Origin of the sequence: Oceanobacillus bengalensis (assembly GCF_003628445.1) — a bacterium.
Taxonomy (GTDB): Bacteria; Bacillota; Bacilli; order Bacillales; family Amphibacillaceae; genus Oceanobacillus; species Oceanobacillus bengalensis.
Genome location: NZ_RBZO01000014.1, coordinates 57,672 through 105,709, shown reverse-complemented (window position 1 = coordinate 105,709; position 48,038 = coordinate 57,672). Strand labels below are relative to the sequence as shown.

The 48,038-nt window shown below is 38.2% G+C and carries 44 protein-coding genes, 2 pseudogenes and 1 riboswitch (1 of these 47 only partly in view); of the genes and pseudogenes, 36 read left to right on the top strand and 10 right to left on the bottom strand.

Features of this window, described 5'->3' with window-relative positions; all coding sequences use genetic code 11:
- Positions 1-540 precede the first annotated feature (540 nt).
- The 3 genes and pseudogenes from D8M05_RS20195 to D8M05_RS10550 form a co-directional block, all read right to left on the bottom strand.
- Positions 541-678, bottom strand: a pseudogene (locus tag D8M05_RS20195) (DUF2812 domain-containing protein); the annotation flags it as partial.
- Between the two features lie 2 nt (positions 679-680).
- Positions 681-812, bottom strand: a complete 132-nt coding sequence (locus D8M05_RS20745; RefSeq protein ID WP_281271907.1) for a hypothetical protein — start codon at positions 810-812, stop codon at positions 681-683.
- Positions 813-995: 183 nt separating this feature from the next.
- On the bottom strand, positions 996-1,973 hold the full coding sequence (locus D8M05_RS10550; protein ID WP_121131564.1) for a DUF4003 family protein: 978 nt from the start codon (positions 1,971-1,973) through the stop codon (positions 996-998).
- Positions 1,974-2,123: 150 nt separating this feature from the next.
- Between D8M05_RS10550 and D8M05_RS10545 the strand changes: the two genes are divergently transcribed.
- Positions 2,124-2,564, top strand: coding sequence for an OsmC family protein (locus tag D8M05_RS10545; RefSeq protein WP_121131562.1), 441 nt, complete (start codon positions 2,124-2,126; stop codon positions 2,562-2,564).
- A gap of 125 nt (positions 2,565-2,689) precedes the next feature.
- Here D8M05_RS10545 and D8M05_RS10540 read toward each other — a convergent pair whose 3' ends face one another.
- Positions 2,690-4,492 carry a DNA ligase D gene (locus D8M05_RS10540; RefSeq protein ID WP_121131560.1) on the bottom strand — a complete coding sequence of 601 codons (1,803 nt, stop codon included), beginning with the start codon at positions 4,490-4,492 and terminating at the stop codon, positions 2,690-2,692.
- Positions 4,493-4,615: 123 nt separating this feature from the next.
- Here D8M05_RS10540 and ku point away from each other — a divergent pair, with 123 nt between their 5' ends.
- The gene (gene ku / locus D8M05_RS10535) at positions 4,616-5,464 is read left to right on the top strand and encodes a non-homologous end joining protein Ku (protein WP_121131558.1); all 849 of its coding nucleotides are present in this window, start codon (positions 4,616-4,618) and stop codon (positions 5,462-5,464) included.
- A gap of 752 nt (positions 5,465-6,216) precedes the next feature.
- Positions 6,217-7,218 (top strand): acyltransferase family protein, encoded by a 1,002-nt coding sequence (locus D8M05_RS10530; RefSeq protein ID WP_121131556.1) that lies wholly within the window; start codon positions 6,217-6,219, stop codon positions 7,216-7,218.
- A gap of 196 nt (positions 7,219-7,414) precedes the next feature.
- Here the strand turns inward: D8M05_RS10530 and D8M05_RS10525 are convergent, their stop codons facing one another.
- On the bottom strand, positions 7,415-8,758 hold the full coding sequence (locus D8M05_RS10525) for a YjiH family protein (RefSeq protein ID WP_121131554.1): 1,344 nt from the start codon (positions 8,756-8,758) through the stop codon (positions 7,415-7,417).
- A 268-nt stretch (positions 8,759-9,026) separates the two neighbouring features.
- Here D8M05_RS10525 and D8M05_RS10520 point away from each other — a divergent pair, with 268 nt between their 5' ends.
- The 5 genes from D8M05_RS10520 to D8M05_RS10505 all read left to right on the top strand — a co-directional run bounded on the left by D8M05_RS10520 (position 9,027) and on the right by D8M05_RS10505 (position 12,263).
- Positions 9,027-10,688, top strand: a complete 1,662-nt coding sequence (locus D8M05_RS10520; protein ID WP_121131553.1) for an ABC1 kinase family protein — start codon at positions 9,027-9,029, stop codon at positions 10,686-10,688.
- On the top strand, positions 10,681-10,989 hold the full coding sequence (locus tag D8M05_RS10515) for a phasin family protein (RefSeq protein ID WP_121131551.1): 309 nt from the start codon (positions 10,681-10,683) through the stop codon (positions 10,987-10,989). The genes D8M05_RS10520 and D8M05_RS10515 overlap by 8 nt, the downstream gene beginning before the upstream one ends.
- Before the next feature lie 208 nt (positions 10,990-11,197).
- Positions 11,198-11,344 carry a hypothetical protein gene (locus tag D8M05_RS20190; protein WP_183072766.1) on the top strand — a complete coding sequence of 49 codons (147 nt, stop codon included), beginning with the start codon at positions 11,198-11,200 and terminating at the stop codon, positions 11,342-11,344.
- A gap of 209 nt (positions 11,345-11,553) precedes the next feature.
- On the top strand, positions 11,554-11,850 hold the full coding sequence (locus D8M05_RS10510; RefSeq protein ID WP_121131549.1) for a YwdI family protein: 297 nt from the start codon (positions 11,554-11,556) through the stop codon (positions 11,848-11,850).
- 44 nt (positions 11,851-11,894) lie between these two features.
- Positions 11,895-12,263, top strand: coding sequence for a DUF423 domain-containing protein (locus tag D8M05_RS10505; RefSeq protein WP_121131572.1), 369 nt, complete (start codon positions 11,895-11,897; stop codon positions 12,261-12,263).
- A 338-nt stretch (positions 12,264-12,601) separates the two neighbouring features.
- Here D8M05_RS10505 and gerQ read toward each other — a convergent pair whose 3' ends face one another.
- Positions 12,602-13,048 carry a spore coat protein GerQ gene (gene gerQ, locus D8M05_RS10495; RefSeq protein WP_121131546.1) on the bottom strand — a complete coding sequence of 149 codons (447 nt, stop codon included), beginning with the start codon at positions 13,046-13,048 and terminating at the stop codon, positions 12,602-12,604.
- A 188-nt stretch (positions 13,049-13,236) separates the two neighbouring features.
- The gene (gene hemQ, locus D8M05_RS10490; RefSeq protein WP_121131544.1) at positions 13,237-13,986 is read right to left on the bottom strand and encodes a hydrogen peroxide-dependent heme synthase; all 750 of its coding nucleotides are present in this window, start codon (positions 13,984-13,986) and stop codon (positions 13,237-13,239) included.
- Positions 13,987-14,202: 216 nt separating this feature from the next.
- On the opposite strand from hemQ, the gene pta reads away from it, so the two are divergent.
- A complete protein-coding gene (gene pta, locus D8M05_RS10485; RefSeq protein WP_121131542.1) occupies positions 14,203-15,180 on the top strand; it encodes a phosphate acetyltransferase in 978 nt (325 codons plus the stop codon).
- Positions 15,181-15,338: 158 nt separating this feature from the next.
- Here pta and D8M05_RS10480 read toward each other — a convergent pair whose 3' ends face one another.
- Positions 15,339-16,196: a lipoate--protein ligase family protein gene (locus D8M05_RS10480; protein ID WP_121131540.1), complete on the bottom strand. Its 858-nt coding sequence runs from the start codon at positions 16,194-16,196 to the stop codon at positions 15,339-15,341.
- A gap of 280 nt (positions 16,197-16,476) precedes the next feature.
- Between D8M05_RS10480 and D8M05_RS10475 the strand changes: the two genes are divergently transcribed.
- From D8M05_RS10475 to thiE, 15 genes and pseudogenes are all read left to right on the top strand, one after another.
- Positions 16,477-17,796, top strand: a complete 1,320-nt coding sequence (locus tag D8M05_RS10475) for an HD domain-containing protein (RefSeq protein ID WP_121131570.1) — start codon at positions 16,477-16,479, stop codon at positions 17,794-17,796.
- Positions 17,786-18,280 carry a YwgA family protein gene (locus D8M05_RS10470; RefSeq protein WP_121131538.1) on the top strand — a complete coding sequence of 165 codons (495 nt, stop codon included), beginning with the start codon at positions 17,786-17,788 and terminating at the stop codon, positions 18,278-18,280. Before D8M05_RS10475 ends, D8M05_RS10470 begins: the two co-directional genes overlap by 11 nt.
- A gap of 101 nt (positions 18,281-18,381) precedes the next feature.
- Positions 18,382-18,888, top strand: coding sequence for a YwhD family protein (locus D8M05_RS10465; protein ID WP_379542947.1), 507 nt, complete (start codon positions 18,382-18,384; stop codon positions 18,886-18,888).
- Positions 18,889-19,343: 455 nt separating this feature from the next.
- Entirely contained in the window at positions 19,344-20,303 is a 960-nt protein-coding gene (locus D8M05_RS10460; protein ID WP_121131534.1) for an alpha/beta fold hydrolase, read from the top strand.
- Between the two features lie 11 nt (positions 20,304-20,314).
- Positions 20,315-20,530, top strand: coding sequence for a hypothetical protein (locus D8M05_RS10455; protein WP_121131532.1), 216 nt, complete (start codon positions 20,315-20,317; stop codon positions 20,528-20,530).
- A 22-nt stretch (positions 20,531-20,552) separates the two neighbouring features.
- A complete protein-coding gene (locus D8M05_RS10450; RefSeq protein WP_121131531.1) occupies positions 20,553-21,191 on the top strand; it encodes an O-methyltransferase in 639 nt (212 codons plus the stop codon).
- Positions 21,192-21,387: 196 nt separating this feature from the next.
- A pseudogene (locus tag D8M05_RS10445) lies at positions 21,388-22,009 on the top strand (nitroreductase family protein).
- A 599-nt stretch (positions 22,010-22,608) separates the two neighbouring features.
- A complete protein-coding gene (locus D8M05_RS10440; protein ID WP_121131529.1) occupies positions 22,609-23,547 on the top strand; it encodes a ring-cleaving dioxygenase in 939 nt (312 codons plus the stop codon).
- Positions 23,548-23,558: 11 nt separating this feature from the next.
- The gene (locus D8M05_RS10435; RefSeq protein ID WP_121131527.1) at positions 23,559-24,167 is read left to right on the top strand and encodes a flavin reductase family protein; all 609 of its coding nucleotides are present in this window, start codon (positions 23,559-23,561) and stop codon (positions 24,165-24,167) included.
- Between the two features lie 28 nt (positions 24,168-24,195).
- On the top strand, positions 24,196-24,555 hold the full coding sequence (locus D8M05_RS10430) for a diguanylate cyclase domain-containing protein (RefSeq protein WP_121131525.1): 360 nt from the start codon (positions 24,196-24,198) through the stop codon (positions 24,553-24,555).
- Positions 24,556-24,732: 177 nt separating this feature from the next.
- A riboswitch (TPP riboswitch) is annotated at positions 24,733-24,850 on the top strand.
- A 93-nt stretch (positions 24,851-24,943) separates the two neighbouring features.
- Positions 24,944-25,429 carry an energy coupling factor transporter S component ThiW gene (gene thiW / locus D8M05_RS10425; protein ID WP_121131523.1) on the top strand — a complete coding sequence of 162 codons (486 nt, stop codon included), beginning with the start codon at positions 24,944-24,946 and terminating at the stop codon, positions 25,427-25,429.
- Positions 25,430-25,445: 16 nt separating this feature from the next.
- Positions 25,446-26,129, top strand: a complete 684-nt coding sequence (gene tenA / locus D8M05_RS10420; protein ID WP_121131521.1) for a thiaminase II — start codon at positions 25,446-25,448, stop codon at positions 26,127-26,129.
- The gene (thiD, locus tag D8M05_RS10415) at positions 26,126-26,932 is read left to right on the top strand and encodes a bifunctional hydroxymethylpyrimidine kinase/phosphomethylpyrimidine kinase (protein ID WP_121131519.1); all 807 of its coding nucleotides are present in this window, start codon (positions 26,126-26,128) and stop codon (positions 26,930-26,932) included. The genes tenA and thiD overlap by 4 nt, the downstream gene beginning before the upstream one ends.
- On the top strand, positions 26,929-27,696 hold the full coding sequence (thiM, locus tag D8M05_RS10410; protein ID WP_121131517.1) for a hydroxyethylthiazole kinase: 768 nt from the start codon (positions 26,929-26,931) through the stop codon (positions 27,694-27,696). Before thiD ends, thiM begins: the two co-directional genes overlap by 4 nt.
- Positions 27,697-27,699: 3 nt before the next feature.
- Positions 27,700-28,323, top strand: a complete 624-nt coding sequence (thiE, locus tag D8M05_RS10405) for a thiamine phosphate synthase (protein ID WP_121131516.1) — start codon at positions 27,700-27,702, stop codon at positions 28,321-28,323.
- Between the two features lie 257 nt (positions 28,324-28,580).
- Here the strand turns inward: thiE and D8M05_RS10400 are convergent, their stop codons facing one another.
- Positions 28,581-30,638, bottom strand: a complete 2,058-nt coding sequence (locus D8M05_RS10400; RefSeq protein WP_121131515.1) for a transglycosylase domain-containing protein — start codon at positions 30,636-30,638, stop codon at positions 28,581-28,583.
- Between the two features lie 283 nt (positions 30,639-30,921).
- On the opposite strand from D8M05_RS10400, the gene D8M05_RS10395 reads away from it, so the two are divergent.
- The 7 genes from D8M05_RS10395 to D8M05_RS10365 all read left to right on the top strand — a co-directional run bounded on the left by D8M05_RS10395 (position 30,922) and on the right by D8M05_RS10365 (position 40,556).
- Positions 30,922-31,362: a YwiB family protein gene (locus tag D8M05_RS10395; protein WP_121131514.1), complete on the top strand. Its 441-nt coding sequence runs from the start codon at positions 30,922-30,924 to the stop codon at positions 31,360-31,362.
- Positions 31,359-33,029, top strand: coding sequence for an arginine--tRNA ligase (gene argS, locus D8M05_RS10390; protein WP_121131513.1), 1,671 nt, complete (start codon positions 31,359-31,361; stop codon positions 33,027-33,029). The genes D8M05_RS10395 and argS overlap by 4 nt, the downstream gene beginning before the upstream one ends.
- 530 nt (positions 33,030-33,559) lie before the next feature.
- Complete coding sequence (locus D8M05_RS10385; RefSeq protein ID WP_121131512.1) at positions 33,560-35,668, top strand: (Fe-S)-binding protein; 2,109 nt, start codon at positions 33,560-33,562, stop codon at positions 35,666-35,668.
- Between the two features lie 135 nt (positions 35,669-35,803).
- A complete protein-coding gene (locus tag D8M05_RS10380) occupies positions 35,804-36,991 on the top strand; it encodes an acetyl-CoA C-acetyltransferase (protein ID WP_121131511.1) in 1,188 nt (395 codons plus the stop codon).
- A 406-nt stretch (positions 36,992-37,397) separates the two neighbouring features.
- A complete protein-coding gene (locus D8M05_RS10375) occupies positions 37,398-38,249 on the top strand; it encodes a 3-hydroxybutyryl-CoA dehydrogenase (protein WP_121131509.1) in 852 nt (283 codons plus the stop codon).
- A gap of 34 nt (positions 38,250-38,283) precedes the next feature.
- Positions 38,284-39,420, top strand: a complete 1,137-nt coding sequence (locus tag D8M05_RS10370; RefSeq protein WP_121131507.1) for an acyl-CoA dehydrogenase — start codon at positions 38,284-38,286, stop codon at positions 39,418-39,420.
- Positions 39,417-40,556: an acyl-CoA dehydrogenase gene (locus tag D8M05_RS10365; RefSeq protein WP_121131505.1), complete on the top strand. Its 1,140-nt coding sequence runs from the start codon at positions 39,417-39,419 to the stop codon at positions 40,554-40,556. The genes D8M05_RS10370 and D8M05_RS10365 overlap by 4 nt, the downstream gene beginning before the upstream one ends.
- A 28-nt stretch (positions 40,557-40,584) precedes the next feature.
- On the opposite strand, the gene D8M05_RS20000 is transcribed toward D8M05_RS10365, so the two are convergent.
- Entirely contained in the window at positions 40,585-40,941 is a 357-nt protein-coding gene (locus D8M05_RS20000; RefSeq protein WP_147405175.1) for a hypothetical protein, read from the bottom strand.
- Between D8M05_RS20000 and meaB the strand changes: the two genes are divergently transcribed.
- From meaB to D8M05_RS10335, 5 genes are all read left to right on the top strand, one after another.
- Positions 40,940-41,872, top strand: a complete 933-nt coding sequence (meaB, locus tag D8M05_RS10355) for a methylmalonyl Co-A mutase-associated GTPase MeaB (protein ID WP_121131502.1) — start codon at positions 40,940-40,942, stop codon at positions 41,870-41,872. The genes D8M05_RS20000 and meaB overlap by 2 nt on opposite strands.
- Positions 41,872-42,492: a TetR/AcrR family transcriptional regulator gene (locus D8M05_RS10350; protein ID WP_121131500.1), complete on the top strand. Its 621-nt coding sequence runs from the start codon at positions 41,872-41,874 to the stop codon at positions 42,490-42,492. Before meaB ends, D8M05_RS10350 begins: the two co-directional genes overlap by 1 nt.
- Before the next feature lie 14 nt (positions 42,493-42,506).
- Positions 42,507-45,758, top strand: coding sequence for a fused isobutyryl-CoA mutase/GTPase IcmF (gene icmF, locus D8M05_RS10345; RefSeq protein ID WP_121131498.1), 3,252 nt, complete (start codon positions 42,507-42,509; stop codon positions 45,756-45,758).
- Between the two features lie 530 nt (positions 45,759-46,288).
- Positions 46,289-46,885: a DNA-directed RNA polymerase subunit delta gene (gene rpoE / locus D8M05_RS10340; protein ID WP_121131496.1), complete on the top strand. Its 597-nt coding sequence runs from the start codon at positions 46,289-46,291 to the stop codon at positions 46,883-46,885.
- 256 nt (positions 46,886-47,141) lie between these two features.
- On the top strand, positions 47,142-48,038 hold the 5' portion of the coding sequence (locus D8M05_RS10335; RefSeq protein WP_121131494.1) for a CTP synthase. 714 nt of this gene lie beyond the right edge of the window; the window shows 897 of its 1,611 coding nt (coding positions 1-897); its start codon is at positions 47,142-47,144; its stop codon lies off the right edge, out of view.

Sequence of the window (48,038 nt, the reverse complement as noted above, 5' to 3'; positions counted from 1 at the left end):
TATAACTTAATTTCCCATCAAGATATTCTTCTGCGACCTTTAACTTAAACTCTTCACTGTACTTTCCCATAAACCTAACCCCCATAAATTATTTTCACTCTAACTTATGGGGGTCAGGTCAGTTCCGCGGGCGGCTGGTGAGCCTCCACTGTGTTTGTGCTATTTAACTTCTACGGTAATACTGCCAATAGGATAGTTGATTGTAGCGGAGGGCAGTCGACTCCTGCGGGAAAAGCACGTGTCCGAAGACTCCGAAGAAGCGCTCTTTGCTTCTTTGGAGGCTGAGGCCGTGCCCGCGGAAAGCGTACTGCCCGCAGCGGAAATCAACATGCACTTACCCCGCATTTTACATCAAATTCGAATTATACTTTCAATCGTTGAAAAAACAACAACAATCTTTTAGAAAACAGCAATAGAAAAGACGACCATGTTACTGATCGTCTTGTTCTGCTACCTTCCCGCGACTTTCTGAAAAAGAGTCATGATGATCCAAATAACAGTTGGAAGTGCGATTCCTCCAGTCATTCCTCTTTTTCATCCTCCTTTTTCAAGCGTATACCCCATAAACTTAAAGTCACTGACATGCCAACCATCCAAAGAATATCGGCGTAATTTTTCCATGTCCTTATCCTCAGAAAAGGCTAATCCACCTGACATAATGTACTGTGTTTGTCTCATTCTCAGTCCTCCTCAAGTCCAGTTTCAGCTAATTGAATCATCATTCTTCTTATCTTCAAATCTTCTTCTAATACTTTTCTACCCTTTTCAGTAAGCAAATACGTTTTACGTCTTAAATCTGAACCATCATACAAGTAATTGAATCTGTTAATTGTTCCGTTTTCTTCAACCGATCACCTTCTAGATCTTTTTAGATACATATATCACAAAATGATATAATTAGATGTAATATCTTTCTCAACAAAAAAGAGTGTAAATCCAATAAGATTTAGCACTCTTTTATTATTGATGTTCTCTACAGAAACGTAAAACCCGTCTTAACTACTGCCATTATTTGAAGCACTAGCAGCCGCTGTCGATGCTGCGATGGTTGAAACCATCACTGCTTGCTGTGCCTGGAGGATTGCTTCTAATGTTATTTGAATGCTTGCTTCTGTAAGGCCATTGTCTTCTAGCTTTTCCTTTACAAAGAGGCTAACAGCCAAAATCACATTCATTTCCTTTTGCCACTTTATTTCACTGTTTAATGCTTCATACATTTCCCTGATACTATCCATATCAACTTCTGCTGGTGGTAAAAGTGCGAGTATACCGATAACAGGATAATAAGATTTTTTTGGACGAATACCAGCACCCTGAAATGCATCATGAATGTGACTACATCGACTTACTAAATCATGGACAGATGCTTCCTTTTCTAATGAGAGAATATGACTTAGAAACTGCAAGTCATTCCCTTTTGAGAAGCCAGATTTATTTAGCTCTTCATAGTATTTCTCAATATGAGCAATAATCCCAGGCCTGTCTTCTAATGCCAGCAGTGTTGCTAATGGATAATCCTCATAACCTGTTAGAAATAGATGCTCTTTCCTCATGTCATCAAAAATCTCTTTTGCTCTACGAATGATGCCAGTAGGTTGCTGGGCTCGATTTTCATTTGTTAATAGGACAGTAGCAGCAATATAAGTAAAGTTCCCACTAGCAAATTTTTGCTTCCTAAAAATATCGTACAATTCGAAAAGGGTAGGGATTTTGCTAATCGGATCATCAAAATATACATCAAGTGTTGCTGCGGTTGTGTATCTAGACTCTGACTTCATAGATGAAAAAAGACCAGCTTGTGCTTTAATTTGGTCAGCTATATTTATAAAACGCTCTGTATCTAATTCTTGATTATTCATGACATAGATTGAAGCAATTGTCATGAGGATACGTTTATCGGATACCTTCCATTTCAGTTTTTTAGATAATGTTTCGTAAACGTTAGTATAGGTATTCACTTTATTAAGGTGCAAATCCGAAAACTCCTTTCAATCCATATATATTAACTACGATTTAGTTGGGAAAAAGGTTTCATTACGTAATCAGTTTGTGCCATACGGAATGATACATTCTATTTCTGTTTGCTGATGCATTACGTTACAATAATAAGGAGGTGAAAAAACATGGCAGAACATCATTTTCATTTAAAAGCGGACTGGCCAGGTGGTAGAAATAGTGAGGGGTACATTGAAGCGGGAAATTTGAAAACAAAAATATCAATCCCGCCAGAAATGGACGGACCAGGCATCGGAACGAATCCTGATGAAATGCTTCTCGGTGCAGCTGCAACTTGTTATCTCATAACGTTAGCAGCAATGATTGAGCGGGCAAACATACCACTAAATGAGATGTCACTAGAATCAGAAGGAATTGTCGATGTGACAAATGGCATTTTTACATATAAAAAGATTATTCATCGACCAACCGTAGCATTGAAGGCAGATGCGACTGAAGAAGAACGTAGAAAATTAGAGAGACTGGTTGAAAAGGCAGAGAAGAGTTGTATGATTTCCCGCGCTATTCAAGGGAATGTGGAGCTGGAATTAGAAGCAACATTGAATTGATTTTAGTTGAGAAGCACCATAACATTGGTTGTGGTGCTTTTTTAGTGTAGGATCCTAAAGGAATACTCATAATGGGTTAATGAGCACCCATAAAATAAATAGGTAACCCTAAATAATGTACGCTCCTAAGCTCGCACAAGCCTTAGCACCTTATCTAGCTTCTGCTTCTCACCAATTGTAAAATAATCTTTCCACGGACAACCTAATGTCTGCACACGTTCTACTACATTCCCAATCGTAAACTGCTCGGGACGTAATGCTTCCTGTACCTCTTCCCATAACAGAGGTGTTGCGACAGTTCCTTCATCTGTTCGTCGCGGCGAATAGGGAGCGATTATCGTTTTATCCTTTGCATGTTGCACATAATCGATATAAAGTCTTCCATTACGCTTTTTCTTCATACGCTCAGTTGTGAATAAATCGGGGTATGCACTTTCTACTGTATACGCGATTGCTTGTGTAAATATTGCCGTTTCATCATAGGTCATGCTTTCTTCACGAATTGGGATGTGAATTTGCAGTCCCTTGTTACCAGAAGTTTTTACAAAAGATACAAGTCCCAAATCATCCAGGATTGGTTTAATCAACTGTGCAGCTTGAATTGCTAAATCAAACCGCTCGCGACCTGGTGGATCTAAATCAAAGACAATTTCTTTCGGAAAGCTGCTATCAACAAATTGAAAAGGAACATGGTATTCCATTGCCCCATGATTGGCAAACCAAACAAGAGAATCCATGTGATTGCAGATAATCAATTTATCGCTCTCTTGGGAAAAATGATCAATAAAAGGTGGAGCATAGTCTGGAAGGTGCTTTTGATAAAATTGTTCTCCATCTACACCGTCTGGGCAGCGAATGAATGTGATTGCATGATTTCTTGTAAAGGGCAACATATAAGGGGATATTTCCCTTATGTAGCAAAGTAAATCTCCTTTTGTAAAATGATTTATTGGCCAGAAGAGCTTTTCTGAATTAGATACGCCAACACGCTCAGGAATCATGGCTAAATCAAGTTGTAATTTTTCAATTGTACATTCCTCAGGCCTTGTATTAGGTAAAAGCTTTACAAATTCAGGCTCACGGAGCTCATCTTTATAAAGGTCAAGTGTATGAATGGAAGCACAAACTGCAGGTGGAAGGGAATAAACATTCTTTTTTACTTCTCCATTTGTTAAAAATAACTGCTTCAAGGTATTCGCTGCATCCGTATCTAGTCCGTGTTTTACCTTTCCAATTTCAATAAGTTGTTTATTGTCATATACCCGAAAGGAATAATAGCCATTTCCAGCATCATAATGTGTTAGAATCCCTTGGATCGTTCGCCAATTTTTAATTTTAAACCAGTCCTGATGTTTCTTACCGGCTATGTATTTACTTGTTTTTCGCTTCGCAATGATGCCCTCAGCTTTATAGTCAACAATCTGTTTCCATGTTTTATCAGGGTTTTCATCATAAGGAATCATTTTAATATGACTCCTATTTTCCACTTTTTCAAAGAATGCCTGAAGTTTTTCTTTACGTTTTATAAGGGTGTGATTCGAGTAGGGTGTATTTTTTTCCTGTAAAATATCGAAAGCAATAAATGTAGCAGGTCTGTGTTTTGCAGCTTTCTGAATGGAATCGCTATTCTTAAGGCGACCCCGTTTCTGTATCCAAGTGAAATTGGATTGGTAAGCATTATTTAAGACAACTAACTCACCATCTAGTTTTAGTGGTAGCATCTCTATTATTGTCGAAGCAAGTTTTTGGCAAGATACTACAATCTCTGGGAAATTCGATGTTAAATCCTTCTTGTTTTTACTTGTTAAGCGAACTTCCCCATTCTTTTCCAAAAATAAAATACAACGAAAACCATCATATTTCACTTCATAAATCCATTCATCGCCATGTGGAACGTCACTGCTTGCAATTGGTTTCATCATTTCCATTTTGATCCCCCTCGTAAATCATATGTTTTGCTTAAAGCATGAAAATTATTTCTGTTATAGACGTGTTATACAAAGGATAAGCAATGGATTAATCGGTAAACTAAGACAGAGGAGGTTATGATAATGCACACCATGTGGAAAGGGACAATTAGTTTTGGCCTAGTCAATATACCTGTCAAAATGCATGCTGCCACCGAAAATAAAGACGTGAAATTAAGGCAATTGCACAAGGAATGTAAATCTCCAATAAAATATGAAAAGACTTGCCCAGTATGTGAAAGTGAAGTTAAAAATGAGGATATTGTGAAGGCATATGAATACGCAAAAAATAAATTTGTTATATTAGATGAAGAGGATTTAGAAGCTTTACGAAAGGAACAGGAAGATAAAGCCGTTGAGATTATTGATTTTGTGAAACTGGAGGATATTGATCCAATCTATTTTGAAAAAGGGTATTATCTTTCACCGAATGATGGCGGAAGCAAGGCGTATAGTTTATTGCGTAGTGCTTTAGAAGAAACTGGGAAAATAGGCGTCGCGAAAATGATGATTCGCTCAAAAGAACAATTAGCTGTTATTCGCGTATATGAGAATGCATTAGTCGTTGAGACGATTCATTTCCCTGATGAGGTTCGAGATGTGAAGGAAGTTCCGAATATACCAGAGAAAACCGAGTTATCGCAAAATGAGTTAAAAACAGCAAAAATGCTAATTGATCAGTTAACAACGGAATTTGATCCAAATAAATATCAGGATGAATACCGTACAGCACTCCTCGACTTAATCGAGCAGAAGAAGAATGAGGAGGGACAAACTGCAACAGCAAAAGAGAAACAAATGCCAGATAATGTAACGAACTTAATGGATGCCCTTCAAGCCTCATTGGAACGAGCGAAGAAAGACAAACCGAAACCAAAGCAGCCGAAGCGGAAAACAAAATCAACAGCAGCTAAGAAAAGAGCAACATCATAATGTGCCTCCAATTGTGGGGCATTTTTTATTTGTAAAATTTTTGCTTCAAACGGTAGAAGAGAGAGGTTGTCATCGACGGAATGAAGAGAAACTAGGGACGAAAGGTAGAAGAGAGAGGTTGTCATGGACGGAAGGAAGAGAAACTAGAGACGAAAGGTAGAAGAGAGAGGTTGTCAACGACGGAAGGAAGAGAAACTAGAGAAGAAAGGTAGAAGAGAGAGGTTGTCATCGATGGAAGGAAGAGAAACTAGAGAAGAAAGGTAGAAGAGAGGGGTTGTCATCGACGGAATGAAGAGAAACTAGGGACGAAAGGTAGAAGAGAGGGGTTGTCATCGACGGAATGAAGAGAAGCTAGGGACGAAAGGTAGAAGAGAGAGGTTGTCATCGACGGAAGGAAGAGAAATTAGGGACGAAAGGTAGAAGAGAGGGGTTGTCATGGACGGAATGAAGAGAAACTAGGGACGAAAGGTAGAAGAGAGAGGGTATCATCGCCGGAATGAAGAGAAACTAGGGACGAAAGGTAGAAGAGAAATCCAAGCCATGAGTACCTCTCACCGTTCTGTTTTCGACATAAATCGACAAGTGACAGGCACCGTTCGGCAAATGTTACAGTCTTGTCTCAATTTTTCAAATCTCTTACAGCGGGTTAACAATCGATTGAAATCGCTGCAAAAAAGGTGATTTTTCCTTTTAAAAAGAGTAAATTGAATTATGCATAGTAAATTTCAGCTTACTAGAAGGGAAGAAAAAATTTGAAAAGGAACGCCTTTTTTGATAATGCAAAAGTGCTATTAATTTTCTTAGTCGTTTTTGGGCATATGATCCAGCCGTTTGTTGCTGATTCTAAAGAGATGAATACACTTTATTTATGGATATATACGTTTCATATGCCAGCATTTATTCTGCTTTCTGGTTTTTTTGCTAAAGGCTCTGGGAGCAAGAATTACGTTATAAACCTTGCTAAAAAGCTATTGGTACCTTATCTTATTTTTCAATTGATGTATAGCGTGTTTTACTTCATCATTGGAAAGGATAGCTGGCAGGCGGGGATATTTTACCCGCATTGGTCACTTTGGTTCTTATTTAGTTTATTTAGTTGGCATATTTTATTGATTGGGTTTAAAAAGTTACCACCTGTACATGGGATTACAATTTCCATTCTAATCGGGATTTTTATCGGCTATATTGGTGATATCGGGCATACTTTTAGTTTATCGCGGACATTTGTATTCTTTCCATTCTTTCTAATGGGATATTGGCTCACAGAGAAACAAATGCGTTTCGTTACAAAGCGCCCTATAAAAATTGCCTCTCTTATGGTAATGGTGGCTTTAGCAGTCTCATTGTATGCAGCACCTGATATTAATTCTGGTTGGTTGCTTGCTTCTAAATCCTACTTCGACCTAGGAATGGAAGAGTATGGTGGCATTGCGAGGTTATTTGTCTACATTACTGCTGTTGCAATGGTAGTGAGTGTATTTGCTTGGGTACCGAAGCGGCATTTCGGTTGGATTACGAGTATTGGAAGTAGAACACTGTATGTTTATCTGTTACATGGTTTCTTTATCCAATTTTTCCGAGCGACAGACTTATTTGAAGTGAATCATATAACAGATGTTATTGGTATTGCCATCGTTTCAGCTTCAATTGTAATTCTCTTATCGAGAAAGCCGGTACTTGGTTTATGGCAACCATTTATAGAAGGGAAAATGTCAATTATTCGCAATGCACTTAGACTAAAAGAGCAACATTAATCCACTGATAAATAGAAATTAGGACGCAGGAAATTGGATCGTGTATGTCCCCCGAGAAGGTAGAAATAAACTTCTGGGGGATTTTTATTTTGGAGGTGAGAATGACAGATATCTCCTGAGAAATGGCCGAATACAAAAGCACGGCAAGAAAAGTCCGATATATTCCAGACTCCACCTCACCGAGCAAGTAGCTTTCTTAAAAAATAATATGTGCCATAAGTGCAATAATTGGTAATGTGATGACAGTACGTAATAGAAAGATGATGACTAAATCAAGAAAAGTGACAGGCACCTTAGATCCTAATAAGAGACCACCGACTTCTGACATGTAGATTAATTGTGTAACGGAAAGTGCCGCAATGATAAAACGAGTAATCTCTGCTTCGATTCCTGCTCCAATGATAGACGGTAGAAACATATCGGCAAAACCGATTAAAATAGTTTCTGAGGCTTCAGCAGCATATGGGATTTGCAATAGCTTAAGGAATGGTATGAAAGGTACTCCTAGCCACTGGAAAACAGGTGTATACTCTGCGATGATAAGTGCAACAAGTCCAAATGCCATTACAATTGGAGCGACACCCATCCACATATCTAGTATGTTTTGTCCGCCTTCTTTTAAAAATGTATAAACGCTTGTTTCTTTTTTCGCTCGCTCAAGTGCTTTTTTATACCCAAAGGAAAGGACAGTGTCTCCTTTTGGTATTTCCTCATTAATCGCTTTCTGAGATGCATCTATATACGTATCCGCCTTTTTCGACAAAGGTGGGATTCTAGGCATAATTAACGCAGCAGCAATTCCTGCAATAAGAACCGTTACATAAAATGGTAGGAACATATGTGCAAGATCTACTTCAGCAAGCACAACAAGTGAAAAGGTGATAGACACAACAGAAAACGTGGTTCCTATAACAGCAGCTTCACGTTTTGTATAGTATCCTTCTTCATATTGTTTACTTGTCAATAATACACCAATCGTTCCATCACCAACCCATGATGCCAAGGCATCAATAGAAGAGCGGCCAGGTAACCGAAACAACGGACGCATAATTTTTTGCATTAATGTACCGAAGAGTTCCAATAAACCAAAGTTCATTAATAAAGGTAAAAATAAACCTGCGAATAAAAATACTGCAAATAATACATGTAATAAGTCATCTAATAATAGTTGACCTGTATTTGGTCCGTGAATAGCCTCTGGACCTAGCCTGAAAAATACCATTACTGCAAAAAACGCGGCAGCGACTCTTGTAATTGTCCAGAACATATTGACATAAAATAAGTTATGAAAGAATGGTGTTTTATGAAAGGCATTTTTTCCTAAAACTTTCGCCAAAATCGTAAAAATAGCAGTTATTACAATAATGATCATCATGATTGTAGAAAGCTGGTCTGTAAGGTTTTTCTGAACCCAATTGGCTAAAACTGCAATTGGTATCGTCCAACCCTCCCCAGCATTAACAGGGATGATGAATAAAAAGATTCCCAAAATAGATGGTATAATAAATTTTAAGTGGACGCTTAGATGTTGGTGTTTCATAAAAAGTATATCCTTCCTAATAGATATTTCGAATGTAAGCACAATGCATGATTATACACGTTAGTGAGAAAATATTCAATATAAAATTATCCTTTTTATAGATAGAAATCTTGAGAAGATATAACATGTGACGTCAACCACACAACAAAATGAACAAATCTATAAAATATAGGGTATATAAAAAGTATCCATCGTTATAATATCCAAAGGTTGGGTGTTTAGCCTTCAAATTATGAAGAAAACTAATCTTTTCAAAGGAGGTGTGTTTATGAAAAAATTAAAATATAACCTCATTTATCGATGTACGATTATCGTGTGGTTGGCGATGAAAATTATTTTTCAAATATATCTATTTCACTTTCGAACGTCCATTTGGGATGAAAAAACAAAGGTGAAATGGGACAATCTCTTAGCAAAATTAGCAGAAGAGTACCGTATTAAGGCAGAAAAGTTAGGTGGCGTATTAATCAAGGTTGGTCAATTTTTAAGTACGAGAACTGATTTTATGCCCGAGGTTTTTATAAAGGAAATGACAGAATTAGTTGACCGTGTGCCTCCAATGCCATATGAGTATGCCGAAGAGCTACTAGAGGAACAATGGGGGACAAGCATTGCTACACATGTACAAGCTATAAAAAAGGATTCTATCGCATCGGCTTCCATTGGAGAGGTTTATCATGCTTTATTACATGATGGTACAGAAGTTGCGATAAAAGTACGTCGGTATCGAATCGATGAAATATTCCACAAGGACTTTATAGCTTTGCGTTTGGTATTCTGGATTTTAAAAGTGTTTACTGCATTCGGGAAAAAGGCAGATCTTGATGCACTTTATCGTGAGCTAATTGAAGTCATGGACAGGGAGCTGGATTTTACACAGGAGCTTACCTTTGGAAAGTATTTTCAGGAACGATATAAAGAGAATGAGCATATCCGAATTCCGCATTATTATGAAGCGTTAAGCACAAAGAAAGTGTTGGTAATGGAATGGATGCGTGGTGTTAAAGTTACAAATAGAGATTTTTACAAGAGTCACGATATCGATATCGAACAAACAACAAAAGCAATTTTTTATTTTTATATGGACCAATTTTTAAATCCAGGAAAGTTCCATGCTGACCCCCATGCTGGAAATATTTTAATACAAGAAGATGGGCGTATTGCGATTATCGATTTTGGGATGATTGGTGAGATTAAACATAAGGATATTGGGCATTTTAAACTGCTTATTCAAGGCTTTATTATTGATAATTATGATATTGTTGTGGATGCATTGGATAAAATGAACTTTCTACTCCCTCATGCTGATAAGCGAAAAATAAAGAGAATGCTGATGGAAACGATTGAAATGTATTCGGACGGATCCTTTAGAAACTTTGATGCAAAGGTAATGGATCAAATAGGTGAAGAAATAAATATGATTATGAAGGATCAAGCCATTCAACTTCCTGCTAATTATGCATATTTAATCCGTGCCGTATCCATTGTTGTGGGATTAATTTATTCTTTAAATCCAGCATTAGATATTGTTAAATGGGCTAAGCCTATTATTAAGGATTGGTTCGGCAGGAAGAGTATTGCAGAATCAGTAGCGAAACAATACGTGAAAAATGCCACAGAGCCTCTTTTATCCTATCCGAGAGCTATTCTCAATTTTCTAGAGAGTGGAGAACGGGATCGAAAGTGGGAAAAGGAGAAACATTTTATTCAATTAAGGCATCAATTTTATTTACTTTTAGAGATGCTATCCTTTATCATGGTAGTAATAGGTACAATATTCTTCATGAATAGCTTTGGCACGGAAACAACGGCACTCTTTGTAATTGGCATTATTATTTTTGCAATCTTTACTGTTGTACTTTGTATTACTTTAATTATGCACTACCGATTCATACGTTCACGACGTCCAGGGAGGTGTAATCATGAGTGACTATCTTAAAAAAGGCTTTTTATTAGGTCTTGGTGCTGCAGTAAGTGGAAAAGAGAAATTAGAACAAAAGTTAAAAGAACTAGTTGATAAGAATGAATTGAGTCAAGAACAAGCAAAATCAATGATGAATGACTTCATTGAAAAAGGTGATTCGAAAAAGGAAGAATGGAGCCAAAAGCAAAAAGAACAAATGCTGAAGATGGCTAAAGAACTTGGTCTTGCAACGAAAGATGATGTTGATGAATTAAGGAAAAGAATAAATGATTTAGAAATGAAGATAACAGATAAAGAAGAACAATAGGTTGCGGGATTGGAAGGGGTGGACACTTAATTATTGTTCACTCCTTTTTTGACATTTGCTGTAAAGGTTTGTTGAATGTTCTCGTTTTCTAATGAACCGATTAATAAATTTCTATTTACTACAAATTTCAGTTGATTTTTCTGAAGATTGCATGTACAATGAACCTACAAATATTCGGAAGTTGTTCAGTATTGGGGGATTATGGCGTATGATAAGCTTTTTACAAGTATGTGAAGATACAAAAGAGAAGCTTGGTAGACAATTGCAGGAAGATGAGCTGCGATTTTTACACTGGATGTATAATCGCTATACGGAAGAACAACAAGAGAATAAAGTAGCGTGTGTGAAACACTAGAAGGAAATGTTTGTGAAAGCGTTTACTCTTATTGCCTTAGGGATATCCCTAGGGCTATTGGTGTTCATGCGTATAATACATGTTATAATGTAGTCAACATCGGAAAAATAGAAAGTTTATCCTTTACTAGTTGCATAAGTGCAACGAAGGGCTTCGCTATAATGGCTTGGCGAATGCCAAGTTCTCTAATAAAGAAGGAGCGAATATGAGTGGCAATTGCAAATGAGAAGATTATCAAAAAAATGATACATGAGTTATACCAAGCCAAGGAAAGTGAACAGAGCTACACTAAAATGGTGAGACATATCTCGAATGTGAAATTACTTTGCGAGTTATTTTTAGAGGAAGATCAAACGCAGGTAACGGATAGTGATACAATTTCTGATGAAGAAATAAAGGCAATGTTGGGTGCGAGTGTGGGAACAGCCTCCTCAAATCAAGATAAAATAAAACGAACGTATCAACCAGAAGAGGATGCAAACGGTTCGTCAATTTTTGATTTTTAAAAGGATGGTCAATATAGAAGAAAAGAAAGGTGATTAAGGAAATGATGAAGGTCTTCTTATTGTTAGGAGTATTAAATGGATTTATAGCTGTTGCATTTGGGGCTTTTGGTGCACACGGTCTAGAAGGAAGGCTTTCGGCAAGCCAACTTGAAACGTGGAATACGGCAGTACAATATCAAATGTTCCATACGATGGCTTTATTTGTAACAGGTTTATTACTAATGAAATTTGATAGTAGTAGTTTAAATTGGGCAGGATGGTTGTTCTTTATCGGTATTATTCTCTTCTCTGGTAGTCTTTATATTTATGCAACAACGGCAATTAAGACATTCGCAATGATTACCCCAATTGGTGGAATAGCGTTCTTGGTTGGGTGGGTTTTAATAGGTATTGCTGTACTGAAAAACGTATAAGGATGCATTTATAGTGAGAAGGCTAAATAGGTAATCAAGATAAATAATAGTGCGCCGCGAAGGACCTGTTTTCCGGCTTGTTGCGTGTTACCGTAGTGCAGGTTTATCAGCGCATCACAAAGTAAGCTAAAGATAATTATGTAAAACACAAGAAATACAAAAAATAAATAACCTAGAATGAAGGCAAAAATAGAGAGAAGGATAGCAGCCGCGAGTGATATTAATTCAAATTGAAGAATCTTAGAAGCCCGGTGTCGCATAAAATCACTCCTTATGTATGAAGAAGGATGACAGAGGATAAGCTCCTAGTCATCCTTTTTTTACTTTAAATTAGAATATCACTTGCTTCTTGGTGCATAGGTAGACAATTGGCTGTTTTGTCCATCGGCATATGGATATTCATAATTAACTTCTTCATTAAATATGACATAATCTAAATAAACCATTAACATTAAAACACGTCTACCAGTCTCTGGATCACTTATAATGATATGATCTCTTCCAGCAGCTTCGATAATACCTGTGAATGTTTTGGCATTCCATTGAGTATTACCTTCAAAGGTTAAATAAAATGTGGCTAACTTCCCCCTATTTAGACGTAGAATATTCTCGATATAGGACTGTTGAAGTGGAAGCATCCCTGGTATATTTGCTGCTGGGTTCTCTGGTTGTTGCTGTTGTTGGGGTTGAAACTGCTGCGGAAATTGCCTCGTATATGCTGGATAATAGGCCTGTGGATAATAAGGGTAAGCCCCATATGGCTGATTCGGATTGTTCCCTGACATTATAAATCCCTCCTATTTTATGGTGCCTGTCACTCCCCGAAGTTTGTCGAAAAATGACGATTAGCTTTATATTCCCTATGTGTGTAAAGGTACTAATCTCAATACCTATAAGTATGTCTTTGCCTATAAAAAAATGACAAAAAAAAGACCCTCTGCTCGTTTAAAACAGAAAGCCTTCTTTAATTTTCTTATAGTTCGAAGTATGTAGCAACATCTTCTTTTGGTAAATAGTTACCAACGATGAAGTCGCCAAATTCACCATATTTTGAAGTTACTTCATCAAAACGCATTTCATAAACAATTTTTTTGAATTGTAATGGATCATGCGCAAATAAAGTTACGCCCCATTCCCATTCGTCAAGTCCAATGGAACCCGTGATAATTTCTTTTACTTTACCAGCATATTTGCGTCCAGTCATGCCATGTGCGTAAAGTAATTGTGTTCTTTCTTCTTTTGAAATTTCAAACCAGTTCGCATCTTTCCAGCGGCGACGTGCCATTGGATAGAAACAAGCATGTTCCCATTTCGGAATGATTGGTTTAAGAAGTGCTTCTAATCTTGGGTCTATTTCGCGGTCTTTTCCTTCTGCCATTGGGTTATGCATTGTTTTTTCAACAATGGATACATAAGAATAACCAGGAATTAAATAATCGCCGATTTTTGATTTATTAATGTCTCTTTTAATTTCTTCTAATTCTTCCATTGTCGGACGAAGGAAGAAAAACATTAAATCTGCTTTATTTCCGACTACTTTATATACAGAGTGGCTACCGTTTTTTTCTTCCTCAACAGCTTCCCATTTAGTTAGTAAGCCCTGAAACTCTTCAATAGCTTGTGTTCTTTCTTGTTCTGGTGTCATTTTCCAAGATGGCCAGTCAAATGTACGTGTATCATGTAATGAACTCCAGCCATCAACGGTTACTACTGCTTCTGCCATGAAAATCGCGCTCCTTATACTGAAATATATCTTTACTATAGCACAAATAGGGTATTCTAATCATATGGAAGGGCTATCATTTGAGGCTATTTTAAAGGATTGTCAAACCTTTGTCAAAAAATGTTAATATTTGATGGTAATTACTTTAAATAATGATTGGTATGATTTAACATTAAGTGCGTGATAATTAAATTAGTATGTGGAGGAATTTGAAAGATGAGTAACTTATTTGAACAACTAACCGAGAAAATTTCATCTGAAAATAAAAAAATTGTTTTTCCAGAAGGGTTAGATGAACGTATTTTAACTGCTGCAAGTAAATTAAGTGCAGAAGGAATCGTTTCACCTATCTTAATTGGTAATAAAGAACAAGTAGAACAAAAAGCGAAAGAAGTAGGTGTAGACGTATCTCGTTGTGAAATACTTGACCCAACAAATTATGGGGAATTCGATGCGATGGTTCAAGCTTTCGTTGAGCGTCGTAAAGGAAAAGCTACGGAAGAAAAAGCACGTGAAATCTTATTAGATGAAAATTACTTTGGAACAATGCTTGTTTATCTTAATAAGGCGGATGGTTTAGTAAGTGGTGCTGCACATTCTACAGCTGACACCGTACGTCCAGCACTACAAATCATTAAAACAAAAGAAGGCATTAAGAAGACTTCAGGCGTATTCATCATGGTTCGTGAAGAGGAAAAATATGTTTTTGCTGATTGTGCAATCAACATTTCACCAGATAGTACAGATCTTGCTGAAATTGCAGTTGAGAGCGCAGTAACTGCTGGATTATTTGGCGTGGACCCACGTGTTGCAATGCTAAGCTTCTCAACAAAGGGATCAGCAAAATCACCTGAGACAGAAAAAGTAGAAGAAGCATTAAAAATTGCAAAAGAAAAAAATCCTTCCCTAGTTATTGATGGCGAATTCCAATTTGATGCTGCAATCGTTCCAAGTGTTGCACAGAAAAAAGCACCAGACTCCGTTATTAAAGGAGACGCAAATGTATTTGTATTCCCAAGCTTAGAAGCTGGAAATATCGGTTACAAAATTGCGCAACGTCTAGGGAATTTTGAAGCGGTTGGGCCAATCTTGCAAGGACTAAACAAACCAGTGAACGACCTTTCTCGTGGTTGTGATGCACAGGATGTATATAATTTAGCTATTATTACTGCTGCACAAGCAGTTGGAGAATAATTTTTGCGGGGTTGCATTAGCGCTTTTTGCTAATGCGCCCTTTTTTTGAGATGAGTGGAGTGGGGTCTGTGGATATCGGCGAAACAGGGCTTATGTCATCAGATTACTCCATCACCATAAAAAAAATCCACGCTGACGTGGATTTTTTTTATTTTATTCTATTCCTCTAATATCTTAAAAACATGTTCATTCCGTTTAATCATTTGCTTATACCGTTTCTCAAATGTATCAAGTTCTCCGGATGAGAAGGTGGGTTCAACAATTTCCTCACTAAAATCATTGATAGCAGTAAACACTCTATTTTTCATGTCCTCAACCGTTAAGTCGACCCCTAGTAATTCAGACAAGGAAGCCATGACATTTGGGTCAACAGTTGGATACGAGAATTTTGTCTCCTCATCTTTCTTACTAATCGAATAAAAATCACGAATAATACTTGCGCGCTTTTTGCTATCGCCCTCTACATCCAAGTAGATTTGCACGGCGGCACCATCTTTTACCCTGCGCTGGGAAATTCCTGCAAATTTTTTCCCATTAATACTAAGGTCATAATCCCCTGGGCAGTAGGAATGTTCAATTTCATATGCTTCTATTTGATCAGTTAAATCACGTAGCATGTATTGGACAAAACTCACCATCGCCTCATAGCAATCATGAATGGAAATGTGATGGATTCCAGGTATGACGAGTGACAGATTTAATACACCTTCATCTAAAGCAACGGCAAGCCCTCCTGAGTTTCTAACGACAGTATTATATCCTTTCTCTGACAGAAAACGAACACCTTGGTCAATAAAGGGAAGTTTAGCATCTGGTATACCAAGTACAATCGTATACGGATGAACCCATAAGCGCATAACTGGAGCAGATTCTTCGTTACTCACTGAAATTGCGAGGGCATCGTCCACTGCGAATGAAGTCAAGGCTGTATAGGGTTTTCCATGGAATTCAGATTCCCCAGAATGATCGATATATCTAAATGTAGTATGTCTAATAACATCCTTCCAATTTTTCATAAATTACACCTAATCCTTTTTTCAACTTATTATCTATTATATAATGAATGAATAGATTATAAAACATGGTTATTTTTAAGTAATATATATTAATATAAAATGCGCAGTAAGTGCTATGATGATTTCTATTTCGGGGCGTGGAAATGTGCTGAGCGCCTGATTATGAGAATGAACGCCTGAATACGAGGCTAGTGCCTGCATGGTAAATCAGCCTAAAACAAACATCAAATGTGCGGAACAGATACTTACACGAAAAATGTTTAAAGAATGGATGGGGAAGATGACATATAAAAATGAACAATTATCAGAGGAGAAAGTTTTTAAAGATCCTGTTCATCGTTACGTCCATGTAAGAGACCGAGTGATTTGGGATTTAATTGCAACACCTGAATTTCAGCGGCTCCGTCGAATCAAACAACTCGGAACAACGAATCTTACCTTTCATGGTGCAGAGCATAGTCGGTTTAATCATTCTCTTGGCGTATATGAAATTGTCCGCAGAATTATAAATATGTTTGAGGACAGACCTCATTGGAACAAGGAAGAAAGATTGCTTTCTCTATGTGCAGCTCTCTTGCATGATTTAGGACATGGGCCGTTTTCACATTCCTTTGAGAAAGTATTTAAATTAGATCATGAACAATTTACGCAGAGAATAATTGTTGGAGATACAACTATTAATCAAATCCTAGAGAAGGTAAGTCCAGGCTTTTCGCAAAAGGTTGCTGACGTAATTGGGAAAACGTATAAAGACAAATTGGTTGTCAGCTTAATTTCAAGTCAAATTGATGCCGATCGAATGGATTACCTCATACGTGATGCTTATTTCACTGGGGTAAGCTATGGTCATTTTGATATGGAACGGATTATGCGTGTGATGCGTCCAATCGATGATCAAGTCGTCATTAAATCTACAGGAATGCATGCGGTAGAGGACTATATTATGAGTCGTTATCAAATGTATTGGCAAGTATATTTCCACCCGGTTACTAGAAGTGCAGAAGTTATTTTAACAAAAATCTTACATCGAGCGAAAGAATTGTTTGAAGACGGCAATTATACATTTAAACTCGAACCTGTGCACTTTATTTCATTTTTCAATGGAGACGTTAAGCTTGATGAATATCTGAAACTAGATGAATCGATTGTTCAATATTATTTTCAATTATGGCAAGACGAAGACGATGAAATTTTACGGGATCTATCGGAGCGTTTTATAAATCGTAGGTTATTTAAATATGTAGAATTCAATCCGAATTTACAAATGAAGGAGTGGATGAAGCTCTATAAACTGTTTCAATATGCGGGTATTGATCCAGAATACTATCTTGTTGTCGACTCTTCATCCGATTTACCATACGACTTTTACCGTCCAGGTGAAGAAGGGGAGCGTCTCCCTATTCATTTATTGATGCCAGATGGTTCTCTTAAAGAGTTATCAAGGCATTCTGATATTGTTGAAGCTATTTCAGGAAAAAAACGTACAGACCATAAACTATATTTTCCAAAAGACCGCATAGAGGAACTCGAGGACAAACAATTAGTTAAACAAATCAAGCAAATTTTATACGGTCAAGGAGAGGTAGAAAATGTTAGATAATCATGCGAAAATTATGCAATTCTTTTCAGTAGCACAGGAAGTAACTGGTCGGAAGAAAATGCAAAAGATGATTTATATCTTACAAAAATCGGGTGTTCCTTTTGAGGAAAAGTATAATTTCCATTTTTACGGACCATATTCGGAAGAGCTAACACTTCGTATCGAGGAACTATGCAATCTTGGTTTTTTAAATGAAGTGAAAGAGGATAAGAGTAATTATTATCAATATAATTACACAATTACGGACGATGGAATGCGTTTTTTGCAGCAATTTTCCCTAGACATGCCAGACTACAGGGAGAAAGTGGACAAGCTAAAAATGAAAAGCTCAAGATTCCTAGAGTTGGTTGCAACCATGTTCTTTTTTGATGATTTACCAATCGAAGAAACGGTAGAGAAAGTGCATACCGTTAAACCAAAGCAAAAATATAGTGAAGAAGAAATTAATGAAGCCATTCAATTTATTTATCAAATGAAACAGTAAGATATGTGAAATAAGGGTTAATATCTGATAAGATGAGTAAAAATGGTTAATGGAAGGAATTAACAGATAGATAATCTTATCAAGAAAGTGGGGTTCTTATCGTGAGTGAAGAAAAAAAGAAAAATTCATTTACCATCATTAAAGATGATTCAACGGACGGGCATGGTGGATATGGAACAGGAGTCATAAGCTTGGAAAATATGTCGTCGGTCATTGTTGATCCAAATGAACAGACGGCATATGTTGATATGGATGCAATGCATGGGCGTAGTAAAGTGGAAAAGCGTGTGAAATGGATACATGAAAAAGACCAAGTGCCAAATGGAAAACTATATTGGATTGTTTGGGTTAATGTTGAGCGAAATGAAAATGGTCCATTCTATAGTGGAGTAGCAGGCAGTGAGATTCGTGTTGACCGTGAAATCAAACGAGCTTATAAGTCTATGCCAGAACATGTAAACCATATGAGTAAAGTATTAAAGGGACGAATTGTTGTCGACCATATGGATGATTTATCGAAGAAATTATTGAAAGATTTTCTAGTAGAATTTAATGGGGAAATGTGGAATAACTCAAAGGATGAGTTGAAGGATGCGTTGAGTAAATAGATTTTGCAAATCAAATGTATAACTGTATTGGTTATCTTTCATAAAAGAAATTAGAGCACTGTAAATCTTATCAGTGCTTTTTTGCTATATCCAAAACTTTGTGAACGGTAATCAAAAGAAAATGAGGGATTGACCAATAAATCGTTTGATTTAAAATGTTCCCCTATAGGGTAGACACTAAAAGACTACTCTATAGGTGCATTTGAAGCGTTATGTTTTAGTAGAAACAGACCTCTCTTTCCTTAACCCCTATCGCATCAAATAATACACTCCCGAATTATTTTCATTAATGGCATCCATCAATATCAGAATATAATAATTTTTTGATTAATTCGAGCGTACCTAATGAAGGTTCATGTTAAAATTGGACTATTCAGTTATATTATATTGGCAGTTTAACTAAAAAAGGATCTTTATATGCATTGTATAGCTTCTAAGATGGTAGGGGGAAGTTCTTGAAAGCAGAGGAAAAAAACGTTGATTTCTTGAAGGAGTATGTAGACATAGATGGTCATAAAAACGGGTTGTTTATTGAGTCAGTGGATTTTAATAATCCTGTTTTATTGTTTTTACATGGAGGACCAGGATTCCCGCAATACGCTAGCATTAAACAATCAGGACTTACGTGGACAGATGATTTTACAGTTTGTTACTGGGAGCAACGAGGTACTGGTATGTCTTATAATGCATCAACCCAAGGTGAACTTACGTTAGAAAGAATCGTTTCAGACATATTAATCATAACAAATTACTTAATGGAAAAGTTTGACAAAAGGAAGATTTACATTTGCGGATATTCTTTTGGATCGTTACTCGGAAGTATCGTAGTTAGTCGATATCCTCAGTATTTTCAAGCTTACATTGGTGTAGGGCAGTTTGGAAGACATTTTGAATCTAACAAACATACTTATGAGTTTCTATTGGAGACAGCGATTAAACGAGGTGACAAAAAGGCAGAAAAAGATATTCGTTCTGTTACGTTCGATGCGGATTTCTATAAAAATCAAGGTTATCGTAGAATACTAGGAAGATATCTGAATAAATTTGGTGGTGGCGCGGTAAGAACAGGATATTCTAACTGGCAGGGCATGAAAGACCTTTTTACTTGTAAACAATATTCATGGAAAGAGCGTTTTAACATACCAAAGGGGATTTTTCATAGTTATGATTCTTTAAGTGAATCAGTTGCAAAAGCGGATGCTACGTTATTGGCACCTCGTTTTGACGTTCCTGTTTTTATCATTCATGGTGTGTATGATTATCAAACATCATATAAAGAGGCAAAGCGATTTTATGAAAAGATAGAGGCACCGTCGAAAAAGTTTTATACATTTGAGAACGCTGCACATTCTCCTTTTTTAGAGGATCAAGAGAGATTTATACAAATTCTGAAAACCGATATTCTCAGTTACTAGTGGCAAAAGGAGTGCAAGGAAGAGCAATTACATTTTTAGAGAGAATGAATCTTAGACGTTCTACACTAAGAAAACAACTAGAAACACCAGAGTTACAATCAATTCATCCAATTTTAGTAGGTGAACAAAAAGCAGTTGAAATGGTAATAGACGAATTTGAATCGGAGACGGATAATAACAGAAATGAAATTCCCTTGTCAGATTCTGATGATGAAAAAAACGAATAATTTTAATGAAGGAGTAGACGTAATGAAGCAAATTAACAGTTATATCGATTCCGTCTTTTATAGCCAAGATAGCATTTTAGAGGAAGTTCTTATTTCCATAAAAGAGAACGGAATGCGCTCTATATCAGTATCTCCCTCCACCGGAAAACTTCTTTCCATGCTTGTATCTATTTCAGGAGCTAAAAATGTACTTGAAATAGGGGCACTCGGGGGATATAGCGGGATTTTCCTTGCTAAAGGAATGGGTACAGAAGGAAAACTAACCTCTCTTGAGTTAGTGGAGAGTTACGCAAAGTTAGCGTATAACAATTTATCTAAAGCGGGTGTTGGCGACCGAGTATCATATATGGTAGGTCCGGCTTTGCAAAGTCTTGAGCAATTAGTTAGCGATCGTAAGCAATTTGATTTCTTCTTTATCGATGCAGACAAAGAAAATTATGAGAACTACCTAAATTATTGTATTAGACTAGCAGAAAATGGAGCCTTAATTGTATGTGATAATGTACTTGCGAACGGTAGTGTAGCAGATGACAGTGCTGAACCTAGACGACACACTGAATTCATGAAAAAATTCAATGAAACAGTTGCTAAGCATCCTCAATTAGAATCTATAATTATTCCAATCGGTGATGGGCTGACTGTTTCGAAAGTGAAAAAATAATAAGATAGATCAATAAAAACGGCATACGTCTACTCGTATGCCGTTTTTATTGTTACATAAACAAATGATTGATTAAAGAAGTTGACAAAAAAGAATACCTACGATAATATTATATTTAATTAAAGATAACTTAATTAAATATAATTGAATTAATGATAGATGAAAGAAAGATACGCATTGCTAGGAGGAGAAGGAATTGTCTACTTTTGAAAGCTTAGTGAAAGAAAGACGCTCAGCGAGTAACTTTTTACCTGATAATCCAATTACTAGAAAAGAATTAGATGAAATTTTTGAACTGGTTAAGTTTGGACCTTCTGCATTTAACTTGCAGCATACGAATTATATTGTCGTAACAGAACCTGAAGTGAAGGAAAAAATTAGAGAGGCTGCTAATGGACAATATAAGGTACACTCTGCTTCTGCTGTAATTATTGTTACTGGAGATAAATTGGCTTATAAAGATGCGGCAAGAATTTATGAAGGACTGCCTGAATTTAGGTGTTATGAATCTACAGGAATATGAGCATGAAGTTCGGGACACAACATCATTGTATACAAGTCGTGGTGAAAGATTTTGGCGTGATGAAGCGATTCGGAACGCTTCTCTTTCTGCAATGCTTTTTATGTTAGCAGCTAAAGATAAAGGATGGGATACCTGTCCAATGATTGGTTTTAATCCAAGTGAGGTAAAAGAAATATTGGGAATTGATATCCAACATGAGCCAGTCATGATGATAACCTTAGGGAAAGAAAAGGTTAACAGTAGGAAGCCAAGAGGGTATCGTAAACCAGTAACTGAATTTGTGAAATATATTTAGTTATTACTTCATATGTATTGTTGCTTATAAACATTATGTTTGATTTTAAATGTGAGGTAGCAATACTTTGGGTAATTTTCTTGAGAGCACCTATCAAGTTCAATTCAAGGGAAAATAGCTCTATTTTAATCTAGAGAAGGCTTGTCAAGTTCAATTCAAGGGAAAATAGCTCTATTTTAATCTAGAGGAGGCTTATCAAGTTCAATTCAAGGGAAAATAGCTCTATTTTAATCTTGAGAGCGCTTATCAAGTTCAATTCAAGGGAAAATAGCTCTATTTTAATCTAGAGGAGGTTTATCAAGTTCAATTTAAGGGAATCTTGCTCTATTTTAATCTAGAGAAGGCTTATCAAGTTCAATTCAAGGGGAAATAGCTCTATTTTAATCTTGAGAGCGCCTATCAAGTTCATTTCAAAGGAATCTTACTCTATTTTAATCTTGATAGCTCTCCGTTGAGTATTGGTATTCATTATTCTTTATTGAACATGAGCTTACAAGCAAGCCATTTTTTAAAGTTCGATGTTATCTCACAGTTTGTGTTAACAAAATCCAGAAATCTAATTTAATAATAATTTCAAATGATAAAAGGAGAGAATTTACATGAAAAAGACAGCAGGTATTCATCATATCACTGCAATTGTTGGCCACCCACAGGAAAACGTAGATTTTTACGCAGGAGTTTTAGGACTAAGATTAGTTAAGAAAACCATCAATTTTGATGATCGAGGAACGTATCATCTTTACTTCGGTAATGATGGTGGGAAACCAGGTACAATTATTACCTTCTTCCCTTGGGCTGGAGCATATCAAGGGAAAATTGGTGGTGGACAAGTAGGTGTTACTACTTATGTCATTCCAGTTGGTTCCATGGCCTTTTGGGAAAATAGGTTGGAAAAATTCAATATTAAGTACAATAAAACCGAACGCTTTGGAGAAACGTATGTAGAATTTGAAGATGTTCACGGCTTACAGCTAGAGCTAGTGGAGAGAGAAGAAGGGGAACCGAACAATTGGACAATCGGTGATGTTACACCAGAGGTTGCTATTAAAGGTTTTGGTGGGGCAATTTTATTATCTACTAATCCAGAGAAAACAAAAGAAACCCTTCAGGAAGTGATGGGTCTTGAAAAAGTAGGCGAAGAAAATGACTTAGCTCGTTTTAAATCTTACGGCGATATTGGAAATATTATTGATGTGAAGCAAACGCCAATTGGACGGGGACAAATGGGGGTAGGAACGGTTCACCATATTGCATGGCGTGCAAAAGATGACGCGGATCATTTGGATTGGCAGCAATATGTAGGAAATAAAGGATATGGGATCACGGAAGTAAAAGATAGAAATTACTTTAATGCTATCTACTTTAGGGAGCATGGTGAAATACTGTTTGAAATCGCAACAGATCCACCAGGATTCGCTCATGACGAGTCTTATGAAACGATGGGAGAAGAATTGAAACTTCCATCACAATACGAACAATATCGTGAACAATTGAATAGAAAACTGATTCCAATCGAAATAAGAAATTTGGATAAGTAGGAGGGATATGCATGCTTTCCTTTGACCCTAATAACAATACAGAACGGGAAAATTATAAGCTGCTCATTGGTAGTGTTGTTCCAAGACCGATTGCCTTTGTTACAAGTGTTGCGGAAGATGGAACAGTTAATGGCGCACCATTTAGCTATTTCAATATTGTTTCGTCTAATCCACCGTTGCTTTCGGTATCTACCCAGCGTAAAAATGGGATGATGAAAGATACAGCTCGAAACATTATGGGGAATAAACAATTTGTTGTACACATCGTTGACGAACAAAATGCCCGGAAAATAAATATCACTGCAGCATCACTGCCACCCCAGATAAGCGAAATTGAAAAAGCAAACTTAACACTTGTTGAGAGTGAAAGGATTTCTGTTCCAGGGGTTAAGGAAGCTAAAGTTCGATTTGAATGCACCTTGGAGCATTCCGTCCAGCTTGGTGAAATGGATTCGATTGGAACAGACCTCCTCATTGGAAAGGTCGTTCACTTTCATATAGATGAGGAAATATATGAAAACGGGAGAATAAACCACGATACACTTGCAGCTGTAAGTCGATTGGCAGGATCTAATTATGCAAAAATCGGTGAGGTCTTTTCCATAGAGAGGCCAAAATAGATTGGGGTGTGAGATATGTTGAAAACAGCTGGAATTCATCATATTACATGGTCATGATGTTGGAGATATATTGCTTAGGCAATATGCTGATAGGTTAAAATCTAGTGTGCGTGAAGATGATGTGCTTTGTCGGGTAGGTGGAGATGAATTTCTTGTTTTACTAAATGGTATCAAGGAAGAGAAACAAATAAATCATTTAGTTAAAAGAATACATACTGCTTTCAGGGAGCCATACGAAATAAATGGGAGTAGACTAAATGTAACTTCAAGTATAGGGATTGCTGTTTTTCCTAAAGATGGTTTGGAATCAAAGTCTTTAATTTCTCATGCAGATCAAGCTTTATATAGGGCTAAGGAGCAAAGGGATTATTATTTATTTTATTCTTAAGTATTGAAATTTTGTTTTAGTATAGGAGACAATAGGGAAACAGGAGAGATTTCCTTCATCGGAAAATACTTAGACCAATTTGAGTAAAATAAAGAATAATTGAAGAATTTAATTTAATACATGACAAAAGCCTTTATATTTGATATCCTCAATTTATAGCTACAAAATTTCATATTCACTAACTACTAGGGGTGCCCAAATATGTGTGGGCTGAGAGGAAAGCGCGTAAACACTTTCCGACTCTTATGGACCTGATCTGGTTAATACCAGCGGAGGGAAGTAGTCGGACGATACAATGCGTCTATTCTATTTCTGCTTATCAAAGCCAGGTCCTACACGGATCTGGCTTTTTTTGCTGTCCCCTAAAATAAGGAGAGGAAGCTATCAGATGAATCGAACACGTTTGTTAACAACCATGGCTGTTTTTGTGGCGATTGGAACGATTGGTGCACAGTTGCTATGGTTTCCAGCGGGAATTGCAAGGGCATATCCTGTTCAACATGCTGTCAATGTAATGGCAGCTGTTATGCTTGGCCCTGGCCCGGCAGTTATTATTGCCTTCATGATTGGACTACTACGTAATTTGCTTGGACTAGGAACATTACTAGCATTTCCAGGCGGCATGATTGGTGCATACTTAGCAGGTTATCTGTATAAAAAATTTGGAAAGAAGTTATGGGCTGTTATTGGAGAAGCCTTTGGTACAGGAGTAATCGGATCATTTTTCGCAGTTCCTTTTGCTCAAATTCTAATGGGAAGCTCTGTTGGTGCATTTGCTTTTTTACCAGGATTTCTTGTTAGTAGTATTACGGGAGCTTTCATTGGCTGGTTTGTTGTTTTACGAGTTAAGACTGAGAATTTAGTACGTATCTAATTAGGAGGTTATTCGGGTGACTTTTACAGACGTTTTGAGAAAAGAAAATGAAGATATTTTTCAAATGATTTTCGACCATCCTTTTGTTCAAGGGATTGGTAAAGGAGAGCTTCCAAGTGAAGCACTTGCACATTATATTAAAGCTGATTATGAATATTTAAATGCATTTATAAGGGTTTATGGTATTGCCATTTCAAAGTCATTAATGCGCGACGAGATGAGTTACTTTCATGATCAAATTCATTTTACAATACATGATGAAGTCAAACCGCATCTGAATTTCTGTGATTATATTGGTGTAAGCTATGAGGAACTTCAAGGTTACCCACTCCCACCAACAGCTGACCATTATATTAAACATATGATGTATCATGCACAGGTAGGGACATTAGGTGAAACTTTAGCTGCATTGTTACCTTGTCCATGGACCTACTTTGAAATTGGTCAGGAATTAGTGAAAAAATACAGTCCAACTGCTGGACATCCTTTCTATAAATGGATTAGCTTTTATGCAGATTCCGAAAGCGCTACATTAGAGATGCGAAAAAGATTGGACACCCTGGCTGGTGATGCCTCATTAGAGGAACAAGCGCGTATGAAAGATGCATTTCGAAAAAGTTGCCAGCTTGAATTAGGATTCTGGGAAATGTCTTTGACATGTGAAGAATGGCCTTCGAACAGGACGGTGTCAAATCTATGAAACAAGTAAAATGCGCGCTTACTATAGCTGGAACGGATCCAAGTGGAGGTGCAGGAATTCACGCAGATTTAAAAACATTTCAGGAATTAAAAAGCTATGGAATGTCAGTTATTACATCTGTCGTTGCACAAAATACAACAGGTGTTCAGTCGATTCATCATATTCCACTTGAAATGATCGAACAGCAACTAGATTCCGTGATTTCCGATATTCCTTTTCAAGCATTTAAAACAGGTATGATCGCAAATATCGATATGATGAGAATAATCGCTAATAAAGTTTCCAAGCTGGAGGTCCCGTATGTCATGGACCCAGTAATGGTTGCGACGAGTGGGGACACATTAATTGAAGAAAATGCTCGAAATTTTTTACGGAAGCAGCTTTTGCCATTAACTACTTTAGTAACACCGAATATTCCAGAAGCTGAATATCTTACTGGAGAAAAGATAGAAACGGTTCATGATATGAAACAAGTAGCCGAACTTATAGTTAAGAAATTTGGTGCTGGTGCTGCTTTAGTAAAAGGTGGACATATGGAGGGTGAAGCGATTGACTTTTTATATGATGGGTCAGCAATGCACACCTTCTCAGCTAAGCGAATTGATACAAAAAATACACATGGAACAGGTTGTACGTATTCTGCTGCTATTACTGCTTATTTAAGTCATGGATTGCCTTTATACGAAGCGGTAAAATTAGGGAAACATTTTGTAACAGTTGCTATCAAACATGCTTTTCCGCTTGGCGCTGGCCATGGCCCTACAAATCATTGGGCAACAAGGGAAGAAGGCGTGAGAATATGAATGAGATTGTAAAGCAAGTACGTGAAGAGGCTCCATTGATTCATCATTTAACAAATCAAGTAGTTATGAATTTTACAGCAAATGGGCTCCTATCTTTTGGCGGTGCACCCGTCATGGCAAAAGCAGAAGAGGAAGCAAGCGTTATGCCCTCTATTGCTGATGGTGTTCTAATTAATATTGGTACGATAACAGCATCTGAAATAAAAGCAATGATCCTTGCTGGAAAAGCAGCAAATAAAAAAGGAATACCAGTAGTGCTGGACCCTGTAGGTGTTGCAGCGACTTCATTTCGGACAGAGGTTGTCAAAGAAATTTTAGCAGAAGTAAAGCCAACTGCAATTAAGGGAAATGCTGGTGAACTCGCCCATCTTGCAGGTATCCCTTGGCAAACAAAGGGCGTTGAATCTATTGGTAATGGAAATGCCGTAGAAATTGCTGTAAAAGTGGCAGAGGCTTATCAAACGACTGCTGTTGTCACAGGGAAAACAGACATTATCTGTACAGGAAAAGATGTAATCAGAAATGAGACAGGACATCCATTTTTGGCAAAGGTGACGGGTGCTGGATGTTTACTAGGTTCCGTTTTAACAGCTTGTTTAACAACAAATCACTCCATAAAGGAACAAGCATTAACAGCTGTCAAATTTTATGGACTAGCCGCAGAATATGCCGCATCTCATCCTGAAGTTCATGGACCGGGGACGTTTATACCAAGGTTCATCGATGCACTATCATTTGAAGTAGAAGAAATGGAGAGAAGATAAACAATGCCATACCAAATAAAGCAAAATTTACGTAAATACTTTATCATGGGTAGTCAAAATTGTAATGATGATCCTGTGAGAGTCCTCGAATCTGCAGTAAAAGCTGGTATAACAGCTTTTCAATTTCGAGAAAAAGGGGAAGGTTCACTGACTGGAGATGCTAAGCTGGAATTAGGCAAACAACTACGAGCAATTTGCCGCGGGTATCATATTCCGTTTATCGTTAATGATGATGTCAGTCTAGTCGATACGTTGGATGCTGACGGAATTCATGTCGGACAAGATGATCAGTCTGTAGATGAATTACGTAACCTTTTCCCTGATAAAATAATTGGTCTTTCTGTATCAAACGCTAGTGAAGTCGCTAAAAGTCCCATTCATTTGGTAGATTACATTGGTGCTGGCCCTATTTTTTCAACAAGAACAAAATCGGATGCTAAGTCAGCTGTTGGTGTAGAATGGATTGCAACATTAAGAGAACAGTTTCCAAATCTCCCTATCGTAGGAATTGGGGGAATCACCACTGAAAATGCAGCTTCTGTGATTAGTAAAGGTGCAGATGGTGTTTCTTTTATAAGTGCAATCACAATGACGGAAGATATTAAAGAGGCAGTTCGGCAATTGTAATCTAAATTCCTAATTCACTAAAAGTGAAAACTTTGTGAACGAATCATGAACATTTTTTTAATATGTTGTACTTTTTAAAATTAGTTTGTAAAATAGGTTTACATGGACAAAGCAAGAAAATTACTAGGACAAAAAGAAACCGACAATCTGGGACGATGTCGGTTTCTTTTTGTCAGAAAGTATAGAACGTTCTTTCGAAAGCTAATAGCTCGTTATAAACGCTTGGCAAATGCTACGATTCTAAGGAAATCGCCTTCTTACCAACTAAATAATGAGTCAAATAGCTGTTCTAAGGTACCCTTGTTAGGGTCTTGTTCTTCACCGTGCTCATGCTGATCACCATGAAAGTGCTCCATACAATTACTCTGTGGCTCGGTTCCAGCTTCGAAATACATGATACGACTGACATCACAATAGGGTGTTGCACGCATACCTGTTGCGGGGTCGATTGGAACAGCGACAATCCCGCGAGGAGTATCAAACCCTTCATGTGGCAATCCCTCATGTGCACTTTCCATAAAGGAACCCCAGATTTTCTTTGCATAAGTTGTTTCAGCAACAAGCTGAATTGGACGGTTATCATCGTAACCAGCCCAAACTCCAGTAACGAGTCTAGGACTAAATCCAATCATCCAGCTATCTGCATTGGTTGAACCGGATTTGCCAGCGTAGGTTCGAGTTAATTCATCTGCAATCGTACTACCGGTTACAGCGGTGTACCCATTAAGCTTTGGGTCAAACATACCAGTCATTAAATCAGTTAATATGAACGTTTGCTTCGGGTCCAGCACGGCTTCACCTTTGTCCTTCTCCCGTTTAAAAATTGTTTTTCCATGGGGCCCAACAATTTTTTCAATCGCATGTCCGTCAATTGTATGCCCGCCATTTGCTATCATCCCATAGGCAGTTACCATTTCCTTTACAGAAACCGAAGCCGTACCTAAAGCAAGTGATGGAACAGCAGGTAGATCACTCGTGAAACCAAATGTCTTTGCTGTATCAAGCAATTTATCTACACTTAGAAACATATTCGTTTTTACAGCGTAAATATTGTCTGATAGGGCAATCGCTTGTGCTAATGTAATTGGCTCATACGCATAATAATCATTGAAATTACTAGGTTGGTATACTTCCCCATTCTCAAGTTCGAACGTCGTTGGTTTACTGTCTAACATGGTTGTAGCTGTGTACCCGTTCTCAAGTGCGAGGTAATATAAGAATGGCTTAAACGTCGAACCAGCCATCCTTTTCGCATCAACGGCTCTATTGAAGGGGCTCTTTGCATAATCTCTCCCACCTACTAATGCACGAATAGCACCAGAGTCTGGATCGAGTGACAATGCGCCTACCTCCAATTCGGTTGAAGAATTCATTGTATGATCAATACTATCTTCAAGCTGCTTTTGTAATTCTTTGTCCAGTGTTGTATGGATTTCGTATCCACTTGAACGAAGGCTTTCCATATCCATATCGAGTATCTGAGAAGCCTCCCTTAAGGCAATATCTTGAAAATAGGGACCAATTGTTTTTTCTTTCTTCTCCTGTTGCTCAATGTATACGAGTTCTTGCTCGTTAGCTATCTCAAATTCCTTTTCTGTAATCATGTCAGCGCCTAACATAAGATGTAATATTTGTGTTTGGCGGTTTTCTGCATTATCTTCATCATTTAATGGAGAGTAATAGGTTGGACCCTTAGGTATGCCAGTCAACATCGATGCTTCAGCCAAATCTAATTCGCTAGCACTTTTGTTAAAAAAATAGTTGCTAGCTGCCTCAATTCCGTATGCACCGTGGCCATAATAAATGGTGTTTAAATAGCCTTCTAATATTTCCTCTTTTGAATAGTACATTTCTAATCGAACCGTATAGAAGGCTTCTTTGATTTTTCGATCCCACGTTTTCTCATGAGATAAAAATAGATTTCTTGCAAGCTGTTGCGTAAGCGTACTTGCTCCTTCGCTAAGGGACTGGCTTTGTATGTTTTTTAACACTGCACCAGCAATTCGTTTATAATCAAAACCATGGTGGTCATAGAAATGCTGGTCCTCCGTAATGAGGGTTGCGTTAATAACATCGGGTGACATCTCATCAAGTTCAATCCATTGTCGGTTTTCTACCCCTTTTTCCTTTCCTATCACTTCACCAGTGTGATCATAATACACAGTATTTAGCTCGTTTGTTAGTGACGGTGGACCTAGTAGGAAGCTCGTGAGATAGATTCCGACTAAACCGATAAATAGTAAACCCACTATGCCAATTGCCAATTTGCTTATTATACGAAGTGACTTTGGTAATCTTCTTTTCTTTTTTTTCATATCATTTACCCCATTTTTAGGAAGTGCTTTTTGTAGTGAAGACTGTCTATTCCAGGACAGGCCACGTCCAGCTCCAGCGCCCAGCGACTAGCGAGACTTCCCTCACCTTCGTACGACGCTAAACGGGCGCTTACGCTTTTGATTATTACTTACATTATTGGAAAAGATAGCTAGAAATAAACTTATCTACACTTATTATTGAAAAACCATGCTAATTATCGCTATAATAGGCATTATATATTTTTATAGAGGATAAACTCATAAAGGAATTAGAGGCGAGCGTATGGATTCGGGTCAAATGAAAGTTGCGATTACACTTCAAACAACCATTGAAGATAATGGCAATAAGGAGTATAACAAAGTACAAGAAACAGGTACTTTGTTCAGGAAAGGGAAAATAGATGTTATCACCTTCGAGGAAAAGACAGAAGAGCAAGCTGTCATAAAAAATTTCATTACTCTCCAAGAAGGAAAGGTGAATATTAAGCGTACGGGCCTTGTATCGATGAATCAAAGGTTTCATGCGAACCAAATAACTGAAAATGTTTATAAGCACCCACATGGTACATTACATATGGAAACCTTCACGAAAAAAATTACCTATCACTCAGACACTTCAAGTAATGAAGGTAAGTTAATGATTGACTATACAGTAAAATTAAATGGACAAGATGAACGAAAACATGAATTAATGTTGGTGTACATAGAGGAGGACCCCAAATGAACGTATTAGAACAAACAGAAGAAACATTGAAACAGGAAATTGCAGATGCAGCAATCCAAGCAAATCTTGCAAGCAAGGAAGAACTACCAGATATTGTATTAGAAAAACCAAAGGATAAATCACACGGAGATTTTGCTACAAACATTGCCATGCAGCTAGCGAGAATTGCTAAAAAAGCACCACGCCAAATTGCTGACGATATCGTAGCAAACCTTGACAAGGCAAAAGTATCCGTTGAAAAGGTAGAAATTGCTGGACCTGGTTTTATTAACTTTTTTATGAAGGATGATTTTCTTGGAGAAATTATTCCTACCATCTTAAAGTCGGATAAAGAATACGGCAAAACAAACATTGGAAATGGGGAAAAGGTCCAAGTTGAGTTTGTTTCCGTAAATCCTACTGGTGACCTTCACTTAGGACATGCACGTGGTGCGGCATATGGTGACGTGCTTTGTAATGTGCTTGATGCAGCAGGCTACAATGTAGAACGTGAATACTATATTAATGATGCTGGGAGTCAGATTGATAAACTGGCTAATTCGGTTGAAGCACGTTACCTACAAGAATTAGGGCAGGATGCGGAAATGCCTGAAGATGGTTATCATGGACAGGCAATCATTGATATTGCGAAGAAGCTCGTTGCTGAGTATGGTGAAGAATGGGCAACTAAAGAACAAGATGAGAGAATCGCGTTCTTTAAAGAATTTGGCCTACAATCCTCTTTGGAAAATATAAAGATGGATTTGAAGGAATTCCGTGTTGAATTTGATAATTGGTTCTCTGAAAGGTCGTTATACAAAGAGAACAAAATTCCTGGAGCATTGAAAAAGCTAGAAGAAGGCAACTATATTTTTGAACAAGATGATGCAACATGGTTTAAGTCAACAGCATTCGGTGATGACAAAGACCGCGTACTTGTGAAAAAGGATGGGAATTATACCTATTTGACACCAGATATTGCTTACCATAAAGATAAATTGGACCGTGGTTATGATCAAATTATTAATGTATGGGGTGCGGACCATCATGGTTATGTACCAAGAATGCGTGCGGCTATTCAGGCATTAGGCTATCCTGTTGAGAAGTTTGATGTAAAAATCATTCAAATGGTAAATCTATTTGAAGGTGGAGAGAAGATCCGTATGAGTAAGCGGACAGGAAAGGCTGTTGCTCTACGTGATTTAATAGAGGATGTTGGCGTAGATGCAGCACGTTATTTCTTCGTAACGCGTTCGAATGATTCTCAACTTGACTTTGATATGGATCTTGCCCGTTCTCAGTCAAATGACAATCCAATTTTCTACGTACAATATGCGCACGCAAGAATTTGCACGATGTTAGAACAGGCACAGAACAAAGGCTTAGGTTCAGGTGAAGTCTATGATGTTTCCCTTTTAACTGCGGAAAAGGAACTCGATTTGATGAAAAAACTTGGAGAGTTCCCACAAGTAGTGTCAGATGCAGCGGTGAAACAGACACCACATAAAGTGACACAATATGTTTTTGATTTGGCTACTTTATTGCACAGTTTTTACAATGCAGAAAAAGTGCTTGATCAAGACAACATCGAAAGAACGAATGCACGTATCGCGTTGATGAAAGCAGTACGTATCGCGATTAGAAATGCACTCGGGTTGATTGGTGTTACTGCACCTGAGAAAATGTAATACTCGCCTCCTTTCGCTAGGCGCAGTGCGCAGTTGATGTAATATGCGACGTAAGTTGAATAGCACAAAAAGTGACTTAACAAGTACTCTCTAGATCAAAACGGAGCTCTCGTGCGTTCGAAAGTAACTTGAAAGAGCTTCTCTAGATCAAAACGGAGCTCTTGTGCGTTCGAAAACAACTTGATTAGCGTCGAAGCAAATTATTTCAGAATATTTTCAGTTAGTTTCCAAAGGTTTATCTACGTCGCATTTTATTTCTACTGTGAGTAATACAACAAGTTTATCAGTGGGACGAGTAAACGAAATCCGAAAACATCCTAGAAAAAAATACACTAATTCCTTTACAAATACAAGGAATTAGTGTATTTTATATTCAAAATAGACTGTAAAATTTAAATTTTAGATTAAAGATATTGACTGAATGCTCATTCATAATATAAAGTAGTATGTAATAGAATAGAAAGAGGTTATCTTTAGGATAAATGAAATCGTTACCATTTATTGTGTACTAGAAAAGAGGGGGAGGACAAATGGATACATTTTTAATCATCAATTGGGTCGCATTTCTAGCAGTTGCAATTTATGCATTTTACTTATTTGGTAGAGTTATTGCTACTAGGGTGTCCTATATTAGGCTTGGGAAGCAATCGGAGTTTGATGGGGAAATAAAGCTTCGTCTCAAACGAATTGGTAAGATTGTTTTTGGGCAGTCCAAGCTGTTAAAAGATAAAAAATCTGGGACAATTCACGTGATGATGTTTTATGGATTTATTTTGGTTCAATTTGGTGCAATTGATATGTTTGTCAAAGGATTATCTCCTGGTAATCACCTACCATTCGGGATGTTTTATCCGGGATTTGTATTTTTTCAAGAGATTGTCACATTGACTATTCTTACTGCGGTAGTTTGGGCATTTTACCGTCGTTATATTGAAAAGTTAGTTCGTCTAAAAAGAGGATTGAAATCAGGATTAGTGCTGATCTTTATTGGAACCCTAATGATTTCTGTTTTATTCGGAAATGGAATGTCTTTAATATGGCATGGACATGAATTAACATGGACAGAGCCAGTGGCTAGTGTAGTAGCCCTTCTATTTAGCTTTATATCACAGGAAGCTGCGATGGTATTGTTTTATATTGCATGGTGGATACATACGATAACGTTACTGTCGTTCTTGGTTTATGTACCACAATCAAAGCATGCACACTTAATTGCTGCACCAATTAATGTTTTCTTAAGCAAAAAGGTGCCAGGTAAGCTAAAGAAACTTAACTTTGAGATTGATGAAGAAACAGAAGAGAGCGAAGAGGAAATTGCCTTTGGTGTTGGGAAGATTGAAGACTTTGAACAACATCAAATGATTGATTTCTATGCCTGTGTAGAATGTGGCCGCTGTACGGATGTTTGTCCAGCAGCAGGAACTGGGAAAATGCTGTCACCTATGGATATTATGGTAAAACTTCGTGACCATTTAACCGAAAAAGGAGCAGCTGTCACTGGTAAACAGCCATGGGTTCCCGCATATGCCTTCTCTGGTGCTGCAGGTAATCAAGCAACTGCTGGTGGTGAAGCTGCAGCAACAATACAGCAAGCAAGTTTGATTGGAGATATCATTACGGAAGAGGAGTTATCGGCTTGTACAACATGCCGAAACTGTGAGGATGCTTGTCCAGTAAATAATGAGCATGTGGGAACAATTATTGACATGCGCCGTTACCTTGTTATGACAGAAGGAAAAATGGATTCTGATGTCCAACGAGCAGTAATGAATATTGAACGCCAAGGAAATCCTTGGGGATTATCGAAAAAAGATCGTATTAAGTGGCGTGATGAAGATGAATCTGTATATGTACCAACTGTGAAAGAATTGAAAAAAGAAGGCAAAGAATTTGAATACCTTTTCTGGGTTAGTTCGATGGGTTCTTATGATGCCCGGAGTCAAAAGATTGCCCTTTCTTTTGCTAAATTATTGAATCAGGCGGGAATTAGCTTTGCAATTCTTGGAAACCAAGAGGCAAACTCTGGAGATACAGCTCGCCGTATTGGGAATGAATTCCTATTCCAAGAAATTGCAGAAAAGAATATCAAGACATTTGAAAAAAATGAAGTGAAGAAAATCGTAACGATCGATCCACATGCATACAATATATTTAAAAATGAATATCCTGATCTTGGGTATGAAGCAGAAGTGCTTCACCATACACAATTGCTTTATGACCTAGTGATGTCTGGTAAATTAAAACCAAAACGTGCAATCAATCAACGATTAACCTATCATGATTCTTGTTATCTAGGAAGGTATAATGGAGTGTATGACCCACCAAGAGAAATCCTAAGGTCTATTCCTGGGCTAGAAGTTGTTGAAATGGATCGTAGCCGTGAGAATGGCATGTGCTGTGGTGCTGGTGGAGGATTAATGTGGGCAGAAGAAACGACAGGTAACCGAATAAATATTGCTCGTACAGAACAAGCTTTAGCCGTTTCACCAACGATGATTTCTACGGCATGTCCATTCTGCTTAACGATGATTAGTGATGGAACAAAAGCGAAAGAGGTTGAAGAGGATATTAGCACATTGGATGTTGCTGAAATTCTAGCATTATCTGTTTTTGCTGATGAAGATGAAAAAATTGCATAAGTAAAGAGACTACTACAACGAAAATAATTGTTTAATAGATTAAAATATATAGAGAGGGATAAATCTTTCCTCTCTATATAAAAGAAATTAACTTGAGCGAGCGTTCAATCAAAATTCAAGAAGAGGTGCTTATAAATGACAAGGACTGTTATTATTTCAGGTGCAAGGACACCATTTGGGAAGTTTGGTGGAGGATTAAAATCACTAACTGCTGTGGAATTAGGTGGAAAGGCAATTAAGGGAGCGCTAGACCGTGCAGGTATGAGTGGAGCAGAAGTGGATGAAGTAATCATGGGAACTGTACTCCAAGGAGGTCAAGGACAAATTCCATCTCGCCAAGCAGCAAGAGTTGCTGGTATGCCGTGGGAAGTGAAAACAGAAACGATTAATAAGGTTTGTGCCTCAGGTCTTCGCAGCGTGACACTTGCTGATCAACTGATTCGTCTTGGGGATGAAGAAGTAATTGTTGCTGGTGGAATGGAAAGCATGAGTAATGCACCCTACTTCCTTCCAGATGCACGGTGGGGAAATCGAATGGGTGACAAGGCAGTAAAAGACTTGATGGTACATGATGGTTTAACCTGTACCTTTACGGGTGTACACATGGGTACGTACGGAAACTCTACTGCAGAGGAATTTGGTATTACAAGAGAGGCCCAGGATGAGTGGTCTCTACGTAGTCATCAGAAGGCAACCGAAGCAATTGAAGCAGGAAGATTTGCAGAGGAGATTGTTCCAGTTACCATTCCGCAAAGAAAAGGTGATCCCGTCGTAGTAGATACAGACGAGGCACCAAGGAAAGATACGACACTTGAGAAATTAGCAAGTTTACGTCCTGCTTTTGATAAAGACGGAACAATTACAGCAGGAAATGCGCCCGGTGTAAATGATGGTGCGGGTGCGTTCGTCCTCATGTCCGAAGAAAAAGCAAAGGAAATGGAAAAAACACCAATGGCAACCATTTTAGGTCATGCGGAAGTAGCTGTAGAAGCGAAGAATTTCCCACAAACACCAGGTATTGTAATCAACAAAATTTTAGAAAAAACAGGGTACACGGTAGAGGATATTGATCTATTTGAAATTAATGAAGCATTTGCTGCAGTTTCATTAGCGAGTGGTCAAATCGCAGGATTAGATGCCAAAAAAATAAATGTTAATGGTGGTGCGGTGGCACTTGGACATCCAATTGGAGCAAGTGGTGCGAGAATTATTTTAACATTAATCCATGAATTAAAGCGACGCGGTGGTGGACTTGGTATTGCTGCAATTTGTAGTGGTGGAGGCCAAGGGGATGCAATATTAATTGAAGTACCAAAAGGGTAATTGTTGTCCCTAATGGCTGAATTCTATAAGACTGGTGTTTTGTCTGGAAGGATATAAAATGTGCAATAGCTTGAGATAGTGCCTTCCTTACCGTTTCGGCAATACACTTCGCGCACCTTAGGGCGGCTGGTGAGCACTACGTAGTCTCACCTAGGCCTGTCCTCCCACAGGACAAGGATGGCTTCGTCAGCTTTACTTCGCACGCAGAAAAAGTGCTTTTCTTTTTCGAGGAGTCTACGTGTATTGCCTCCACTAGGAATGCGTACTGGCTGCCCGGAGTGGAAATCAACAAAACGCTTACGTCGCATTTTCTATCAATTGCGACAAACATTTAATAAAGAGCTTTACAAATAAATCAGGGCACTCCAAAAAAGGAGTGCTCCAAATAAATGAAGGAGGTACAAGGATGTCAATTAAAAAAGTAATGGTTATTGGTGCAGGCCAAATGGGGTCAGGAATCGCGCAAGTATGTGCTCAATCAGGATTTGATGTAATTTTAAACGACAAAAATGAAAACGCTCTCGAAAGAGGAATGCATTCCATTGAAAAGCTACTCGCAAGAAATGTGCAGAAAGGAAGAATGACCGAGACGGAAAGGGAAGAAACATTAGCAAGACTAACCCCCTCAACAAAGCTTACTGATGCAGCCTCTGTCGATGTCGTTATTGAAGCCATTGTTGAGAACATGGATGTAAAAGCAAAAGTATTCCAAGCGTTAGACGAAATTACAGCTGACCATGTTATTTTAGCCTCAAATACATCATCCCTGCCGATTACAGAAATTGCTGCAATAACAAAAAAACCAGAAAAGGTAGTTGGCATGCATTTTATGAATCCAGTTCCTGTGATGAAATTGGTAGAAATTATTCGTGGATTACAAACGAGTGACGAAACGTATCAAGCAATTGAAGAAATGTCTCAAGTGTTGAATAAAACCTCTGTAGAAGTGAATGATTTTCCTGGGTTTGTATCTAATCGCATTCTGATGCCCATGATCAATGAAGCAATTTACACGGTTTATGAAGGAGTTGCAACACCGGAGGATATTGACACCGTTATGAAGCTAGGAATGAATCATCCAATGGGACCACTTACCCTTGCAGACTTTATTGGTCTTGATACTTGCTTATCCATTATGGAAGTTCTTTATGAAGGATTTGGTGATAGCAAGTATCGTCCATGCCCATTACTCCGAAAATACGTAAAAGCTGGTTGGTTAGGTAAGAAATCAGGAAGAGGCTTTTATGTTTATGAGTAATTAATGGAAACTTCATGAAGGAGGAAACATCAAGATGAACATGTTTTTTACAGAGGAACAGGAAATGCTCCGGAAAGTAATTCGAGATTTTGCTCAGAACGAAATTGCACCGCATATTGAAAAGATGGAAAGGGAAGATGTTTTCCCATCTGAAATTATCGAGAAAATGGGTGAGCTCGGATTAATGGGAATCCCGATCCCTGAACAATATGGTGGTAGTGGGATGGATTTCACGTCCTATATATTAGCAATTCATGAGCTATCAAAGGTTAGTGCAACGATTGGCGTTATTCTGTCTGTGCATTCTTCAGTAGGAACGAGTCCCATTCTTTATTTTGGGACGGAAGAACAGAAAAAGCATTACATCCCGAAGCTTGCCTCAGGTGAATATTTAGGTGCTTTTGCTTTAACGGAGTCAGGTGCTGGTTCAGATGCGAACAATTTGAAGACAACCGCAAAAAAAGATGGGGAAAACTATATTTTAAATGGCTCAAAGGTTTTTATCACGAATGGGGCACACGCAAATACGTATATTACGTTTGCCCGAACGGTAGAAGGGGTAAGCGCATTCGTTGTTGAGGGAGACACACCAGGGCTCATTATTGGGAAAAAGGAAAAGAAAATGGGTCTCGCTGGTTCAAGTACGGTCGGGCTGAATTTTGACAATTGTAAAGTTCCCGCACAGCAACTGCTTGGTAAAGATGGGGATGGATATAAGATTGCACTAGCAAATTTGAATGTCGGAAGAATTGGCATCGCCGCACAAGCTCTCGGAATTGCCGAGTCAGCGCTAGAACATGCAACGCAATATGCGAAGGAAAGAGAGCAATTCGGGAAATCGATTGCAAGGAATCAAGGAATAGCTTTTAAGTTAGCAGATATGGCAACGGAAGTAGAGGCTGCAAAACTATTAGTCTATCAAGCAGCTTCCTTAGTGGAAAAGGGACTGGAATGCGGAAAAGAAGCATCAATGGCGAAACTGTATGCATCTAATACAGCGATGAAGGCTGCAATTGAGGCTGTACAAGTTTATGGTGGGTACGGATATACCAAGGATTATCCAGCTGAACGATTTTTCCGTGATGCCAAAGTAACGCAAATCTATGAAGGAACAAATGAAATTCAACATATAGTCATTGCTAAACACATACTTGGAGGGATGAATAAATGAACTTTCAATTAACAGAAGAACAAGATATGCTTCGAAAAATGGTGCGAGATTTTGCGAAAAACGATGTTGAGCCCACTGCTGCCGAGCGAGATGAAGAGGAAAGATTCGATCGTGGGATTTTTGATAAGATGGCTGAATTAGGATTAACAGGCATTCCGTGGCCAGAAGAGTATGGTGGAATTGGCGCTGACTATGTAAGTTATGTAATTGCAGTTGAGGAATTATCACGAGTTTGCGCATCAACTGGTGTAACACTTTCGGCGCATCTATCGTTAGCGAGCTGGCCTATTTATAAATATGGTAATGAGGAACAAAAGAAGAACTTCCTTTACCGTCTAGCAACAGGGGAAGCGTTAGGAGCATATGCCTTATCTGAACCAGGGGCTGGAAGTGATGTCGCTTCTATGAAAACAGTAGCGGTTAAGGACCATGATGATTATATTTTAAATGGAAATAAGGTTTGGATTACGAATGGTGGGGTAGCGGACCTTTATCTTGTTTTTGCAAAGACAAACCCAGATGCAAAACATAAAGGGGTTAGTGCGTTTATCGTGGAAAAAGGGACGGAAGGATTTTCTTTTGGTAAAAAAGAAAAGAAATTAGGAATTCGTTCTTCACCAACAACAGAATTAGTCTTTGAAAATTGCCGTGTTCCTAAGGAGAACATGCTTGGTGCTGAGGGAGATGGCTTTAAGATTGCAATGTCAACACTTGATGGTGGACGAAATGGGATTGCCGCACAGGCAGTTGGAATTGCTCAAGGTGCACTAGACGCTGCAGTAGAATATGCGAAAGGCCGCGAGCAATTTGGAAAGCCGATTGCAACGAATCAAGGTATTTCTTTTAAACTTGCAGACATGGCAACAGCAATTGAAGCTTCACGTCTATTAACCTATCAAGCTGCATGGCTTGAATCGAATGACCTACCATACGGGAAAGCATCCGCAATGAGTAAGCTTTTTGCTGGGGATACGGCGATGCAAGTGACCACGGAAGCGGTTCAAGTGTTTGGTGGATACGGATACACGAAGGATTATCCAGTCGAGCGCTATATGCGTGATGCGAAAATCACACAAATTTATGAGGGGACGAACGAAATTCAACGCTTGGTTATTGGGCGGATGTTGACGAAGTAGATGCTTTTAATGATTTACCGCACGCCCGTTAGTGAAATTCGCGCGGGAAAGAACGGAAATCGAGCGACAGCCCCGAAAATTCGCGCGGGAAAGAGCGGAAATCGAGCGACAGCCCCGAAAATTCGCGCGGGAAAGAGCGGAAATCGAGCGCCAGCCCCGAAAATTCGCGCGGGAAAGAACGAAAATCGATCGTCAGCCCCGAAAAATCGCGCGGGAAAGAGCGGAAATCGAGCGCCAGCCCCGAAAATTCGCGCGGGAAAGAACGAAAATCGAGCGACAGCCCCGAAAATTCGCGCGGGAAAGAACGAAAATCGCGCGCCAGCCCAACGATAGGAAGTAAAGATAAACTTGTAAACGATCCAAAAGGAAAGGAAGTACAACCCATGCATGAAATTGTTAAACGGATAAGGAAGAAGGATATTCGCGCGTTGGCAAGGGCTATTACCATGGTAGAGAATGATTATCCTGATAAGCTGGAATTACTTAGTGATGTTTTTTCAATGGAGAAGCATGCTATTTACATTGGTTTAACGGGTTCGCCTGGTGCTGGGAAAAGCTCTCTTGTCAATCGGTTAATAACACACATTAGGAATGAAGGAAAAACAGTGGCAGTTATTGCGGTCGATCCAACTAGTCCGTTTAGTGGTGGAGCATTACTTGGTGACCGAGTTCGGATGAATGAACATTTTACAGATGATGGGGTATACATTCGCAGCATGGCAACACGTGGTAGTTTAGGTGGATTAGCACGTGCAACCAAAGATGCTGTCCGAATTTGTGATGCATTTGGGTTTGATGTAGTCATTGTAGAAACAGTTGGTGTAGGCCAATCTGAACTGGATATTATGAAAATTGTTGATACAACTGCTGTCGTATTAACACCTAATAGTGGGGACGTCTTGCAAATCTTTAAAGCTGGAATTATGGAGATTGCGGATCTTTTTGTCATTAATAAAGCCGATCTTGATGGCGTTGGAAAATTAAAACGGTTATTGAGAGAACTCGTAATGATGACAGCAACGGAAGAACATATGGCTGCCATTGTTAAAACAATAACAACAGAAAATAAAGGCATTGATGAGCTGTGGAATAAGATGAAGGAACATCATACGTATTTATATTCGACAATGGAAGGGAGCATTAAACGCTCCAAGCAATTGGAACTAGAAGTATTAGAATTAATGCGTGATGAACTGTTTCGGGAGGTGAAACAGTTTGTTGAGTTAAATGAGGACCTTCCAATGATAAACCCGAGTGACGATCCTTATCAATATGCGATGGATTGGCTTAAGAAATGGAGGGAGGCTCTTACCTGATGACAAGTGATAAGGTTATTTCAAATATAAAGGATCAAGAGCTAGTTAAAAAGCGCCGAGATCAAATGATAAAAGGTGCGATAACACTTTTTAGGGAGAAGGGTTTCCACCGTACAACGACAAGAGAAATAGCGAAAGCCTCTGGATTTAGCATTGGCACCTTATATGAATATATTCGAACAAAAGAGGATGTACTATTCCTAACATGTGATGCGATTTATGACCGTGTACAAGAAAGAGTTGAATCTGCCTTTAACCTCGAACAGCCTTCATTAGAAAACCTGATTACGATTGTTCGCTCTTATTTCTATTTAATGGATGAAATGCAAGAAGAGATTCTTATTTTATACCAAGAAGTGAAGTCGCTAAAAAAAGAAACAAGAAGGTATGTTCTTCATAAAGAGCAAGAGATGGTTTTGATGCTTGAGCATGCTATTTTAACTTGTGTACCAGAAGGTTTACCTAAAGAGCGGGCATCACTAATTGCAAATAATATTTTTGTTCAGGGGCATATGTGGGGATTTAGAAGATGGATTCTGCAGAGGCAGTACACGCTTGAAGCGTATATTGATTCACAACTATCATTTCTTAGAGATTCCTTAAAAGATCATACAAAATAAAGGGGGAGATTATGATGCAACAGGTAGAAGTGTATCGTCCGAAAAATCCAGTCCGTTTTGTTACGGCTTCAAGTCTATTTGATGGTCACGATGCGTCAATCAATATTATGAGAAGAATTATGCAATCGAGCGGAGCTGAAGTGATCCATTTAGGTCATAATCGTTCGGTGGAAGAAGTAGTTCATGCAGCCATTCAAGAGGATGTTCAAGGGATTGCGATTTCTTCTTACCAGGGAGGACATGTGGAATATTTCAAATATGTGATTGATTTACTCGAGGAGCTGGGTGCTGGTCATATTAAAGTATTTGGTGGCGGTGGAGGAGTCATTATTCCTCGTGAGATTAAGGAACTTCATGCTTACGGGGTGTCATGGATTTTTTCTCCGGAAGATGGTAGGAAATACGGGCTTCAAGGGATGGTTAACCAAATTCTTGGGATGTGCGATTTCATTCCACCAATTGATATCGATCAGGATTTTGAGAAATTATTGCAAGGTGACCGTCATGCGATAGCAAAGTTCATAACATATGTGGAAAGCAATGAAGTTACCGCAGAAGATAAACAAAGGGTTTTAACCATGTTAAAAGAGAAATCTGATGGGAGCATACCTGTTCTAGGGATAACAGGAACAGGTGGTGCAGGGAAAAGTTCATTAACCGATGAATTGATTCGCCGTTTCATGAATGATGTGGATAATAAAAAAGTTGCTGTTATTTCGATTGATCCAACGAAAAGAAAGACAGGTGGGGCGCTTCTTGGAGATAGGATACGGATGAATGCGATATTTACAGATCGTGTCTACATGCGTTCTCTAGCAACTCGTGATTCGAGAAGTGAACTATCAAAGGCAATTCAGGATGTTATAGATGTTGTTCGTGCATCAGGATACGATTTAATTATTGTTGAAACGAGTGGTATTGGGCAGGGGGATGCAGCGATAACAGAAGTGACTGATCTTTCCATGTATGTCATGACAGCAGAATTCGGTGCACCAACGCAACTTGAAAAAATCGATATGATTGACTATGCAGATTTTATCGTAATCAATAAATTTGAACAAAAAGGTTCAGAAGATGCGTTAAATCAAGTTCGGAAGCAGTATGAACGAAGCCGAATGCTTTTCAAACAAGATAAGAATAAATTCCCTATCTTTGGAACGATTGCAAGTCAATTTAATGATGCAGGGACAAATGCATTATTTGCTTCTTTAATTGATACATTAAATGACCGTTATACATGGGGAGCATCCGTAGAATTCGACCGTCATATTATTGCTGAAAAGCAAAACATGATCATTCCAAATGAGCGCCGTCATTATTTACGCGAAATTTCTAGCCATATCAGAAGTTATCATGAAGAAGCGGAGAAGCAAAGTAATATTGCTCGTAAGCTGTATCAAATGGACGGTGCAATGACTGCGGTTTCTATTGATGGAAACACAGAATTAGTTGAGGGATTAGAACGAATTGCGAATCAGTATAAGGAACAATTACATCCGATATCGAAAAAACAATTAGATGCCTGGGATGAAACCAAAGAGCAATATAGTAAGGATTCACTTTCCTATAAAGTTCGCGATAAGGAAATTCAGGTAGACCTCATAACAGAGTCGCTATCAGGGCTAAAGATTCCAAAAGTTGCTTTTCCGAAATATTATGATTGGGGGGAGCGTTTGCTGTGGCTGTGTAAAGAAAATGTTCCTGGAGCATTTCCATTTACAGCAGGTGTTTTTCCATTTAAAAGGAAGGGTGAGGACCCAACCCGTCAATTTGCAGGTGAGGGTACACCAGAACGAACGAATAGAAGATTTCATTATCTATCTCGAAATGATGACGCGAAGAGACTTTCGACCGCGTTTGACTCTGTTACCCTATATGGTGAAGATCCAGCCTATCGACCCGATATTTATGGGAAAATTGGTGAAAGCGGTGTGAATGTTTGTACACTTGAAGATATGAAAAAACTATATGCAGGCTTTGACCTGACAAATGCCCTAACATCCGTTTCCATGACAATTAACGGTCCAGCACCAATTATATTGGCGATGTTCTTTAATACAGCGATTGACCAACAAGTAGATAAATTTGCAGAGGAACAAGGCCGTGAACCAAACAAGCAAGAATACGAGAAAATTAAAGCGGATACATTATCAGTTGTACGCGGTACGGTTCAGGCGGATATTTTAAAAGAGGACCAAGGGCAAAATACATGTATCTTCTCAACAGAATTTGCTTTACGTATGATGGGGGACATCCAGCAGTATTTTATCGATAAAAATGTTCGGAATTACTATTCGGTTTCCATCTCTGGATATCACATTGCGGAAGCTGGTGCAAACCCAATCACTCAACTTGCATTTACCCTAGCAAATGGCTTTACGTATGTTGAATATTATTTGAGTAGAGGCATGGATATCAATGCATTTGCTCCAAATCTCTCTTTCTTTTTCTCAAATGGGTTAGATCCAGAATATACCGTAATCGGACGCGTGGCACGAAGAATTTGGGCAATTGTCATGCGTGATAAATATGGTGCAAACGAACGTAGTCAAAAATTAAAATACCATATTCAAACATCTGGTCGTTCATTACATGCACAGGAAATCGATTTTAATGATATTCGCACGACATTACAGGCACTCCTGGCAATACAGGATAATACAAATTCCTTGCATACCAATGCATATGATGAAGCGATCACAACACCAACAGAGGAATCTGTAAGGCGTGCAATGGCTATTCAAATGATTATCAACAAAGAGTTCGGTTTAACAAAAAATGAAAATCCACTGCAAGGTTCATTCATCGTGGAGGAATTGACTGACTTAGTCGAGGAAGCCGTCCTGCAAGAGTTTGAAAAAATGAATGATCGTGGTGGTGTTCTTGGGGCAATGGAACGTCAATACCAACGGGGGAAAATTCAAGAAGAGTCGCTTTATTATGAAGGTAAAAAACACTCTGGTGAGCTTCCGATTGTTGGTGTAAACACCTATATCAATCCAAACCCACCATCAGAAGACCAAATTGATTCGATGGAACTAGCACGTGCGACCAAAGAAGAAAAAGAACATCAAATTAAAGAGCTACAAAAATTTCAGGAAAACAAGAAGGAGCAAACCGAAGAAGCATTAAGACGACTAAAGAAAGTCGCGGCAACAAACGGGAATGTATTTGAAGAACTCATGGAAACCGTTAAAGTAGCAAGCCTCGGCCAAATCACCCAAAGCCTCTACCAAGTAGGCGGCCAATACAGAAGGAATATGTGATAAGAAAGGCTGAACGGGCTGTTCAGAGACGTACGGACTGGACTGAGCCGAAGGAGATAAAGGAAACACGTCGAACGGAGAGAGACGATGTTGACTTATCGTACGGAGGTGAGGGAAGTCTCGCTAGTCTCTAGCCCGTGAAGCTAGACAAAGAAAGGCTGAACGGGCTGTTCAGAGACGTACGGACTGCCATAGAAAAGAAAACGCAGGCGGATGCTTAACATGCGGATCCACTTACTTTTACTTTAATTTGCATTTAAATGTGGCATAATCATAATAGAATTGTTTATAATGGTAATTATGTTCTGAATCATACTGTATCCGAAAAACCTAGAACAACTAAAAACATAACACTTTTAAGTGAACGCCTATAAAGCCACTAACGGTCAGTAAACAATACACAAGGAAGTTTCACTTTAAAACAAAGCAAAAAGTGTTATAGTAAAATAAGTAAAATAAGATATGAATGATTTCGCTAATCTAATAGGCAAAAAATGCTATCAATATACAAAGTAAAGGGAGTGCATACCGTGAGCTTAAAAGACTACACAAAAGAGCAAATTGAGAATATGTCAATGATTGAGTTGGCAAGTGAAATTTTATTTGATGAAAAGAAAGTAATAGGCTTTAATGAACTTTTTAACAGAATTGCGGATTTAAAAGGATATTCTGAAGCTGAAAAGGAAGACTATATTGCTCAATTCTATACAGATTTGAACGTAGATGGACGCTTTACAACACTTGGTTCCAATACATGGGGATTAAAACGCTGGTATCCTGTGGAACAGGCAGAAGAAGAAGTACACACTACGAAGAAAAAGAAGAAAAAACCAACAAAGAAAAAACGTGTTGTTGAGGAAGAACATGAGGATATTGAAGAAGATGAAGGACTTGATGATGATTCATTAATCGACGATGATATTGAAGACATTGACGATGATGATGACTTTGATGATGTTTTTGACGATAAAGATGATGACCTTGAAGACTTTGATGATGAGTTAGATAAGGACCTTGATGAAGATGATGATGAACTTGATGAAGAAATAGACGAGGACCTTGAAGAAGAATTCAAAGGTGACCTTGATGAAGATGATGACATCGATAATGAAGAAGAAAAGAATTAAAAAGGGTAGTTGACTTTTTGGAGTACAATAAGTATTATTTTACTTGGGCTCTATAAATTAAATTCATAGCGTTTCCCCGGATGATTTTTGGGGAGACGCTTTTTATTTTTAAAATAGAAATAATCTGTACATCCGAGTTTTTTGGTGCTCGGCTAATGCAGATTTCTTTCTTTTTAAAGGTATTATTCATCGTGTTTTTATTCTTATATTTAGTACAAAATAAACTATCAACAACAAGAAAGAAAGAGGGATTATAGTGACGAAGTATATTTTTGTAACAGGTGGTGTTGTTTCCTCATTAGGGAAGGGAATAACTGCTGCTTCATTAGGTCGTTTATTAAAAAACCGAGGATTAAAGGTTACATTACAAAAATTTGACCCATATATTAACGTTGACCCAGGTACGATGAGTCCATATCAACATGGAGAGGTATTCGTTACACATGATGGTGCAGAAACGGATTTGGACTTGGGGCATTATGAACGATTTATAGATAATAACTTAAATCAATACAGCAATATAACAACAGGTAAAGTATATTCCACTGTTATAAAGAAAGAAAGACGCGGAGACTATCTAGGTGGTACGGTGCAAGTCATCCCTCATATAACCAATGAAATTAAGGACCAAGTATTTCGCGCGGGTGAAGCAACTGGAGCGGATGTTGTTATAACAGAAATCGGTGGTACAGTTGGTGATATTGAATCACTACCATTTCTTGAGGCAATCCGTCAAATAAAAAATGAAGTTGGAAGAAATAGTGTGATGTATGTTCACTGTACACTCATTCCATATATCAAAGCTGCGGGTGAAATGAAAACAAAACCAACACAACATAGTGTGAAAGAATTACGTTCACTAGGTATTCAACCTGATGTTGTTGTATTGCGAACAGAACTTCCAGTCAGTCAAGATATGAAAGATAAAATATCCCTATTCTGCGATATTGATGTAAATGCAGTAATTGAAATGCCTGATGCTGATACGCTTTATCAAATCCCTCTAACATTGCAGGAACAAAACCTTGACCAGTTAGTCTGTGATCATTTTGATTTAGAATGTAGTGAGGCTGATATGGTGGAGTGGCAAGCACTTGTTTCAAAAGTTAGGAACCTGTCTAATACGGTTAATATTGGTTTAGTTGGTAAATAC

Excerpts from the sequence above, each read along its gene's own strand:
- D8M05_RS10540 (WP_121131560.1), bottom strand. The coding sequence starts at position 4,492 with ATGGAAATGATGAAACCAATTGCAAGCAGTGACGTTCCACATGGCGAT.
- D8M05_RS10350 (WP_121131500.1), top strand. The coding sequence starts at position 41,872 with ATGACAAGTGATAAGGTTATTTCAAATATAAAGGATCAAGAGCTAGTT.
- D8M05_RS10520 (WP_121131553.1), top strand. The coding sequence starts at position 9,027 with ATGAAAAAATTAAAATATAACCTCATTTATCGATGTACGATTATCGTG.
- D8M05_RS10505 (WP_121131572.1), top strand. The coding sequence starts at position 11,895 with ATGAAGGTCTTCTTATTGTTAGGAGTATTAAATGGATTTATAGCTGTT.
- D8M05_RS10525 (WP_121131554.1), bottom strand. The coding sequence starts at position 8,758 with ATGAAACACCAACATCTAAGCGTCCACTTAAAATTTATTATACCATCT.
- D8M05_RS10475 (WP_121131570.1), top strand. The coding sequence starts at position 16,477 with ATGACATATAAAAATGAACAATTATCAGAGGAGAAAGTTTTTAAAGAT.
- D8M05_RS10545 (WP_121131562.1), top strand. The coding sequence starts at position 2,124 with ATGGCAGAACATCATTTTCATTTAAAAGCGGACTGGCCAGGTGGTAGA.
- D8M05_RS10480 (WP_121131540.1), bottom strand. The coding sequence starts at position 16,196 with ATGAAAAATTGGAAGGATGTTATTAGACATACTACATTTAGATATATC.
- hemQ (WP_121131544.1), bottom strand. The coding sequence starts at position 13,986 with ATGGCAGAAGCAGTAGTAACCGTTGATGGCTGGAGTTCATTACATGAT.
- D8M05_RS10380 (WP_121131511.1), top strand. The coding sequence starts at position 35,804 with ATGACAAGGACTGTTATTATTTCAGGTGCAAGGACACCATTTGGGAAG.
- D8M05_RS10450 (WP_121131531.1), top strand. The coding sequence starts at position 20,553 with ATGAAGCAAATTAACAGTTATATCGATTCCGTCTTTTATAGCCAAGAT.
- D8M05_RS10515 (WP_121131551.1), top strand. The coding sequence starts at position 10,681 with ATGAGTGACTATCTTAAAAAAGGCTTTTTATTAGGTCTTGGTGCTGCA.
- thiW (WP_121131523.1), top strand. The coding sequence starts at position 24,944 with ATGAATCGAACACGTTTGTTAACAACCATGGCTGTTTTTGTGGCGATT.
- argS (WP_121131513.1), top strand. The coding sequence starts at position 31,359 with ATGAACGTATTAGAACAAACAGAAGAAACATTGAAACAGGAAATTGCA.
- thiM (WP_121131517.1), top strand. The coding sequence starts at position 26,929 with ATGAATGAGATTGTAAAGCAAGTACGTGAAGAGGCTCCATTGATTCAT.
- D8M05_RS10385 (WP_121131512.1), top strand. The coding sequence starts at position 33,560 with ATGGATACATTTTTAATCATCAATTGGGTCGCATTTCTAGCAGTTGCA.
- D8M05_RS10400 (WP_121131515.1), bottom strand. The coding sequence starts at position 30,638 with ATGAAAAAAAAGAAAAGAAGATTACCAAAGTCACTTCGTATAATAAGC.
- D8M05_RS10375 (WP_121131509.1), top strand. The coding sequence starts at position 37,398 with ATGTCAATTAAAAAAGTAATGGTTATTGGTGCAGGCCAAATGGGGTCA.
- D8M05_RS10470 (WP_121131538.1), top strand. The coding sequence starts at position 17,786 with ATGTTAGATAATCATGCGAAAATTATGCAATTCTTTTCAGTAGCACAG.
- D8M05_RS20000 (WP_147405175.1), bottom strand. The coding sequence starts at position 40,941 with ATGGGTTGTACTTCCTTTCCTTTTGGATCGTTTACAAGTTTATCTTTA.
- D8M05_RS20190 (WP_183072766.1), top strand. The coding sequence starts at position 11,198 with ATGATAAGCTTTTTACAAGTATGTGAAGATACAAAAGAGAAGCTTGGT.
- pta (WP_121131542.1), top strand. The coding sequence starts at position 14,203 with ATGAGTAACTTATTTGAACAACTAACCGAGAAAATTTCATCTGAAAAT.
- icmF (WP_121131498.1), top strand. The coding sequence starts at position 42,507 with ATGCAACAGGTAGAAGTGTATCGTCCGAAAAATCCAGTCCGTTTTGTT.
- D8M05_RS10440 (WP_121131529.1), top strand. The coding sequence starts at position 22,609 with ATGAAAAAGACAGCAGGTATTCATCATATCACTGCAATTGTTGGCCAC.
- D8M05_RS10395 (WP_121131514.1), top strand. The coding sequence starts at position 30,922 with ATGGATTCGGGTCAAATGAAAGTTGCGATTACACTTCAAACAACCATT.
- gerQ (WP_121131546.1), bottom strand. The coding sequence starts at position 13,048 with ATGTCAGGGAACAATCCGAATCAGCCATATGGGGCTTACCCTTATTAT.
- D8M05_RS10435 (WP_121131527.1), top strand. The coding sequence starts at position 23,559 with ATGCTTTCCTTTGACCCTAATAACAATACAGAACGGGAAAATTATAAG.
- ku (WP_121131558.1), top strand. The coding sequence starts at position 4,616 with ATGCACACCATGTGGAAAGGGACAATTAGTTTTGGCCTAGTCAATATA.
- D8M05_RS10370 (WP_121131507.1), top strand. The coding sequence starts at position 38,284 with ATGAACATGTTTTTTACAGAGGAACAGGAAATGCTCCGGAAAGTAATT.
- thiE (WP_121131516.1), top strand. The coding sequence starts at position 27,700 with ATGCCATACCAAATAAAGCAAAATTTACGTAAATACTTTATCATGGGT.
- D8M05_RS10365 (WP_121131505.1), top strand. The coding sequence starts at position 39,417 with ATGAACTTTCAATTAACAGAAGAACAAGATATGCTTCGAAAAATGGTG.
- meaB (WP_121131502.1), top strand. The coding sequence starts at position 40,940 with ATGCATGAAATTGTTAAACGGATAAGGAAGAAGGATATTCGCGCGTTG.
- thiD (WP_121131519.1), top strand. The coding sequence starts at position 26,126 with ATGAAACAAGTAAAATGCGCGCTTACTATAGCTGGAACGGATCCAAGT.